Source organism: Pseudomonadota bacterium, assembly GCA_008501635.1.
In the GTDB taxonomy this organism is placed as follows: domain Bacteria; phylum Pseudomonadota; class Gammaproteobacteria; order QQUJ01; family QQUJ01; genus QQUJ01.
This window is the reverse complement of the sequence record QQUJ01000018.1, coordinates 90,001-147,069: the sequence shown is the minus strand read 5'-3', so window position 1 is coordinate 147,069 and position 57,069 is coordinate 90,001. Positions and strand designations below refer to the sequence as shown.

The window sequence follows — 57,069 nt, the reverse complement described above, 5'->3', positions numbered from 1 at the left end:
ACATCTTGTCCTGAATGGCCTGCCCGAGATCGGCGTCGGCGTTCTTGATCTCCTCCATCAGGGCGTTCTCGACCGAGCTGTCCAGGAGGTTGAGAATATCCGCCGCTGCCTTGATCCCGCCAAACGTGGTCGAGGTCTTGACGTTGGTCTTGTTGCTGAAACTCTTCTCCATGATCTGATCGAGTTCGCGCAGGGCCGACGGTTGGATACCGTCGATGGCGGCGATGCGCATCACCACGTCATAACGAAGGCGATCAGGCAGCGCCTTGAGAATATCGGAGGCTTGATCAGCGTCGAGATAGGCCAGCACTATTGCAATGATCTGCGGATGCTCCAGGCGTATCAGTTCGGCGACTGCGCGCGGATCCATCCATTTCAGCGAATCCAGCCCCTTGCTGCCGGAACCCAGCAGAATGCGATCGATCAGACCGCCTGCCTTCTCCTCCCCCAGCGCGCTGACCAGCACATTGCGTACATAATCTTCCGTGCCCACGCCCAGCGCGGTCTGGTTGTCGACCATTTCGACGAACTCGCCGAGGATCTTGCTCACCTCATCCTTGGAAACGTTGGAGAGCTGCGTCATCGCCATGCCCAGCTTCTGGACCTCTTTGGGCCCCATATGCTTGAGCACTTCGGCGGCGTGCGTCTCCCCGACCGCCATCAACAAGATCGCGGCGCGCTCGGTACCCGCGCCAAACCCCTTTTGCTCAGCCATCCGTCGCTACCCAGGCTTTCATCACTTGCGCCACACGTTTCGGGTCCTCTTTGAGGATACTTTGTGCTGCGGCCATCTTATCCCGGTATTCATCGGCGCGGGGAGCACCCAATCGCGGCTGCTGTCCCGCCATTGAGCCGCCCTGACCGGCCATATCGTCGGAAACCGGGACCAGCTCGCCGTTCGACGCGACGGTAACCAGCTGCCGCTGCGGGGCGATCTGCCCCTTCTCGGCCAGGCTGCGCAACATCGGCCGCAGCACGCCGAAGGCCAGGATCAGCACCAGGGCAACACCACCCACCTTCTTGGCGATATCCCATACCCACTGCTGTTCCCAGATCGCCGGCTCGGGCACCTCTTCCACGGCCAGCGGCGGCGCGAACGAGGCATTGATCACGCTGACACTGTCACCGCGGCGTTCGCTGAAGCCAACGGCTTCCTTCACCAATACCGTGAGTCGCTCGATCTCTTCGGGCGTTCGCGCGGTCGTGGTCACCGTGCCATCGTCACCAACAGTCCGCCTGTCGTCTACCAACACCGCCACAGAAATGCGTTTCAAGGCGGCTCCGCCAAGGCGGGTATGGCTGATGGTCTTGTCCAGTTCGTAGTTGCGCACGACACGGCGGCTTGAATTGCTTGGCGTTCCACCACCCACCCCTTCGCCCTGGGCGCCGCTCGCCACTTCGGGGGCCACGGCGGCTCCCGGCGGTTGATTGCTCAGGGCACCGGGGATTCCCCCGGCACCGGCAATCCCCTGGCTCTGCTCATCGAAGGTCTGCTCGCTGCGCACCGCCGGCAGATCGGGGTTGAAGCTCTCCTGCGTGCGCTCGACAACGGTGAAATCCACCTCGGTCGAGACTTCTGCGCGTACGCCATCGCTGCCCAGCAACGGGATTAGTATGCCTTCGATGCGCCGCACATAGCTCTGCTCCAACTGGCGGGTCATCTCGAACTGACCCGCCGACATGGCGAGGTCACTGTTGTCCATGGAGGTGGTCAGAAGCCGCCCCTTCTGGTCGATCACCTTGACGTCGCTGCTGGCCAGCTCGGGTACGGCCGACGAAACCATGTGCACAATCGCCTCAACCTGAGGCTTCTCCAACAGGCGACCAGGTTGCAGATGGATCAGCACCGAGGCGCGGGGCTTGTGGCGATCGCGGATGAACACCGACTGACGCGGAATCGCCAGGTGTACACGTGCGGTACGCACATTGGCGAGAGCGCTGATGGTGCGGCCCAACTCCACTTCCATCGCCCGTTGAAAACGCGCCGTTTCCACGAAACGGCTGGTTCCAAACCCTTGATCTTGCTGTAAAACCTCGTAACCCAATCCGGTGCCGCGGGGTAGGCTCTGGCTCGCCAGCTGCAACCGGGCATCATGGAGCATCCCCGAAGGGACCATGATCCCGCCAGTGCGATCGTCGAGCTTGAACGGAATATTGCCGCGTTGCAGCGCATCCGTAATTTCGGAGGCATCCTTGTCGCTCAGGTTACCGTAGAGCAGCGAATAACCGGGCTCCTGCGACCAGAGCGCCACCGCGATGCCGATCGCGATCGCCGCCGACAAGCCGATCAGCAGCCCGAACTGGCGCAGCATCGGTAACCGGCTCATACCGGTAAAGGAGTGGGAGAGAGCTTCAGTCTTGACCAGGGCCATGGGTTGTTTACCTCGAGATCACGCGGTGACTCAATCAGACCTGCATGCTCATGATCTCCTGATAGGCGGAGACCAGCTTGTTGCGCACCTGCGTCATGGCCTGAAACGAGAGACTCGCCTTCTGCATTTCAACCATCACCGAGGCGAGATCCACGCTCTGATCGCCCAGCTCAAAGGCCTCGGCGAGCTGCCGGGCGTTTTGCTGCGCGGAGTTGACCTGATCGACCGAGGATTTCAGCATCTGGGCAAAATCGCTGGCCCCGTTCTCCGCCGCTGGCTGGAGCTGCACCCCTTTGGCCTGTGCCGAAAGCACGCGCATCTGTGCAAGCAGTTCGTTGACATTGATATCGCTCATGGCCGGTTTTCCGTCGTTTTCAGTTCAAATGGTTGGAAATATGCAGAATTCACGCCAAACCGCGTCAGGGCATGGCAACTCCGGCGTCCCGCATGCGCGCCAGCTTGTAGCGCAAGGTTCGCGCACTGATTCCCAGGTGTTCCGCGGCATCTTTGCGACTGCCTTTGTGGGCCTGGAGCGCGTCAAGGATCAGGCGCTGTTCGCGTGACTTGAGATCGTTGCCGAGAACACCGGCGGTCACCTCCGCGGCGGCTGGGGCCGCAATTACCACGGTTTCGCCCCCTTCAAAATGCAGATCCTCGGCGCCGATGCGTTGGCTTTGACGCAGGATGAGCGCGCGCTGCAGAACGTTTTCCAGCTCCCGCACATTACCCGGCCAGGGATAAGCCAGCAGCTGCTGTTCGGCGCCGCCGTCCAGGGCTGGAACAGGCTCGCCGGCCGGGATGTGGCGCCGGAGCAAGGTGCGCGCCAGCGGCAGGATATCGGCACCGCGCTCGCGCAGCGGCGGTATCGCCAACGGGAAAACGTTGAGCCGGTAGAACAGATCCTCGCGAAAACGCCCCGCCGCCACCTCCTCGCGCAGGCGACGATTGGTGGTCGCCAGCACGCGCACGTCGAGGCTGATCAGGGTGCGGCCGCCGAGGCGCTCCACTTCGCGCTCCTGCAATACGCGCAGCAGCTTGGCCTGGAGCGTCAGGGGCATCTCCGAGATCTCATCGAGGAGCAGCGTGCCGCCGTTGGCCTGTTCAAATTTGCCTGGCGTGCTGCGATAGGCCCCGGTGAAGGCGCCTTTTTCGTAACCGAACAGCACCGCTTCGAGCATGTTTTCAGGGATCGCAGCGCAGTTTATGGCGACGAAGGGACCTTGGCCGCGCGGTGAGCAGTTGTGGATGAAACGCGCGATGACCTCCTTGCCGGTGCCACTTTCGCCGCAGATCAGCACGGTGGCGTCGCTGGCGGCCACCCGCTGCGCCAGATTCACCAGTTCGCGGCTGCGTAGATCTTCGGCCACCAGAAGGTGGCTGGGCGCTGCCGCCCCGGCGGCAAACTGCTGCACCTTCTCCACCAGGGCTTCAGCCTCGAAGGGTTTGACCAGGTAGTCCACTGCGCCGGCCTGCATCGCCTCGACGGCACTCTGAATGGTCCCGTAGGCGGTCATCATCAGCACCGGGAGATCCGGACGGTTGGAGCGAATCTTGGTCAGCAGGGTCTGCCCGTCCATGGGTTTCATCTGCAGATCGCTGACCACCATTCCGATCTCGTGATTGGCCAGTTTTGCCAGCGCCTCACTGCCATTGCCCGCCCGCTCGACGGGATACCCCGCCAGCTCGAGTGTGTCGCACAGCGCTGCGCGCAGGGTCGGTTCATCCTCGACCACCAATACCGTCGCTTGACTCATGAATACCTCCTGAGAGATCCGCCGGCCACGCACTCTCCGGCGCTCGGCAGGGATTGACCACTGGGTAGAAACTGTGGATGGATGTGACGCGGCAGCGTCAGTTGAAAACAGGCGCCGCCAGATGGACTGGCGACCAGGGCGACACGGCCCGAATGTGCCTCGACCACCGTGCGTACGACAGCGAGTCCCAATCCGGTGCCGCCGGGACGTGCCGTAAAAAAGGGTTCGAAGATGCGAGGACGGATCTCCGCCGCCACACCGGGGCCGTCGTCCGCCACGGAAATCTCCAGCACCTGCGCATCGATTCGTGCCGCGATGCGTATCGTGTGCGCGCCCATTTCGAGCGCGTTGCTGACCAGGTTGAGCAGTGCGCCCGCCAGCGCCTCGTGGTTGCCGTCGATCTGTCCTTCCATGCCGGTCAGAGTGAGCACACACTCGCTCGCCAGCAGCTGAGGTTCGATGGTGCGCTGGAGATCCGCGGCCAACTCAGCCAGATCGACCGATTCGAACGCCAGGTGACCGGAGCGGGCAAAAAGCAGCATGTCGTTGATCTGCCGTTCCAACTCACGCAGGCAAAAAAGGGTCTTATCCAGAATCAGCGCACGGCGCTCAGCGGTGATTTCGGATTTGCGCAGGTGCGAACTGTAGAGAACGGCCGACGCGAGGGGCGTGCGAACCTGATGGGCTAATTGGGCTACCATCTCGCCCAGGCTGGCGAGACTGCGCTGGCGTTCGACCAGGGCGCGCAGCTTGTGATTTTCAGTGAGGTCGTGGATGAGCACGATCTGACCGGGTTCGCTTCCGAGCGATCGCAACGCGATGCTCACCACCCTGCCATCGTGCAGCGACATCTCCTGGCCTTGTCCCGACCCGGGAGCAAGTGCACGGGTTCGAACCGTATCCCAGGACAAACCCGTCAGCGGTTCACCCAACAGTTCCGAGGCGGCGGGATTCGCCTCCAGAATGAGGCCGGAATCGTCCAACACCAAAATACCGGCAGGCAGCGCCGCCAACAGCCGTTCCAGGCGATTGGCGAGCAGTTCTTTCTCCCTGAGTTGGCGAAAGCGTTCGCTGCGCGCCATACCCAGCTCGTGATTGAGCCCGGCAAAACGGCCTTCCAGCTGACGATAGGCAACCTCCATTTGCCGCGAGGTTTCAGCAAACAGCCGGAAGGCATCTTCCAGTTCCTGGGTCGTCTTGTCGGGAGTCAGGCTCATCTACGGTTTCGCTGGGTACCAGGTTCATGTTGTTTACAACGTGAACGGACTTAAGCGAAAACCGTGCCAGATAATAATTACTTGTTATTTCAACAGGATACGGTTTTACGACAACGTGTAAACCGTCAATTTATCGACGCTTCATCCTTTTGGATACCGTACTTGCGGAGTTTCTCGACCAGAGTAGTCCTGCGCATTCCCAGGCGTTTGGCGGCGTGCGCCACTACACCGTCGGCTTCCTCCAGCGCCTGGCGGATGAGGTTCACCTCGTACTGGGCCACCTGCTCCTTGAGGTCGATACCCTCGGCGGGCAGACGCTCGGCGTGCGTCATTTGCGCGGAGTAGTCTTCGAGAATGTCGTCGTAGGCCGGCATCTCACCCGAGCCACCACGGAATTTCTCGGGTAGATCGTCTGCGTCCACCACTCCCGAGGGGTAGAGAATGCTCAGGCGTTCGATGAGGTTTGCCAGCTCACGGACATTCCCCGGCCATTGATAATGCGCCAGCATATTGATGGCGTCGCGCGTCATGCGCAGCGTTTCGCCGCGCTCGTGCTCGACGCGCAGCACCAGATCGTTGATCAGCACCGGCAGATCCTCGATTCGATCACGCAACGGTGGCATCTCGATGGGAAAGACATTGAGCCGATAGAAGAGGTCCTCGCGGAACTTGCCTTCGTCCACCGCCTGTTCCAGATCGCGGTGGGTGGCCGCAAGAATGCGCACGTCGACGTGTATCGTCTTGTTGCTGCCGACGCGCTCGAAGCAGCGCTCCTGCAGCACCCGCAGGAGCTTCACCTGCATCGGCAAACTCATATCACCGATCTCGTCGAGAAACAGCGTGCCTCCCTCCGCCATCTCGAACCGCCCCTGGCGGGCGGTGATGGCGCCGGTAAAGGCGCCCTTCTCATGGCCAAAGAGTTCGCTCTCCAGCAGATCGGCGGGGATTGCGCCGCAGTTGATCGGCACGAAGGGACCTTCGCGCCGCTTGGAGTGGTAGTGCACGTTGCGCGCCACCACCTCTTTGCCGGTGCCCGATTCGCCGAGGATCAGCACATTGGCATCGGAGTCGGCCACCTGCTCGATCATGCGACGGATCTTCTGCATCACCGGGCTGGTGCCCAACAGACTGCGGAACAGTTCCGGCGAACGGCCGCGCACGCCTTCGCCGCGCAGCACGCGGGCACGCCGCAACACGGCATTCATCTTGTCCTGGCGCAGTGGCAGATCGAGCTTATCGGTGACCCACTCGGTCAGTTCCGGAGGCACCTGCCCATTGCCGTCGAGTTGGATGACCGCCAGCCGGCCACCGAAGCTATTCAACAGATGGGCCAACGAACCGTTGTCGGACGGTGCGTGTTCTCCGATCAACACCGCGAGGAGATTGCCCGGTTCACCCGATTCGAAACGCGGGTTCAGACTGAGAAAATCCAGAATGTGCGTCAAACGAGCGCGTTCCTGCCCATCGTCGCTAAGGACCAGAATATCGTCGTTACTCATACGCCCCAAGGGGTTAGGGTGGCTGGATAACGGGAAGTAAACCAGCCCGCACCGCACCTGTCAAAATATCGGCGCTTGATACACCGACCGCATGGTCAGATCATCGGGACAAGTCCGGCGGTTCCCTTCCGCCGTCTCGATCAACTTTGACTGGCCGGGAGACTGAAGGGGCGGGTCAGGGTGGCAGGCTTGTGCACCCCGATGCAGCGGAACACCGCTACCGATCGGTGCGGCGGGCCCGAGTCTGGGCGATGGCCCGGCGATGGTGGCGGAAAATCAGTTTCTCCAGGGCATCCCGGACCGGTTCGCTCATGCCCGCAAAGGTCAGCGCGGCCGCTGGTGCCGAAACCCGCCCTGTTGGCTCCTGAATCTGCCCAACCATGCGCAGTGGGCGCGGGTAGCTGGGGTGAAGATAGAGTTCGATCAAAACCCATTGACCCGGCTCCGGTACGGAAGGCGCCGACCACTCCAGGAACTCGGCACCCAGGCATACCGAGGCTTTGGGGGGAATGGCACTTTGCGCCGCCAACAGCTGGCCCACCAGATTCAGTACCAGGTTGACCTTGGCTTCGATGCGCACCATATCCTGTACCGAACCCGAGCCCTCTTCCGCGTGCTCGCTGCCAACCTCTTCGAGCGCCAGCACCGTACGCAAAACCGTATCGTTATGATCGTTCAGCGCAAGCTGCTGGTGCTCGTCTGGCTGTTGTTTGATGGGTTTCCAGGACAGGGGTACGCGGGTTTCATACAGCACCCCTTGTCCAAGCGTTGGGTTGTGTGGCGCGCTCATAATGGGCAGTTAAGCGTACCGGGCAGGCAGAGGCAATCAGTTTCCGCCTTTGGGAACGGTACTTTAAGCGGTGTAGGCTTTGACGGCCTGCGAACCACGCTTCAGCTCTCCCATGGATCGTGCGGCGACGTCGCGGGCATGTTCGGCCAACTGCTGTACCGTTTCGTCCATCGCCAGCACCTGATCGATGGAGGCCTTTACCTGTGCAGCATCGGCAGCCGGAACAGCTTCCTTGAAGAACAGTCGGATCTGCTGCTGTCGAATGGATTCGCGCTGCGCGAGTTGATCCCACTCCTCCGCCCGCGCCAGCTCCACCATCTCACGGCTGAGCGCGACCCAGCTCTCCAGCGATTTGGCATCCTCCGGCGACATTGAGTGCGCTACGCAACGCTCATCCGCCAGGAAGAGCGTTCGCTTTGACCTCTTGCGGGATGGCATCCCAGGCACCCTTGATCTCCTGCATCAAGATGCCCACCTCATCGAGCATTTCCGGCTTGTTTTCGACGTTGGCCTGGAGTAGACGACGACTCATGTAGTCGTACAGATCCTCAAGATTCTGGGCGATGCTACCGCCCTGATCCTTGTTCAAGGCCGCGCGCAGGCCATCGATGATGGCAATGGCCCAACTGATATGCGCGCCCTTCTCCGCGATCGCACCCCGCTGCATGAAACCCTTGGCCGTGGAGATCTTCTCCAGTGCGCCATCCATCAACATCTGCACCAGGCGATGGGGGTCAGCGCTTTCAATGCCCGATTGTGCGCCAATGTTGCGGTACTGTTTCAGGGCGGAATGGCCGGTGGCGTAATTCATAACCTAATCCCCTCGTTAGGACTTGTTAATATTGATCGCCCCAGGCAAATTAGCTAGCTGCTGGGTGAGATAATTACTGGTGGATTTGAGTTGCGATACCAGCGCATCCATAGCCGAAAATTGCGCGAGTAGTCGCGATTCCAGAGAAGCCAATCGGCGACTCAATGCCTCGCGTTGATCAGAAATATCCTCAATCTGATTGTTGAGAGATTTGGATCGACTATCGAGAACGCTCGACGATCCAATGTAGCTGTCGATCAGTGAATTCAGTCGCGTCGCCACACCATTGCTCGAGGAAAACAACATGGTTACATCGCTTAGATCGTCAGTAATTGCACTGTTCAGTTTTGTACTGTCGATCTTAAGTGTGCCATCTTCCTGCGTGGTAATACCCAACTGCACGAGATTACGAACATCACCGGTCAAGCCAGCCACAGAACTGGTAAATTCGCGCCTGATCTGGGTTTGAACAGAACGCAATGTCGCATCCCCAAAAAGTATTCCGGTTGCACCCGTAGTCGCATCGTAGCTACTCAACTGATTGAAGGCGCCAATCATCTTGTTGTAGCTCGTGACAAACGTATTGATTGCCGAGCTCACTCCAACAGTATCGGCAGCTACGCTCAATTCGGTAGTATCTCCTAGCGTCTGATGTGCTTGAACCAACTCAATCGTTACGCCATCGATGGCATCCGAAATAGAGTTGCTGGATCGCGTGACCGTTTGCGAGTCGATTTCGATTATCGCGTCCTGCGCTGCGTCCATTTGCACCAGATTTCCCGTTGCCAGCTGCGAAAGACCGCTGGCATCAGTGTCGTTCAGATCGTTGTCATCCACAGTTATGGTGATTGCATTGCCGGCGCCCACTTTAGTTCCTGAAAGCAACAAGCGACTCTCAGTACCACCTACACCATCGTCGACGTTGACGATGGTGGCGTTGACAAAGGAGTTGCCGCTGGCGCTATTGATGGCGTCGCGAATCTCCGCCAGAGTATCGTTCGAACTGTCGATGGTAATAGCAAACGAGTCCATTCCCGCAGCGATGGTCAGCGTTCCCATACCCACCACAGTATCGGAATCGGCAAAACCTGCTGATCGCACCTTGTTCGTTTGGGCCAACTGAACTACTTCGATATTGTAATTGCCAATCGCAGCGGAACCCGTCGCTGACGTGGTAAAGAAATCTGTATTCTGCGATGTTGCTTTGCGATTGCTGAATGTACTGCTGGTCTTAAGGCTGGCAAGTGAGTTTTGAAAATCCGCCAGCGCGCCCTTAAGCGTACCTACCGCAGACAACGTTGCTTGCGCCTTTGCTTCCTTAGTGTCTAAGCGGTTGGATTGAACCTGTCCCTCGGCCGCCACCAACTGGCTGACCAAACTTCCGATATCGAGACCGGATCCGATGCCTGGTGATGATATTGCAGCCATTTTGCGTTACTTCGTACTCGTTACTCGCCGTGATTGAAGGTGTGGGGCCAATCCCTGGCCCCTTACACTGCGTCCGTTCCCATCAAACTAAATACAACCAAGCAAATACAAGGCCAACTACGCCTGCACCTTGAGCAACAAGCCGTCGGAGGCACTCTGGAGATACTCGGAAAGTGCGAGTATCTCCTCCGGCGGGATTTGGCGAATGATCTTGTCCGTCTCAGAATCGATCACCGTAATGATGGTGCGTCCACTCTGCTGATCGACCGTGAACTGCAGTTCACGCTGGAGGTTCTGGACGTAATCCTGAATTCGACTCACCGCCTCATCAAGTTCCCTGCGTTGGGTCTCACTGCTCTGTTCCTTCTGCTGCAGCGGAGGAAAGGTCTGGCCGTTCTGCGGCAAGGTCTGCCGCTCGACATCCGGTTCAGAGGACCCAGGCAGCTGAGGCCTCTGAGCCTGCGCAGGCCTAGAGACTAGCGTGTTCAGATTCGCTGATATCTCATTAGGCATGTCAATTCCCTCTCGATCGAAACTCTCGGAAAGGGTTCCCAGTCAAATCGAACCGGGAACCCTTCCTAAAGCTTTCCTTACTGGAGCAGCGCCAGAACGTTCTGCGGTAGCACGTTGGCTTGGGCCAGTACCGATACACCCGCCTGCTGCAGGATCTGGGCACGGGTCAGTGCAGCAGTTTCAGCAGCGAAGTCAGCATCTTGGATTCGAGACCTAGCGGCCGCCAGATTCTCGGCGGTCGCGCCCAAATTGGAGATAGTGGCTTCAAACCGATTCTGAACTGCACCCAAATCGGCACGGATTTTGGAGATGGTCTGCAAAGAGGAATCAATGATATTGAGGGCCGCCTGTGCCCCAGTCTGTGAGCTGATATCCACAGTGCTCAGCAGAGTCTGGCTAGAACCCACAGCGGTATTAGCAGCTACATTGAGGATGCTACCGGCACCAGCAGCGACACTCGAAGAGACCGAAAACGAATTATTGGAATTGAAGGTGACGTAACCGCTGACAATGATGCTGTCGCTCGCGGAATCCGTTAAGGTCTCGGAATCGGTAGCCGTACCAGAAGCATTGACAGACTGCACCGCAATGGTGGAGCTACCCGTCGAGTGGCTGAAGTTTTCAATGTTAATGTCTTTGCCATCTGCCTGGGTTAGTGTCAGCGTACCTGTGCTGTAGGTCGCGCTGATACCAGTGGTGCCGGAGTTGTTGTTGATCTCCGTCGCCAGGGCGCTCAGGTCTGTGGTGGTTACTGCTGCGGATATTGTTGCAGTTGAGCTACCACTACCCAACGTCAACGTTACGGTGCCAGCCGCGCTCAGGCCGCTCAGCACAGCACTGTTGGTTGCTTCGGCGGTCACGCCGGTAGACGCTTCCTCCGCATTAACGGCAGCAGCAACTGCGAAGGCGCTGGCACTATCGGCCACCGAAACTGTACCTGACCCCAGATTGCCCGAGATGGTCAGCGTTTGCGCTTCCACCTGGTGGGTAACACCTGCGAGGGTGGTCGCGGCATCCGAAGTTGAAGCGGAACCTTCGTCGGCTGTCGCATTCACAGCGCTCAACGAGTGATTGGCCAGATGGCTGGACGTCGCACCTGCAATCGAGAAAGCAATGGTTTGATTGGCATTAGCGCCCACCTGGAACGACTGCGTGGTAAAGGTGCCGTCAAGCACTTTCAATCCGTTGAACTCGGTAGTACTGGCAATTCGATCCAACTCACTCTTCAGCTGATTGACCTCGCTGTTGAGTGCCGCCCGGTCGGAAGCCGAGTTGGTGGAGTTGGCCGACTGGATGGCCAGTTCGCGCATACGCTGCAGCAGATTGCCGGTTTCAGACAACGCACCCTCGGCCGTTTGCGATAGCGACACGCCGTCATTGGCGTTACGGATAGCCTGGTTCAGACCACGGATCTGCGAGGTAAAGCGCTCGGAGATGGCCAGACCAGCAGCATCATCTTTCGCGCTATTGATGCGCAAACCGGAAGAGAGGCGCTGAAGTGAAACGTTCAGGTCACTCTGGCTGCGGTTAAGGTTACGCTGCGCATTCAGCGAAGCGATGTTTGTATTGACGATCTGAGGCATTGTGAAGTCTCCCCTGATGATGCCGCGGCATTGTGTTTACAGCAGCACCGTTTCTACTTGGCGGATATGCTCCGATCACCGGCGCATTTACCGCCTCCGATTTCAGGTATCGGCGGTAAGAGGGGAAACTTTAGGGTAGACAGAAAGAAGTCAACACGTTGTTTCTTAAGATAAATACTGGCAGGGCTGTGCCGAGGCCCGCCATCCCGCCGGAGCAGGTTTGAAAGAGATCTGACGGCTCCTACAGGAAATTGAACAACGACAGACCGCTGATCCGGCTGAACGACTGTTGCGCCGCCTGCAGTGCTACCAACTGCAGCTCGAAACGGCTGATGGCTTCGGCATAATCCAGGTCCTGAACTTCCGAAAGTGTCGTTTGCAACTGCAGTTGATAGTCTGCGTTAATCTCGGCCTGATTATCCAGAGCGTTGAGTCTGGCGCCCGCTCCGGCGCGCATCTCGAGAATCTTCTCCAGGCCCTGGTCCAGTTCGCTGATGGCGCGGCCGAGATCGGTGTGAAACAGGGCATCGGCAGCGGGAGCACCGCCGCCCGCTTCAAGTTCAGCCGCTATCGCCTGAACGGTATCGAACAGGCTCTGCGCGCTACTGGGTTGGACGGTAAAGCTGTCCCCTGCTGCGGGGGTTCCGGTGAGCGTCACCCCGATGCCGCCGAAATTGATCGCCTGGCCGTCCGCGTAGACCACGTTGGTTGCAATCGCACCCGATACCGAACCGGTCACCGAATAACGCAGATCGCCGGGCGTCGGTTCGGTGATGGTGATGGTGTAATTCTCCGGCACGAAACTTGTCACCACGCTGCCCTGATCGATGACACCCGTGCCTGTGTTGGCACCGTTGGCGCTGGCGACGAAGGTACCGTTACCGTTGGGTATCCGCATGAAGACTTCGAAACCCGAATCGCCGCTCGCGATCCGTCGTCCTGGCCCGACCGCCAGCAGGCGCTGACCCTGATCACCGCTGTAGCTGAATGTCGAACCCGATGCGGAAAAAGGCTGGGTCTGGGTTTTGAAACCCGCAAACAGATACTCGCCCGATTCATCCTGGCTATTGGCCACACGCAACAACCCGTCCAGCAACTCGCGCACCTCCACGGCAATGGCATCCCTGTCTTGGGCCGTATTGGTATCGTTGTTCCCCTGCAACGCCAGTTCGCGCACTCGTTGCAACGCGTTGGTGACCGATCCCAGCGCGGTCTCTTCCAGGCGCAGTTTACTCTCAGCGGCATTGATGTTCGACTGAAACTGTTCGGTCACCGACACCGACTGGCTGAGAGCCAGCACGCGCGATGCCCCCACCGGGTCATCTGCCGGCGTGAGAATACGGCGACCGCTGGAAATCTGCAGCTGCGTCTTGCTGGCGGCTGCCTGCTGATCGAGCATGGCGTTGGTCGCCTGCAGATTGATCTGAGCGGTTGAGATGCGCATGACTTACCTCCGCACGGCGCCGATCAAAGTTTCAAAAAGTGTATTGGCAGTGGCAATCACCTGCGCTGCCGCCTGATAGGCCTGCTGAAACTTCACCAGATTCGCCGCCTCCTCATCGAGGTTGACGCCCGAAATGGCATCGCGCGATACCACCGCCTGATCGAGCAGCGATTTCTGCGCCTGCTGGCTGATATCGGCCTGATGGGTCTGCACGCCGGCGCTGGCGACGAATGAAGCGTAGGCCGACTGAAAGGTGGCGGTGCCGTTCTGCAAAGTGTTCTGCGTCTGCAGACCGGCCAGTAACAACGCATTGCGATTGTCGCCCACGCCGCCGGTATTGGCCTCGATGGTGAATACATCGCCCGCGGCGGGCGTGCCGCTGAGCTGGATCGTCCAACCGTTGTAGGTAATCGAACCACCGCTGGTGTAGGCGACGTTGGTGGGATTTCCGGTGCCGGTACCAACCACATCGAAGGTCGTCGGCGGGTTATCAAAAGTGATCGTTACCGTTTGTTGCAGGTTGGCGTCAGCTGGAGGTGGCGCATTGACGGTACCGGCACTGATCACTCCGTTTCCGGTGTTGGCTAGCGCGGTGGCAGTACGAATCGGTGCAGCGGCCGCAATGGCCTCGGGTGTCGCGATGCTGAGCGCAATGTCAGCGGCCCCGTTGAGCGTCGGGCGGATCAGATAGCTGTCGCCAGACGCCAGCGCACCACTGGCGAGCGAGAACGACAAGCCATCGGCCGCGATGGCGGCGAGCGATGCGCCTGACGAGACCGTGGTGTTGTCGGAAAGCCGAATCAGCGAATAGGTACCGGCTACATAGTTGAGGCGATAGTCACTGCTAGTCAGCGTGTTCACATCGGTTATCGCCGCTGCGATCACACCGGTGCCCGTGTTGGTGGTGCTGGCAAAGGTGGTGGGACTGGTGGCCGCCAGATCGTTGAAGAAAAGGCCGCCTGGATTCCCCAGCAGATCCTGACCCAGTTGATGCTGATCGTTGAAGGTATCGGCCAACCCGATGGCTACCCGCCCCAGCTCATTGAACGCGGGATCGAGCACCTCGCTGCGAAACTGCAGCAGCCCGCCCAGCACACCGCCGGAGATCTGACCGGTGATGGGAATCGTGGTGCCACCCTGGGAGAACGCGATCTCCAGCTGGCTGGCGTCGAAGTTGCCGGGCAGGGTCGCCAGGGTGCTGGCGCGATTTCCCGCCACCAAAGTCTGACCGTTGCCGATAAAGACATTGAGAGCCCCGTCATCCTGTTCCAGCGCAGTGACTCTGACGCGCTCCGCGAGCTGACGCAGCAATTCATCGCGTTGATCCTGGAGATCGTTGGGCAGCTGTCCCTGGCTGGCCCCACCACGGAACGAGACGATCCTCTCGTTCAATGCGGCAATCGAGCTGGCAAGACCGTTGATCTCGGAAACCGTGTTGCGCAACTGCAGATCGGCGGAATTGCGCATCGAACCCAGCTGCTGGCTCAAGGTATCGAAACGCGCCGTCAACGATTCCGCTTCGCTGTAGACCGTCTGTCGCACGGCCGAGGACGTGGGAAAATCCGCGAGCTGTTGCACGGCGTTGAAAAAGCTGTCCAGGCCGGGTTGCAGTCCGGCCTGGGCATCGGCCAGCAACCGGTCGACACCCGAGGCAAACTGGTAAAAGGTCTCCGTCTGTTTGTAGGAGGTGCTGTTGTTACGCACCTCGTTCACCAGAAACTGATTGTAGATGCGCTGGGTGGTCACCACCTCGACGCCGGTACCGATAAACCCGTTGCCGCTGTATTGCGGAACGCGTTGTGTCAGATCGGTGCGCTGGCGGCTGTAACCGTCGGTGTTGACGTTGGCAATGTTGTGACCGGTTGTGGCTAACGAGCGCTGATAGGAGAGCAGCGCGGAAACACCAATGCCCAGCATGTCACCGGAGGCCATTGGGAACCTCCTCAGTGACCATCAACAATTTGGGGTACTCGCTCGCGGGCATTGAATTCGCTCCTACGAAGAGGGTATCGGCGGCAGCTCACCGGACTTGAACCGGTCGAGAATGGCGCTGATCTTGTTCGCATAGGCGGGATCGGTGGCGTAACCGGCATTCTGCAACGCCCGCACGAAACCCTTGGCGTCCCCCGCCTCCGTCAGCGCCGATGCGTAGCGGGCGCTGCCTTGCAGAAAGGCCACATAATCCTGAAAACTCTGTTCGGGGGAATCGTAGCGGCGAAACAGAGCGCGCTCGCGCACGGCAACGCCATCCACATACTCCAGGGTATTCTTGGCCACCACCGGACCATCCCAGCGACTATCCGCCTTGATGTTGAACAGATTGTGGCTGCTCGCACCCCGCGCATCAGCGATCACCGCCTTGCCCCAGCCGGTTTCGAGTGCCGACTGGGCGATAAGCACCTCCGGACCCAGGCCCAGCAGCCGCGCTGCCTTGGCCGCGTAGGGGAACAACGCCTCGATGAAACCTTCGGGAGAGTCGAACCGTGCGGGCAGGGTCGCCTGCGACTGCGGCTCAGGGGCCGCCGTCACTTCCTGATCAGCACCAGGCGTCAACCGGGTGTGCGGCGATACCGGCGCAGGCAACAACGGGCCTCGCACCTCCGAGGTGGGTCGAACTCCGGCCTCGCCCCCGAGCTGACGCACGATCGCATCCGCCAATCCCATCCCGCGTCCCTGCGACAGCGAGATCGAGAGCTGCGAATCGAGCAGGTCCCGGTACTGTTCGCTCTGGTCATTGTCAAAGATGCCTTCACCCAGACTCGCTGCGCGCATGCTCTTCAGCATCATCTGCATGAAGATCGCTTCGAATTGTTTCGCGACCTCCCCGAGAGCCTTTTGCTCATCGCTTTGCGCGCGGCCACGCAGCGCCGCCAGACCGGAAAAATCGGTGTAGACCGCAGCGGAGGGCGCAACACTCATGGCCGGCAATAACCGCTAGATGACGACCAGCTCGGCACGCAGCGCACCGGCCTCGCGCAAAGCTTCGAGAATAGCCACCAGATCACCCGGCGCAGCACCCACCAGATTGACCGCCCGGACGATGTCGTTGAGCTGCACGCCGGGGCTGAAGAGGAACATGCGATTCTTCTCCTGCGCCAGCTCCACACGACTGCGCGGCACCACAGTGGTGGTGCCACCGGCAAGCGGCGCCGGCTGACTGACATCGGCCTCCTCGCTGATGGTGACGATGAGATTGCCGTGCGATACCGCGGCTGGCATAACCCGCACATGGCTGCCTATCACCACCGTGCCGGTACGCGAGTTGATGATCACGCGCGCAGGCGCCTCGCCGGGCTCCAGCTCCACCCCCTCGAGCAGCGCCACAAAGGCGACACGCTGTGCCGGATCCTGCGGTACGTTGACCTCCACAGAGGTGCCATCCACGGGACGTGCCGTGCCTTTGCCCACCACCCGATTGACGGCCGCCGCCAGACGATAAGCGGTGGTGAAATCATGCCGGTGCAGATTGAGCGTGAGCTGGCTGCCGTCGAGGAACGGATTGGCCACGGCACGCTCCACGGTCGCACCATTGGGAATACGCCCCGCACTCGGCACATTGACCGTGATGCTCGAACCATCGGCGCCGGCCGCACCGAATCCACCTACCACCAGGTTGCCCTGCGCGATGGCGTAAAGCTCACCGTCCGCACCGCGTAACGGCGCCATCAGCAGGCTGCCACCCCGCAGACTCTTGGCATTGCCCAGGGAGGAGACCGTCACATCGATGGTCTGACCGGGTTTGGCGAAGGGCGGCAGGTTGGCATGTACCGTTACCGCGGCCACGTTCTTGAGCTGCAAATTGGTCTCCGGAGGGACAACGACACCGAACTGCGCGAGCATGCTCTTGATGCTCTGGACCGTGAACGGCGTCTGGCTGGTCTGGTCGCCGGTGCCGTCGAGCCCCACCACCAGCCCGTACCCGACCAGCTGGTTGTTGCGCACTCCCGCCACTGTTGCGAGATCTTTGACGCGCTCGGCAAACACCGCGCTGGTGGCAAACAGCGTGGCGAAGAGCAGCACCATGATGGTCATCAGCCTCGTGAACTCGGATCCCCTAGTCATTGCCATTACCTCAAACTGCCTCAGAAGGGCCAGAAGGCCAGAAAGAACTTCGACAGCCAGCCATGCTTGCTGGCATCGGCCACCTCGCCGGAGCCGGAGTAGATGATCTGCGCATCGGCCACCTGGGTGGAGAGCACCGTATTGTTGGAGCGGATATCAACCGGGCGCACGATGCCCGATAAACGCACGAACTCGTCCCCTCGGTTCAACGTCAGCACCTTCTCACCACGCACCATGAGATAGCCATTGGGCAGCACTTCGACGACGGTGACTGTGATGTTGCCCGTCAGGCGGTTGCTCTGGCTGCTTTCGCCGCTGCCTTCGAACTCCTGGTTGGAATCCAGGTTGGCGGCGAGGAACTCTTTCCCGTCCTTGGTGACGGGCCCACCCAACAGCGTCGGCCCGGCGATGTCGACCTCGTTGTCCTTTGCGGTTTTGGTACTGTTGCTCTTGGTGGCGTTGGTGGTCTCCTGCAACGTGATGGTAAGGATGTCACCGACGCGTCGCGCGCGCTGATCCTCAAACAGCCGCACGCCGAAACCCGTCTGGTAGATGGCGCCGTTATTGACGCGGCTGGTCTCCGGCAGCGCGGGACGCGGCGGCGCATAAGCAGGATCGCGCACCGGCTGGCTGGCCACGCAGCCGCTCAGCATCCACACGCTGATCACAATGCACAGTTGGCGCGCTGTGTTATTCATGGCTGACTCCCGATCCCTCTACAACGCATCACAGTTGGTTGGTCACGAACTGCATCATCTGATCGGCCGTGGAGATGGCCTTGGAATTCATTTCGTAGGCACGCTGAGTCTCGATCATGTTGACCAGTTCCTCCACCACATTGACGTTGGAGGACTCCAGCGATGCCTGCACCAGGGTGCCCAATCCGGTCAGACCCGGTGTCCCGGTCTGCGGCGTACCGCTGGCGGCGGTCTCTTTGAACAGGTTCTCACCCACCGGCTGCAAACCGGTCGGGTTGATGAAATCGCTCAACTGTATGTTGCCGACATTGGTCGGTGCGGTATTACCGGCCACCATCACCGAAACCGTGCCATCGGTACCGATCGTGATGCTCTGGGTGTTGGCGGGAATGGTGATCGCCGGCTGCAATTGATAGCCGCTGGAGGTGACGATCTGCCCCTGGGCATCCATCTGATACGAACCGTCACGGGTGTAGGCAACGCTACCGTCGGGCATCAGAATCTGAAAAAAGCCGCGTCCCTGAATAGCGACATCGAGATGATTGGCGGTCTGCACCAGACTGCCCTGGGTAAAGGTCTTCTCGGTGGCCACGGTGCGCACGCCGGTCCCCAGCTGCAGGCCCGAGGGAAGCTGGGTGTCCTGGGAGGTCTGGCCACCCGGCTGGCGCACGTTCTGGTAGAGCAGATCGGCAAACACAGCGCGGCTGCGTTTGAAACCGGTCGTGTTCACATTCGCCAGGTTGTTGGAGATGACTGACATGCGCGTCTGCTGCGCTTCCAGTCCCGTCTTGGCGATCCACATCGATTGACTGCTCATAATCCTGTTCCCCTTACCCTGTGATTCAGTGGTTCTAGCCCGTAATCCGCATCAGTGACGCTGAAGCGGCATCGTTGTCCTCAGCCTCTTTCATCAGCTTGACCTGCATTTCAAAACGTCGCGCCAGTTCGATCATGTTGACCAGCGCATCCACGGAGTTGACGTTGCTCGACTCCACGACGCCCGAAGAGAGCCGAACTTCGGCGCTGGGCTCTGCGGTGGCCCCGCCACGCAGTCGCAAAAGCCCATCGCCCAGTTTCTCAAGTTCAGCCGCGGGTGGATCGACCAGCTTGATGCGATCGACTTCGGTGAGTGTCGTGGCAGCCTGTCCCACCGGCCGAATCGAGACGGTACCGTCGGCCCCGATCTCGATTTTTTCGGCCTGCGGCAGAGCGATCGGACCACCACTGCCCAACACCGGGTAACCGGCACCGGTGGTCAACAGACCTTCGGGTGTAACGCGGAGATCGCCCGCCCGGGTATAGGCCTCGCTGCCATCGGGAGCCTGCACGGCCAACCAGCCATGACCCGCGACGGCGACATCCAGCTCACGGCCGGTCTGCTGCATGGAGCCGAAGGAAAGATCCACCCCCGGCCGTTCGCTCATCGACCAGACCCGGCTGGGTTGACCGTCGCCAAACTGCGCCATGGCGCGGAAATGGTTGAGATCGGCGCGGAATCCGGCGGTGTTGACGTTGGCCAGATTGTGGGCGTTGGCCGACTGCGCCACCATCACCTGCTTGGCGCCGTTCATGGCCAGATAGATCATGCGGTCCATTTGTCGTTTGTCTCCGCGTCATTTGTAGGAGCGGATTTATCCGCGATCGGTCGCCGGGTTTTCCAGGGCGTTTTCGCGGCTGAAGCCGTTCCTACAGTCATCTACTAACGAATATTGATGATGGTCTGAGTGACCTGATCCGCGGTGGAGATCACCTGCGCATTGGCCTGGAAGTTGCGCTGTGCAGTGATCAACTTCACCAATTGCTGCGAGAGGTCGACGTTGGACTCCTCCAGCGCTCCGGACTGGATCAATCCCAGTGTTCCGGTTCCCGCCGTACCTGTCAGCGCGGCGCCCGATTCAAAGGATTCCGCCCAACTGGTTTCGCCCAACTGGCGCAGACCCTGCACATTGTTGAAGGTGGATAGCGCCACCTGCCCGACGACCTGTGACTGGCCGTTGGTGAAACGCCCGAAGATCGTGCCGTCCTGCTCGATGTCGATGCTGCTCAGACGTCCGGTCGGATAACCGTCCTGTGTCAGACTGGCTACCGTGAAGGCGCTGCCGTATTGAGAGGTACCTGCATAACGGAGCTCCAGGTTCAGGTTCGCTCCGCCTGTGGCAGCCGCCAGCGATGTCGAGGTATAGGCGGCACTGGTACCGGCGACCGTGCCGACGGGTAGCACCGAGGTCAACACACCTGCGTTGTTGAATCCCATAACGACCGGGTCACCCGCTACGCCGCCAGAGGGTATGATTTCGATTGGCGTCCCCCCTGGGGGTGTCACATAGAGGTAACTGTTCCAGGTATTGGCCGCAGTACGCCGGTAGTAGGTCGTCGCCAGCAAGCCGTTGCCCAACGAGTCGTATATGGTTGCCGAGGTGGAGTGGTTGAACGTCGCAGGGTCGGCCGGTGTGAACAAGGTCGCCGCAGGAATGATGGTGGCATTGGCATCCAGATTGAGCGCCAGATTCGCCGTCGCAGTTGCCGAGGGCGCGATATTGGCGGTGGAGATAACCATGTCACCGAGTGCGCCGGTGATATTGCCAGCCGCATCCGCCAGAAAACCTGTCAGGCGCTGATTCTGGTTGTTGACGATGTAACCCTGATTGTCGGCGTGGAAGGCACCGGATCGCGAATAGAGCGTGTTGCCGTTTTCGTTGAGACGGAAGAATCCCTCGCCGCTCACCGCCAGATCGAGTGGGCTTTCGGTAAAGCTCAGATTGCCCTGGGTGAACTGCTGGGCCACGTTGGAAAGCTGCACACCCTGACCGATGGCGTTACCCGCGGTACCCAGGTTGCTCACGGCGAAGATGTCGGCAAACTCGCCGCGTGACTGCTTGAACCCCGTCGTGCCGCTATTGGCGATGTTGTTGCCAATAATGCTGAGGTCTGCGCTGGCGGCATTCATACCGGTTAGTGCAATTTCGAAAGGCATGGTGCTATCTCCTCATCCCAACAAACGTTGTGTTAAAGAATCTGCCGGACCTGCGCTAAGCTCACCGAGCCGAGCACTCCCAGATCGACCGTTAATCCCCGTCCCCCACTGCCCAGCGTTACGCTGCGCACATCGGCTTCGATCAGCGTGGTGGCGGAGGTGCTCTCGCCGTTGTAGAACGTTTCGGCTCGCACCTGGTAGAGCCCGGGTTGCGCGTAGGTGCCGTTGTCGGCAAGCCCATCCCACTGGAACTGCGCCAACCCGGCGGGCTGACTGCCCATGCTGATCTGGCGTACCAGGGCACCCGCACTGTCGTAGACACCGAGTGTGAGCTGTGAAGTACTGGCGGGAAGCTCGACCGCACCGCTGATGGCACCGCCACTCTCGAGCTGACCGCGACTCATCGGCACCAGCACCTGCCGGTCCACCAGGGCCGCGGCCTGCAGCGCCTGACTCGATTGGACGGAGCTATTCAACGATGCGAAGGACTCCTGCAGATCCTGGATACCCGAAACGGTTCCGAACTGCGCGATGTCGCCAAGGAACTCGCCGCTTTCCATGGGCTTCATGGGATCCTGATTCTTCAACTGCGCCACCATCAGTTTCAGGAAATCCTCCTGTAAGAGCTGATCGTTCGCTTTGGTCGGTTGTGCCTGCGCGGCACCGAGGCCCAAGGCTGAAAAAATGTCGCTTTCTATCGCCGTCGTCATGATTGGCTCCTTACTGACCCAGTGTGAGAGTTCGCAGCAGCAGATCTTTGGAAGTGTTGAAGACCTCGACGCTGTTCTGATACGAGCGCGACGCGGAGATCATGTTGGCCATCTCCTCCACCACATTGACGTTGGGAAGAAAGATGTTGCCGTCGGCATCGGCCTGCGGGTGATTGGGCTCGAAGCGTCGTTGCAAGGGGGCGGCACTCTCGACTATGCCGGCAACGCGCACACCTGCTGACGCGGGATCGCCCAACTTGTCGAGCACGGTTTGAAACACCGGCTCCCGCGCCCGGTAGGTCTCACCCACGCTACTGGAAACACTCTCCGCATTGGCAAGGTTGCTGGCGGTGACGTTGAGGCGCACGGTTTGCGCGCTGAGCGCCGACCCGGCGATGTCAAAGATATTGAATAGCGACATGATTACTCTCCCCGAATCGCAGTCAGCAGACCGCGGATGCGGCTATTGAGGAAGGTCAGGCTGGCTCGGTACTGCAGGGCGTTCTCGGCAAAGGCTGCCTGCTCCTGCGAGGCGTCTACCGTGTTGCCGTCCAGCGAGGCGTGAAGTGGCATCCGATACGCCAACTCCGGCATCGCAGCGTTGGCGCCGGCGCTGGGGATATGGGCCGGATGACTGACCTTCAACATCCCCGCGCCTTGCTGCGCACGATCCAACACGGTGCGAAAATCGAAATCGCGCGCCTTGTAGTTGGGGGTATCGACGTTGGCGAGATTGGAGGCGAGCACCTCCGCACGACGAGCACGCAAGGCGAGCGCATCAGTGTGGATACCCAGGGCGGAATCGATGTTTATCGGCACTGCTCTCTCCGGACTTTAGCCTGTTTGGCCAAAACCAGAGCAACCGCTGTGCCAGTTTTACTTATTCTTTTAGATACAACTGCTTAGAAAACGGCGAGCACCCCAAAGCGGCAAGGATTGCCGGTGGCGGCAAGAAGAATCGCGGCTAAGCGGAAGGACTGATGCGGCAAACCCACCCCCGGGCTAACCCCGCAAGCGGTAGACCACACCCGGATTGCAGCGCACCATTTCAAAGGCATCGGAGTGCGCCGAAATGGACTCGGACGAGCCCAGGAAGAGATAGCCGCCAGGATTGAGGACCTTCGCCATACGTCCGATGATGTCGCGTTTGAGATCATTGGAGAAATAGATCAGCACGTTGCGGCAGAAGATTACGTCGAATCGCCCCAACAGCGAGTAGTTCCCCAAAAGGTTGGCCTCGCGAAACGCGGCCCGGGCCTTGATCTCTGGCCGCACCTCCCATTCGTCGTCCGCCTTACGGAAGTAGCGCTGCTGACGCTCGGTGCTGACGCCCCGCCGGATGGCCGCCTCGTCGTAGCGTCCGTCCTTGGCCTGACGCAGCACGCTCGGCGAGATATCGGTGCCGATAATCTGCACATCGGCGGGTAGCGCACCAGGATTGGTCGTCCGCCACTCCTGGGTGGTGATACTGATCGAGTAGGCTTCCTGGCCGGATGAGCATGCTGCCGACCACACTCGCAACGGCCCCCGCCCGAGCCGGGCGAGTTCCGGATAAATCCTGCTTTTCAGAACATCGAAGGGGTAGCCATCGCGAAACCAGAAGGTCTCGTTGGTGGTCATGGCATCGATCACCAACTCGCGCAATCCGGAATTGGGGCTGCGGCGCAACCGGCTCAATAACTCGTCCAAAGAATCCAGTTTGTTCTCCTGCATCACACGATGCAGACGGCTGCTGACCAGGTAATGGCGATTGTCACCCAATACAATGCCACAGGAATCCTCCAGAAAATGCTGAAACCCTTTATAGGCTTCAGGTGAGACGGTGGCATTCAAAAGTGACTTGCTCCCCTGCCGCTGTTCAGCGCCGGACGGGTTCGTTCTTTCGCCGGACCATTGTTTCTTTACAACTGCTGCGTCGCAGCATAGCGTATACCGCAAGCAACAACTACCCAATCGAGCGGTGTTTATAAGGGCTTGTCGCCGGCGCTCAACCGCCGACCGGCTCACCACCACCCAATTCACGGATGGTACCAAGTACCACGTTGGCGAACTCCTCGGCGTCGAATTTCGCCAGAAACCGATTAGCGCCCACCTTCTCGACCAACGCCTGATTGAAAACGCCACTCAGTGAAGTATGCAAAATGACGAACAATCCGGCCAAACGAGGATCTTTGCGTATCTCGGTCGTGAGTGTATAGCCATCCATTTCGGGCATCTCGACATCCGAGATCACCATGGCGATACGCTCCTGAATCGGTCCTTCATCCGCCCACTTCCTCAGCGTGTCAAGCGCCTCGCGGCCATTTCTGGCGATCGTGCAGTCAACACCTATTTTCTTTAGGGAGTTCATGATCTGCCGGCGAGCAACCATCGAATCATCCACGGCAAGAATGTGTTTGGGCAACGCCGTCTCGACCGGTGCAGAAAACGCGAATTCTTCGGGCAGTTCATCGCCGCGCTTATTGATCTCGGAAAGAACCTTCTCGACGTCAATGATTGCGACCATCTGGCCTTCGACCTCGGTCACCGCTGTCATGTAGCTGCCCTTACCGGTGCCCTTGGGAGGTGGGAGCACCTCTTCCCATCTTTTGTTGGCGATCTTGTCCACCGACCCGACCAGGAAACCCTGCAGCGTGCGGTTGTATTCGGCGATAATGACGAACCCACCCTCGCCGCCAAGGCTGGGGCCACCAATGGAGAGCGACAGGTCGATGACCGGCAATGTTTTGCCGCGCATATTGGCAATACCGCGTACTTTAGGATCAGAACCCGGCAACTTGGTAAGTGCCGGACAGTGGATCACCTCTTGAACCTTAAACACGTTGATTCCATAGATCTGCTTGCCCGCCAGTCGAAACAACAACAATTCCAACCGGTTATGCCCGGCTATCTGCGTACGCTGATCGACTCCTTCGAGGAGTTTGCTCATCGTGTGAACCCCTTACCGATTGATTTGCCCACTGCTCTCATCGAGTAGCAAGTTGGGCACACAACTTGCAGATATCGGTCAGAGAGACGGAATCTTGACAAACCATGAATATCTATCGAAATCATAGGAAGCCAATTGGTCGGTTACAAGAAGCGCTGCGCCCGGCAAGGCGGAGCGCTCTGCGACGACTCAGTGCTTGGACAACGATCGCACTGGTGTGGCTGACACCGCTTTCAGCGGCATCGCTACTGCAGCCACATGACTCGATCCGCTTGGCCGCCAAAACCCATCTGGAGAACAACCCTCCGGTGGGTGAGGGGCGCACTGAATTCACGATCGGCCATCTCGACTCCCGGCTGCGCCTGCAACAGTGCGCCGCAGCGCTGGAAGTGTTTCGCCCCCCCGGCGGCCGCAACTCCGGGCACACCACCTTGGGCGTGCGCTGCAGCGGTCCCAAGCCCTGGAAGCTCTACATCCCGGTCACAATCAAGGTCTATCGACCAGTGGCAGTGGCCCAGGGCGCGCTGCTGCGCGGTGCGTTGCTCAGTGCAGCGGATATCGAACTCGTCGAGAAGGACGTGTCACGTCTCGGCTACGGCTTTATTGCCGACCCTTCGAACGCGGTAGGCAAGGAGTTGCGTCGGTCGGTGACGGCAGGGACGGTATTGACGCCGCACCATCTTGCCGCCCCCCACATCGTCGAAAGAGGTCAAACAGTCATCATCGTCGCCAATTCCGGCGGCATCGAGGTCCGCATGGCCGGCGAAGCACTTGCCGATGGTGCCCACAACGACCGTATTCGCGTGCGCAACAACAAAACCCGGCGCATCGTTGAAGGGACAGTGAGCGCCCCGGGTGTGGTCCAGGTACTGATGTGAAGGTGATTGAAACCGTCAACGACCCGGAACTGCTATACTTTGCGTCAGTCAGGCGCTTGATATCGCAGTGAAATAATTTCTTCGTCCGGCGCTAAAGTTTGCCAGCGACCAGCCGCTAACCACGTTGCGAGGAACCAAGGAGTAAACCAGACAATGCCAATCGAAATCAGCAACGGAACACCCCAGCGGGTCCCCTACGACACGGGTGAAGGATCACAGATCAATGGTACACGCAGTGCACCCAGCGTGGAAAAGCAGGAGACAGGCAAACCAAACACCTTCGACACGGTGAGTCTCACCGACACCGCTGCCAATCTGCAGAAGATCAATCAGACCATCAACGAGCTTCCGGTCGTCGACAACCAGCGCGTTGAAGCCATTCGCCAGGCCATCGCGAATGGCAGCTACGAGATCAATCCCCAGCGCACCGCCGAGAAATTGATCGGATTTGAAGCCGCGCTGAGCGCCGCGCGCAAAGACGCCTGATCGACTCGTGTCTGCCCCCGCCACTGCCGAGCGCCTGCTGCAGATTCTGAACCAGGGCGTTGAGCATGCAAACGCCCTGTTGAGTGCATTGCGTGACGAGCACGATGCCCTTCAGCAACGCTCCGCATCAGCCATCGAAGCGGCATTGGAGCAAAAAATCCAACGGCTGGCTGTGTTCGAGAAACATGAAGTTGAGCGACGGGCACTGCTCAAAGCGCTACAGGTAACCGACAGCCGCCAGGCGGTTGATGGCTTTATCGCCGCGCAGCCCGCTCATGCATCCACCCTCAGGCAGCGCTGGAACCAGCTGCTCAAACTCGCCGATGAATGCCGCAACCAGAATCAACTGAATGGCGCCTTGGTTGACACGCAACGTCGTCATGTCCAGCGCGCATTGGATATCCTCAGCGGTACACCTGAAACGGCAACCTACGGACCAAGCGGCGCCACCGATCGCCGCAGCGGGTCGCATACGCTTGCCAAGGCCTGAGTTACACCAGCGCCACTCAGTTCAAGGCGCTTGATCAGCGGCCCCGGGCATGGTTTGCTGACACCATGTCCTTGCATAACTCCACCATTACCGGGCGTACCCAGATCATGCGGCTGTTTAATCATCTGCAGGATCTGCAGTGTCCCGTCACTGTCGAAATCAAGGATCTGCCCCATCAGCAAAGACCGATTCTCGCCGTCAATCCTGATGCTGACTATCTGGTGCTCGACGTGAGCGTTCCCAAGGGGCGCTCCTTTCCCGGCAGCGGGCAGGCTGTAAAAATCAAAGCGGCGTTCCACGGTGAGGAGGCCGCATGCGCCACCCACATTCTGGAATCGGCAGACATGGCGGGCAAGGCACTGCTGCGAGTTCACCTGCCCGGGGCCGTCGAATACCGGCAACGACGCGTGTACTTTCGCATTTTGCTCGATACCCTGACGCCCATTCCCGTAACACTGGTTGACGAAGAGAATGGCAGCCTGTCCGGCACCCTGGAGGATATTTCGCTGGGCGGGTTGGCGGTACGTCTTGCCTGCGATCCGAATCAGCCGCAGATTCACGCAGAATTGTGTCTGATCCACCTGCCCGGCGGCGAGGTCTTTCACAGCGAAATCGAGCCGACCAACACCCGGGCCATCGGCAGCGACACCCTCCGCATTGGGTCTCGACTCTGCCGTACCAACGATGCGCAGCTGCGCAAACTGGAAAGATTCATGCGTCAGATCGAACGCGAACAACTCAAGAAGCGCACTGATTGAACCGGAACCTATCCGGCCAGCTCCGGATAATCGTGTGACATTCGCACCCAATCCGCAGGATCATCGACGTCCCACAGCACCGCGGGCTCCTGCCATGACCAATCCTGATCGAGCAGTTTCGCTCGAGTCTGCTCCATCACCAGATCGGTACCCCAGGCAATCTCAGTAAACAGCCATGGCGCAGGGTGTCGCAGGCCAATCGCCACATACCCGCCATCTTCAGCAGGTAACAACACCGCGTCATGACCCGCGATCAGCGCATCAAGGCAGGCGGCGAGATGACCGCGCTCCAATGCCGGGCAGTCGGTACCGATCAGCAATGCAGCGTCCGCTGTGGCCAATACAGTGCACAGCGCATCCGCCATACGCACACCCAGATCCCCCTCGATCTGGGCAAACAACGCGATGGGGTGGGCGGACGCAAGCTCTCCGAAGATTGGATGATCGCAGCTTGGTGTACACCACAGCTCAACGGGTGCCAGCCGCGACCGAACCGCCAGTTCGACCGTCCGGCGCAGCAACCGCGCCTGTAGATCGGCGGCACCCTGAGCATCCAGCACGGGAATCAATCGTGTCTTGCTAAACCCTGCCTGCGGCGCACGCGAGAAGATCACCAACCTTGCGTTTGGATAGCGATACGATTCAATCACGATCGTAGCGCCTGGCGAGAACTGCCGGATCGGTGCCAAGAAAATAGGCGAGGCGCAGCCGCCACATCAGCCAAATCGTGCGCATCGCGCCTTTGCGCTCCCAACGGCGACTCGACGTGACCACCACAGACGGCACACAGGCGGGTCGACCCAACCGTTTGAGGGAGCGGCTTATGGCGATGTCTTCCATCAGCGGAAGATCGGGAAACCCGCCCACTTCCTCAAACCAGTCACGGCGTACGAACAGGGCCTGATCACCGGTCGCGATCCCGCTCCAGCAGGAACGCCAGTTCATCAGCCGCTCAACCACCCGCAACATCCGACCGCGACCACTGAGACGCACGTTGAATCGACCCCAGCCGTGCGATTCAAGCGCACGAGTAATCTGCTCGAGCCCATCGCCGGGGGGGATGGTGTCCGCGTGAAGAAACCAGAGGATCGCTCCGTTGGCGCGATCCGCTCCAGCGTTCATCTGGCTACCGCGTCCGGCGGGCGATTGAAGCATGAGATCCGCCAGCCCCTCGCTGCTATCCAGCGTACCGTCCCGGCTACCGCCATCGACAACGATGATTTCGCAGCCCGGTCGCCGCCTCCATGGCTGCAACCGTTGCAGCAATGCTGGAAGTGATACCGCCTCGTTCAGAGCGGGAATAATGATGCTGATCGAGGGCACCATAGCGCAGACGAGCCGAGGCTTGGCGAGCGAATCAGCTCAACGCACCACCGCAACTGCTGCCCTGCCCGGCCGTACAGCCATAGCAATGATCGCCTACTACGATGTCGTTGCCCTCCAGGTCCCGTCCGACGAGCTCCGAGATATGGCTATGGGGTTTGCCACGCCAACCAAACGGCAGCGCCAGCATCTGATTGAAATCGCAATCGTGCAGATAACCGCGCCAATCGACGCTGAGCAGCGAGAGACACATGACTGTCGAGAGATTCTCCGGCCGCGAGGAATCGCGCAGCAGCCGCATATAGCCCTCAAACTGGCCTTTGGAGACCAGCATGCTACCGAAACGCTGAATCGGCATGTTCGTGATCGTCAGGAGTCGATTGAACTTGACGCCGTAGCGTCCCGCCAACTCGCGTTTATAGTCGGCCTCCAGTTCCACCTGCGCCGGGGGAAGCACCGCGCCTTGAGGGTTATAGACCAGATTCAGAATCAGACCGCTCGCAGGATCGCCGTACCCTGATGCGTTCAGGCGCTGCAAACCCCGGATGCTCTTGTCGAAAACCCCTTTGCCGCGCTGTTGATCCACATTCTCTTCCAGGTAACACGGCATCGACGCGGTTACCTCGACACCGTTGGCAACGAGAAATTCGGTCAGATCCTCCTGCCCGGGCTCTTCCAGTATGGTCAGGTTACAGCGATCGATCACCTTGCGTCCCTGCTTGCGGGCCTGCTTGACCAAGTGCCGAAAATGGGGATTGAGCTCGGGGGCGCCCCCCGTAATATCCAGTGTGTTTGCTGTGCTGGCAGCGAGAAACCGCAGCACCTGATCGACCGTCTCGACACTCATCGATTCCGACCGTCGCGGCCCCGCATTCACATGACAATGGACACACTGCTGGTTGCATAAGTAGCCCAGATTGACCTGCAGGGTCTCCAGCCGCTGGCGGCGCAGCGCGGGGAAGTCCGAGGTGACGAGAAACGGTCTTGTCGAATGCATAAAGGCTCCTGTGACTGGTCTTTTCCGAGTGGATACCACAACTGCCGAACCTGTTCCCCCGGACGCGACAGCGAATTGCCGCTCACTTATCGCGAGCTCACCTCGGTGCCGCAATGGTAGCGATCCCCTCCCTGGTCACGCAATGTGCGGCATCATCCTGGTCAAACATCGATAAGGAGACCGGTAAAACCCCTGTATGCTTACACCGGCGATGGTCTGGCGAGCAACAAACACCGGTGTTAGAATAGCGCGCCTCGCGCCAGCCTGATGTACCGGCGCGACACCATTTCGGGGCGGTAGCTCAGCTGGGAGAGCGTCGCGTTCGCAATGCGAAGGTCGGGAGTTCGATCCTCCTCCGCTCCACCATCACAACAAAGGGCCGACTTCTTGTTGGCCCTTTGCTTGTTCACCGCTCCAAACCACCGTCGTAAAAACACCGGCAAACTCACTGAATTCCCGTCGCAACCCGTTGCCGCTCGTTCACGTTACCCCCATCACGTCAGGGTTTGCTAAAATCCCGGGATCGTTCGATCAAACACGTTGCGGAAGAAAGCGCAACGGTCCGTGCCGCCCCGGTAGCTCAGTCGGATAGAGCGACCCCCTCCTAAGGGGTAGGTCGGGGGTTCGACTCCCTCCCGGGGCACCATCTTTTCTATCTCAACCTACCCACCTCGATGCTCTACCGACATTGCCAATGCGGCGGGGAATGGGAACCCTCGCGGCGGGTTGAAACCGCGATGCGAGCCTGGAGGGTGCGGCGCAGGATGATGAGCAACCCGTCAAGGGGTAAAGAACTCTCCTTTCACCTCAGCGACGCTGACCAGCACCCTGCAAACTGCCGCAGGACACAACCCGGATTTTGAATCTTTGCAACGTCACGCCCTGTCAGACGTTTCGCCCGAATGCTGCTCAGCCCTTCCGGCGCACAGACACCTTACTGTCGTTGCCGCTGAACCATCACAACGTTGGGCAACTCGTTGAGCTTGGCCAGGATACGGCTCAGTTGGTCGAGCCCGCCGATCTCCAAGCGTAAGGACATATGCGCCATGTGCTCGCGGCGATCAGTCGTGGTATTGAGCGACAGCACGTTGACCTTCTCGTTGGCCAGCAGATTGGTGATATCGCGCAGCAACCCGGCACGATCATACGCCTGGACCTGAACGTCGACCGGGTAGTGCTCTCCAGCTTCAACACTCCACTGCACTTCAATCAGCCGCGCACGATGATCTTCTGTCATGCGCAGCACATTGGAACAGGTGCGCCGATGAATCGTCACGCCACGGCCGCGGGTTATGTAACCGATTATGGGATCATTGGGTACCGGTTTGCAGCACTTTGCCATTTGGGTAAGCAGATCGCCCACACCTTCGATACAGATATCGCCACTGCTGGTGCGCGTTTTATGACGACGCATCGGTAGCTGTACCGCCGCATCCGCCGGGGGCGACTGCAGGCTTTCCATTACGTGCACCATCTGCGCGGCGCTCACGTCACCTCTGCCTAAGGCCAACCATAGATCCTCAATCCTGGCCATGTGAAACCGCTCCAGTAGCTTGTCGGCGCTGCGCGGCTCGACTCCCAAACGATGCAGCTCACGCTCCAGCACGGCGCGTCCCGCCGCCAGATTCTTTTCGTGATCCTGCTCGGCGAACCAGTGCCGTACTTTGGAGCGGGCACGCGACGTTGCCAGGTAGCCAAGATGCGGACTCAACCAATCGCGGCTCGGCTTGCCCTGCTTGGTCGTCAGTATCTCCACCTTTTCACCGCCGCTTAACTTGTAAGTCAGTGGAACGATGCGACCATCCACCTTGGCGCCGCGGCAACGGTGCCCGATATCCGTATGCACGCGGTAGGCGAAATCCAATGGCGTCGCACCCGCCGGCAAATCGATGATCTTTCCCTGTGGAGTGAAGACGTAAACGCGTTCCTCGGCCGATTCTGTGCGGAAATTATCGAGAAACTCCGCTGAATCGGCCATCTCCTCCTTCCACTCCATCAACTGGCGCATCCAGTTGATCTTGCGCTCGAATCCCGGATCCCGACGCACGCCTTCCTTGTAACGCCAATGCGCGGCCACGCCCAATTCCGCGTGCTGATGCATTTCATGCGTGCGGATCTGCACCTCCAACGTCCGACCCTTAGGACCCACAACCGCGGTGTGCAGTGAGCGATACAGATTCTTCTTGGGATTGGCGATGTAGTCGTCAAATTCACGCGGTATGTGCTGCCACAGGCCGTGCACAATGCCGAGCGCTGCGTAACAGTCGCGCACCTCTTTGACCAGAATCCGGATTGCGCGAACGTCGTAGACCTCTTCGATTTCGACACCTTTGCGCTGCATCTTCTTCCAGATGCTATAGATGTGTTTGGGGCGACTGCTGACATCAGCCTCGATACCGTGCTCGGCCAACGATTCACGCAACCGCGATACCACGTCCACCAGATAGCGCTCGCGATCAACCCGCTTCTCGGCGAGACTCTTCGCCAATTTTTTGTAGATAGCTGGATGGAGATAACGAAAAGCGAGATCCTCCAGCTCCCATTTCAATTGCCAGACACTGAGGCGATTGGCCAAGGGGGCGAAGATATCCAAGGTCTCACGCGCCGCACGCACCTGCTCTGCTTCATCCAGTTCCCGCGCTAATCGCATATTGTGGACACGCAGCGCCAGTTTTATGAGCACCACGCGTGCATCGTTCACCATTGCCAACAGCATCCGGCGCAGACTCTCCGCCTGAGACTGGTCGTCTACGGTGCGATCGGCTCCGCTGGCCTGCTGATGTTCGCGTATTGCATCCATCTGCAAAACGCCCTCCACCAATGCGGATACCGTGGCGCCGAAGCGCTCCTTGACCTGTTCCAGCGACACCCTGCCCTCGGCAGTCACGCCGTGCAGCAATCCCGCCGTCAGACTCTCACGATCGAGATTGAGTTCAGCCAGAATATCCGCGACTGCGAGTGCATGACCGACCCCGATGCACGGATCAATTGCCGTCTCCTCACCGTAAGCCGCGATCAGAATTTCACCCGCCCTTGACAGGTCTTTGATCTCGCCGGGATCCCGACCCGAGGTCGCAAGTTTATCCGCCCAGCGCGCGAATCCCGCCCGGCAACTGCCTTCATAAGCAACGGTGGAGTTGCTGCCGCTAACCATAAGATTGCTCTACCATTGACGCATCCACTGGATATTCAGAGTTTGCGAATTCCGACAAAACGGTTTTGCTCATCGTATTGCAGTGCAAACTCTCCATTGACACCCGTATGTGACAAAAAGGGGCGCAAAATGTTTGCAGGAAAGCGGATACTCCTGCCATCTGCGGCGCGGACCGCAACCTGGCGCACCTCACCTCGATAGTATGCGAGGTAATCCCTGGCGGATATCGCAAGCTGGAACCGGATTTCTTTGATGGGGACCATTTGTTGCCGCCTATTCTAACGCGTTCGCCAAGCCAGGGCAGAGGCTGCTGGCGTTAATAGCCAATATGCGGTATTTGTAGCGTTGCTCAATGAATCGCTCTTGCCCTGACACCTGGATCGGCATCTAATAGAGATGACCAACCAGGAGTACCACGTAGCTCAAGTACCTCGATAGATCTGTTGACGCTTGAAAAGGAGGGGCCACATGCCAGCACCATACGAACCCCGCGTGGGAGATTGGTATAAGAAACTGGGCGGTGATTCCTTTGAAATAGTCGCCGTCGATTTTGACGACCAGACAGTGGAGCTTCAGTACTTCGGTGGCGAAGTCGAAGAGTTGGAGTTCGACAGCTGGTACGAGCTCGAAATCGATGCCATCGACCCGCCGGAGGACTGGTCCGGTCCCTTCGACGATCTGGAAGCGGACGATTTCGGTGACAATGGCGTCGCCATGCGACCCGAGGTCTCCGATTTTCTCGACGAGATCGACCGCGAAGATTGAATCGACAGGTATCCTCACGCACCCATCGTCGAATGCAACAAGCGCTTCAGTTTTTTCCCTCGTCACATACTGTACGCGGATCCGCAGACATCGTGTCATGACGACAGCGGACAACTCCGTGCAGCTGCAGGCGTTGCTGGGCATGATCGAGGCGGACGCCCGCAGCACCGCCGATCTTACCGGGCGCGGCAGTTTTTCTCAGCGGGTCATGGATGCCGTTGGCGCTGTCCCGCGCCACGAATTCATCCCGAACGACCTCTCCATTGCGGCCTACGACAATCGACCTTTACCGATCGGAAAAGGGCAGACCATATCCCAGCCCTATATCGTGGCACTGATGACCGATCTCCTCGATCCGCAACCCGGGGATATCGTTTTGGAGGTCGGTACGGGCTCGGGGTACCAGGCCGCGGTGCTGTCGCTTTTGGTGCAGCAGGTCTTCAGCACCGAGATCATAGACTCACTCGCCCAGGCTGCGGCGCAGCGTCTTTCGCGCCTGGGTTATGACAACACGCAGATCCGGACTTGCGACGGTTATTACGGATGGCCGGAGGAAGCGCCTTTCGATGGCATTCTGATCACGGCCGCAACACCGCAGGTACCGCCTCCGCTGATCGAACAACTGCGGCCGGGCGGGCGGCTCGTCGCCCCGCTGGGTACACCTTATAGCCACCAGACGCTGGTCCTGCTCGAGAAAGACGCGAACTGCACCATCACGGTTCGGAACATACTGCCGGTGGCGTTCGTGCCGTTGACCGGCTCCCTGGGCGAGGCGTAGTTGGCGCTCAGTCGAACTGGTGAGATATCAGGCCATCCGCCAGTTTAGGTTCAAACCAGGTTGACTTGGGTGGCATCACTTGATGGGCATCGGCCACGGAGATCAACTGTTCCATGGTGGTCGGGTGGAGGGCAAAAGCCACTGCCATCTCCCCGCTGTCCACCCGGCGCTCCAGTTCGGACAGACCGCGGATACCACCGACGAACTCGATACGCTCGTCGCGCCGTGGATCGACGATCCCCAGCACCGGGTCGATGAGGTAGGTCTGCAAAAGACTGACGTCCAGCCGCTCGACCGGATCTTCCGGCAGCAGCTCTTCCGGAAAGCGCATCCGGTACCAATGACCGTCCAGGTACAGACCAAATTCACGCGGCCGCGTGGGATGGAAAGCGTAGGGCACAGGCGTCACATCGAAGCGGGTGCTTACCTGGGTCAGGAATTCACGAATCGACAGCCCATATAGATCGCGTACGATGCGATTGTAATCGAGTATGCGCATCTGCTGCGCCGGGAAGATGACGCTCAAAAACCACTCGTAGTCCGCGTTGGGATCGGGCACGGCCATACGTTGGCGCCGCTGGGCTGCGACCCGGGCCGCAGCGGCCGATCGATGATGCCCATCGGCGATATAGAGTGTGGCAACGCTACCGCCCCGTTCGGGCGCAAAAACCTCCGTAATGCTGTGTATCGCCTCCGGATCATCGATGATCCAGAGGGTGTGGCGAACGCCGTCTTCGGCCGTCACATCCAGCACCGCCTCGGTCGTGCTCAGTTCGTTTACCCAGCGCGCCATGACATCCGAACCCTTATGCGCCAGAAGCACCGGCCCGGTCTGGGCATTGAGCGCATCGATCTGGCGCACGCGGTCTTCCTCTTTGTCGGGGCGGGTAAACTCATGGCGTCGAATCCATTGCTCTTCATAGGCATGAACCGAGGCCAATGCCACCAAACCGGTCTGAACATGCTCCCCGGCCTGCAGCCGATAGAGGTAGTAGCAGGGGGTCGGATCGCGTTGCAGGACGTCGTTATCGATCATTGCCCGCAGATTACGCGCTCCCGTTTGATAAACGATATCGGCGTAGGGTTTGGTGTCGGGCGGCAGATCTATCTCGGGTTTGGAGATGCGCAGGAAACTCCAGGGTTTGTCAGCGGCGCGCCGCCGCGCCTCCGCCGCATTCAGGACGTCGTAAGGCGGAGCGAGCACGGCGCTGGATTGACCCGGGGCAGGACGGAGACCTGCAAAGGGGCGAATGAGAGGCATCAATGATCCTGAATGACGACGATGGGTGGTTTCCGGATGACATCACAAGCAGAACCCATTGTAACGTGGCTGCCGGGCATCGTTGACGACGAGAGGAGGTAACCGAACGTCGTTTCGGCTATCCCCCCCGGGGTAGACGGGCGGCCTGGTCCGGCGATACGACTATCGTTCTGCACGCAACGCGGCAATGCGCTCCTCCAGGGGCGGGTGCGTCATCAGCAGGCGGCGCAAGCCCGATCCCAATCCACCGGTAATGCCGAAGGCCGCCATTTGATCGGGTAGTTCGGCCCCTCCCGACTGACGGCGTAGCGCCTCCAGGGCGGCGATCATTTTATTGGGACCGGCGAGCTGCGCCCCGCCGCTATCGGCGCGAAACTCCCGTTGGCGGGAAAACCAACGCACAATGAGGCTGGCCAGGATGCCGAGCACCAGCTGAGCCACAATCAGCGTGACCCAAAACCCCGGACCGTGGCCACGCTCGGTGCGAAACACCACACGGTCCACCAGGTAACCGATCACCCGCGACAAAACGATCACGAAGGTGTTGAGCACGCCCTGGATCAGCGTCAGCGTCACCATATCGCCATTGGCGACATGGCTCACTTCGTGCCCCAGCACGGCCTCCACTTCATCGCGACGCATGCGCTGCAGCAACCCGGTACTCACCGCCACCAGCGCGCTGTTGCGGTTGATGCCGGTGGCAAAGGCGTTCATGTCGGGCGACTCGTAAATCGCCACATCCGGCATGCCTATCCCCGCGCGCTGGGCCTGATTGCGCACGGTCTCCACCAACCACCGTTCGGTCTCCGTCGAAGGATGCTCAATCACCACCGCGCCGGTAAGGCGGGTTGCGGTCCACTTGGAAATGGCCAGGGAGATGAACGAACCGCCCATACCGAGGACGGCGGCGAATATCAGCAGACCCTGGACGTTGATGCCACCGCCGGATTGCTCCAACCACCGCCCGACGCCGAGCAGTTCCATGGAGATGCTCAATACCATCAGAACCGCCAAGTTAGTAACTACAAACAGAAACACGCGCTTCATTGCGCCCTCCGGGGAATGTTGAAGGCTAAAAGATGGTGGCTACCTGCCGATAATGCAAGGATAGGATGTCGAAACTGCCTGAGTGGTTCCACAGGCGCTTAGAGGGCTAGAATAGGCGGTCCATGCCCAGCTCAACTGAAACGAAGTCTCTGCCCGCTGCCAAGGGCAGCGCTCAGCATCGACGCAGCTTCGCGACGGTGGTGGCCAGGGTTGGCCAGAAAGTGCTGAGTGGGATGCCCAGTGCCCTGCCGATCGCCATCAAGCTCGCGTTGGTGATCGGTTTGCTGATTACGCTGGTCATGGGGCTATTGGGAGCCCTGCTGGTCTATAACCAGTCGCGAATCATGGGCGACCAGATCGCAATGTCGGGCCGGTCGATGGCACTGCAACTCGCGGAAGCCGCCAAGGAGCCGACCCTCGCCAGCGACCAACTGGCGCTCAGCGTGCTGGTCAACAATCTGACCGGAGGCGGAACGACCGTTCTGGGCGCAGCGGTACTGGATGAGACCGGCAAACTACTCAGCCAGGCGGGGGCGGTGCCTTTCAGCACCGAGCAGGTCACTGACTCATTGTGGCCGCTGCTCAACGAACAACTGCGTGAGTTCGACTGGGAGTGGCGTGGCACCCGCGAGACACCGGTCGAGGTGGTCACCTACGCCACACCCCTGCGCTACGAAGATGTCACCGCCGGCTACGCGTTGGTGACGCTGAGCCGTTCGTTGATGAATCAGTCGCTCTACGACCTGATGCGCACCATCGGTGTCGCCACCCTGGTGATGATCCTGTTGGGATTCGTACTGTCGTTTCTGCTCGCCCGGCGCCTCTCGCGCCCCATCATGGAACTGGTGGATGCCGGCCGGGCGATGAGCGAAGGTCGCTATCAACACCGCATCAGCGAGCGCCGCAACGATGAGATCGGCAATCTTATCGGCGCTTTCAATTCCATGGCTGACGGCCTGCTACACAAGGCTCAGGTTGAAGACGCCTTTTCTCGCTACGTCTCGCCGACCGTGGCGCGCAACATACTTTCCAACCTCGGCGACGTGGAACTGGGGGGACAGCGCATCGACGGCAGCATCCTGTTTGCCGATATCGCCGGCTTTACCAGCCTCTCCGAACGGATGAAACCCGAGCAGGTGGCGGAGCTGTTAAATGAATACTTCTCCTATATCGCGCGCGCCAGCTCGGTCTACAACGGTGTCGTGGACAAGTACATCGGTGACTGCGCCATGATCGTCTTCGGCGTCCCTGACGAAGACCCCGAGCACAGCTTCAACGCAGTAGCGTGCGCCTCGCTGATCCGCGCGGTGGTCAAACGCCTCAACGAGCGCCGCCGCTCGCGTGGCCAGGAGACCGTAGAGTTTCGCTTTGGCATCAATGCCGGGCAGATGCTGGCCGGCAACATGGGGTCACGCGATCGGATGCAGTACACCGTGGTTGGCGACACGGTCAATCTCGCCTCCCGCCTCTGCACTTATGCCGAATCGGGCTGCATCGTCATCAGCCGCGAACTCTATGCGCGCCCTCCGGTCTTCAAGCGCCTTGCGGCGCACCAGCACCGTGATATCAAGGTGCGTGGCAAGTCCGAGCCGGTGGCGATCTATGAAGTGGATTGTTTCATCGAGCCGTATAACGGTGACATCGAACGCCAAGCCGACAAGATCGTCAGCCGCCACTTGTGGCCTCTCGGTTAGTCATTCGCCATGCTCGACCCGCAGCGTTTTAGCTTGTTGCTGATACTTTTCGCCCTGGCTGGCTGCAGCGCGCCGGGCCTCCACTGGCCGGGCTCCACCAGCGAAATCGACCAGCTTTTGGAGCAGCAGCGCTACGGCACGGCGCTCTCCCGCCTCCAGGAGATGGCGCAGCGCGATCCCGGCAATACCGGGCTGTTAAAACTCCGTCACGAGGCGATCTATCAGGCCTTTCGCTACGAGCAACAAGTCATTGCCGAGGCGCGGACGCGCCAGGATGAGGGCGACTGGAAGGGGGCTCTGGAAGCGATCGATGCGGCACTGGTTCGCTACCCGGAAAGCACCCCGCTACTGCAGGCACGCGCTGAATTGAAGGCCGAGCAGGAACACCGCCTCGCCGAACTCGACACCGATCTCATGCTGGCTCGCGGCAGCTGGCTACTGCAGCAGCGAGGCGTGCTCGAAAAACGCCGCACGCTGGCGGGCGCCAACTGGACAGACGGCTGGAAACTCGCAGATATCGACCAGGAACTGGCGCGCCTGCACCCGGCGCTGATCGCGCAGGGGCAGCGTGCCCTGAAAGAGGGCAAGGTCACGATCGCCGAAAGGAGTTTTACGTTGGCGCAGCAAATCCAGCCCGATCCCGCCGCAAGCAAAGGGCTGAACGCGCTGCGTGTGTCGCGTGAGAAGCAACGATCGGCCAGTCGCGAACGCCGGCACAAAGCTCAGGTGGTTCAAGTGCGTCGTCAGTTTGAGAATTACCTCGCTGCCGCGCGCAAAGCGCTGACGGACGATGACCTGGTCGCCGCGCGCGACGCCCTGGCCGCCGCTCAGGCCATCGACAATCAAGACCCGGCGCTTGCCAAGCTCGACGCCGAGTTCCAGCTCAACAAACAGACGCGAGTCGAGCATCTGCTCAACGAAGGAAATTCGCTCTACCGCCGCGGCCTGTTTCGCCAAGCGCGCGACCTGTGGCAGGAGGTGGTCATTCTCGATCCCTCCAACACCTTGGCCCAGGCTCGCCTTGACCGGGCTGATCGGGTCATCGAGAAACTGGAACGGTTGCGCAGCCAGCAGCTTCCCGCGCAGCCCTGAAGCGTCTTGGGTTACGCCTTGGTTTCTACCTCCGCGCGATCGACATTCTGAAATCCGCGTGGTAGCCGATTGCCGCGTCTGCCGCGTTCGCCCAGCTGTGCCAGCAGGTCGCTGTAACGTAGATTCATATGTCGTTTTCCGCAATAGAGCGTCAATACGCCGCCCTCGGGAATACTGAGGGCGGCAATCATCACCTCCTCGCGATTTTTTACCCGCGCCGATGGAATCCCGATCAGCTTGTTGCCCTTGCCTTTACCGAGTTCCGGTAACTCCGCGGCGTGGAAAACCAGAAGATTGCCACGGCTGCTGATCGCCGCAATCAGGTCGCTCTGCGGATCACTGACCCAGCACGGTGGCAGCACCTGCGCCCCGCGCGGCAGCGCAAGCACCGCCTTACCCGACTTGTTCTTGGCCAGCAACTCCTCCAGTTTGGTGATGAATCCATAACCGGCATCGGAGCAGAGCAGCAGTCGACTCTCCGGTGGGCCCATCAGCACCGCGCGAAACGACGCACCCGAAGGCGGCGACAAACGCCCCGTCAACGGTTCCCCCTGGCCGCGTGCCGACGGGAAGGTGTGAGCCGGCAGCGAATAGCTGCGCCCGGTGGAGTCGATGAAAACCGCGGGCTGGTTACTGCGTCCGCGCGCTGCGCTCAGGAAGCCATCACCAGCCTTGTAAGCCAGCGTTGTGCAATCGATGTCATGACCCTTGGCGGCCCGCACCCAGCCTTTCTCCGAAAGCACCACCGTCAGCGGTTCGGTGGGCACCAACTGGGTTTCGTCCAGTGCCTGTGCGGCCCGGCGTTCGATCAATGGCGAACGTCGCGCATCGCCGTAGGTCTCCGCATCGGCAGCGATTTCGTCGCGGATCAGCGTGCGCAGCCGTTTGGGTGAATTGAGCACTTTCTCCAACTGACTGCGCTCATCGGCGAGTTCCGCCTGCTCACCGCGGATCTTCATCTCCTCAAGTCTGGCTAGGTGACGCAGCCTGAGATTGAGGATCGCTTCGGCTTGAGCCTCGGTGAGCTGGAAGCGTCCCATCAACACCGCCTTGGGGTGGTCTTCGGTACGGATAATGGCGATCACTTCATCGATGTTGAGGTAGGCAATCAGCAGACCGTCGAGGGTATGCAACCGCTCGAGCACCTTATCGAGACGCCACTGCAGCCGCCTGCGTACCGTCGCGGTACGAAAGTTGAGCCACTCACTGAGCACCTCGCGCAGATTATGCACCCGCGGGCGGCCATCGAGGCCGATCATGTTGAGGTTGACGCGATGGGTGCGCTCCAGATCGGTAGTGGCAAACAGGTGCGACATCAGACCCTCGATATCGATCCGGTTGGAGCGCGGCACGATAACCAGGCGCGTGGGATTCTCGTGATCCGACTCGTCGCGCAGATCCTCGACCATGGGCAATTTTTTGGCCTGCATCTGCTGCGCGATCTGCTCAAGAATGCGCGCACCCGACACCTGATGCGGTAACGCGGTGATGATCACATCGCCGTTCTCGATCTCCCAGCGGGCCCGGGTGCGCACCGAGCCGTTGCCGGTCTCGTAGAGTCGCTTTAACTCCTCGCGCGGGGTGATGATCTCCGCCTCGGTGGGATAATCCGGGCCAAGCACGTGCTCGCAGAGATCGGCTACGGTGGTTTTGGGATGCTCCAGCAAGCGGATGGCCGCGCTCGCCACTTCGCGAACGTTGTGCGGCGGGATATCGGTGGCCATACCCACAGCGATACCCATGGCGCCGTTGAGCAATACCGTGGGCAATCGCGCGGGTAGCACCTTGGGCTCTTCCAGGGTGCCGTCGAAGTTGGGACCCCAATCCACGGTGCCCTGTCCCAACTCGCTGAGCAGGACCTCTGCGAACCTGGTGAGCCTGGCTTCCGTATAACGCATGGCGGCAAAGGATTTCGGATCGTCCGGCGAGCCCCAGTTGCCCTGCCCATCGATCAGTGGGTAGCGATAGGAGAAGGGTTGCGCCATCAATACCATCGCCTCGTAACAGGCGCTGTCCCCGTGAGGATGGAACTTACCCAGCACGTCGCCCACGGTGCGCGCTGATTTCTTGAACTTTGCCGCCGCATTGAGCCCCAGTTCCGACATGGCGTAGACGATGCGTCGTTGAACCGGTTTCATTCCGTCGCCGACATTTGGCAGCGCACGATCAAGGATGACGTACATCGAGTAGTTCAAGTACGCCTGTTCGGTAAAGGTCTTGAGCGGGAGTTTCTCCACGCCTTCGAAGTTGAGCTCGCCGGATTCGATCATGGTTTTGTCTTTATCAGCTTTGTCTCAATTGATTGTGCGGCTGCGCCGCAATGAATTTAATCGGGGAGTCCGCCCCCGAAATCGGACTACTTTTCTTTGCTTGTCCAAAGAAAAGTAGCCAAAAGAAATGACACCCCACAGCGCAGCCCGCCTTTGGCGGGTTCCCTGCGCGCCTCCGCGACCAGCGGCGCTCGCGAACTCGCGATCCCTGCGGGATCACTCAGACATGCGCTCGCTCTATTCCGCTGTTCGCTCCGGTGCTCGGCTGCGCTGAAGGGGAGAAAGGACGTTTACCCTCCCGTCGGCAGCGCCGAGTAGCGCAGGGCTGTGAGGTCAAGGCCCGCAGGGGCGAGCCAGGGAAGGCGAAGCTTTCATCGCCAGCGCAAGGATGCGCTGTCGATGAAACCCCTCACAGACCGAGCAACGCAGGGAACCGATCAAAGATCGGCGCGGCCGTTGGGAACGCTTCTTTGGTAATTTTCTTGTCGTCACAAGAAAGTTACCCGGCCGCGGGGACGGAATCCCCGCACCAAATAACCGCGGCGCAGCCGCACAAAGCCCAACACCTGTCAAACCATCAAACCTCCGCCCTATCCCCTTTCTTCTCCAACCACGCCTTGCGGTCCGCCGCACGCTTCTTGGCCAGCAGCATATCCATCATCTTGTTGGTGTTGTCACCGGGTTCAAGCGTGAGCTGGATCAATCGCCGTGTATCGCGTGCGATAGTGGTCTCCCGCAGCTGCAACGGATTCATCTCCCCCAGCCCTTTGAAGCGCTGTACGTTGACCTTGCCGCGTATCCCCTCGGCGGCGATACGATCCAGCACACCCTGTTTTTCCGGATCGTCCAAAGCGTAGAAGACCTCTTTACCAACATCGATGCGATAGAGCGGCGGCATTGCGACATAGACATTTCCGGCAAATACCAGCGGCCGGAAGTGACGCACGAACAGCGCGCACAACAGCGTCGCGATGTGGGCACCATCGGAATCGGCGTCGGCCAGAATGCAGATCTTACCGTAACGCAACCCCGAGAGGTCTTCAGATCCGGGTTCGACACCGATCGCCACCGAGATATCGTGAATCTCCTGCGAGGCGAGCACCTGTGATGAGTCCACCTCCCAGCTGTTGAGAATTTTCCCGCGCAGCGGCATGACCGCCTGATACTCACGATCGCGCGCCTGCTTCGCCGACCCTCCGGCCGAATCACCCTCGACCAGGAAGAGCTCGGTGCGCAGCGGATCCTGCAGGGTGCAATCAGCCAACTTACCGGGCAACGCCGGGCCGCTGGTCACCTTCTTACGGGTAACCGTGCGCCCCGCTCGCAAACGTCGTTGAGCGTTAGCCAAGGCGAGCTCCGCGATCCGTTCGGCCATATCAGTATGCTGATTGAGCCACAGGCTGAAAGCATCCTTGACCACGCCGGAGACGAAGGGCGCGCACTCCCGCGAGGAGAGTCGCTCCTTGGTTTGGCCGGAGAATTGTGGATCGGCCAACTTGACGGAGAGGATGTAGGCGAGCCGATCCCAGACATCATCGGGACTGATCTTTACGCCGCGCGGCAACAGATTGCGAAATTCGCAGAACTCGCGGATCGCTTCGGTCAACCCGGTGCGCAGTCCGTTGACATGCGTACCTCCCTGGGACGTCGGAATCAGGTTGACATAGCTTTCGGCGATCAGCTCGCCGGCCTCGGGCACCCAAACCACCGCCCAATCCGCAACCTCGCGGTGACCCTCCATGTGGCCGACAAACGCCTCATTGGGCAAACATTCGAGACCGTTGAGTTCACCGAGCAGATAGTCGCGTAAGCCCTCCTCGTAGCGCCATTCGATACGCTCACCGCTCGCTTCATCGAGAAACGAGACATGGAGTCCTGGACACAGCACCGCTTTGGCGCGCAGCACATGTTTCAAACGCGGCAGGGAGAACTTGGGATTGTCGAAATAGCGCGGATCCGGCCAAAACCGCAGGGTGGTGCCGGTATTCTGCTTACCGACCTTGCCCACCTCCTCCAGCGGAGACACGACCGCCCCATCGGCAAACGCCATGTTGTACTCATGGCCGCCGCGACGCACCCACACCTCCAGGTGTCTGGAGAGGGCGTTCACCACCGAGACTCCGACACCATGCAGGCCGCCGGAGAACTCGTAATTTTTGTCCGAGAATTTACCGCCTGCATGGAGCCGTGTCAGGATCACTTCGATGCCTGGAATCTTGAGATCGGGGTGCAAGTCGACGGGCATACCACGCCCATCGTCGATCACTTCCAGCGAACCGTCTTTGTAGAGCGTGACCTCGATGCGTTTGGCGTAACCGGCGATCGCCTCATCGACCGAGTTATCGATCACCTCTTGCGCGAGATGGTTCGGGCGACTGGTGTCGGTGTACATACCGGGGCGTTTGCGCACCGGGTCCAATCCTGTGAGCACCTCGATGGCAGAGGCGTCGTAGCTCATGCGGCTCCTCGACGGACAGGGGGTATCAAACTCAAGGGCGTCCCCCCTCGATTCGGTAAGGGTTGATGAGGCGTGCCAATACCTGATCACGCGTCACGGGACGGTGGTATTCGTTACAGAAATAGTAGAGAAACAGCTCCCGACGATGGCTCGAACTGCCAATCTGCCCGATCGATTGCCACCGCGGATATACCGCTGCGCTCCATTTGCCCTGACTACCGTAGGCATAGCTCTTGTACTCAGCCGTCTGACAACGAATACCTTCGTAGAAAACATTCCGTGCACCCGTTGAGGAGGTGATGACGATGGCGTAGCGAACGACCTCGTCAGCATCGACGCGGATCGAATCGACATCCAACTGGTAGGTGAGCTGCGCGCCGGTGATCACCAACTCCCCGCCCCGCAGGCGTGCCGGGTCCGGGTAGGGGGGAAGTTCGAGTGTCAGCTCCCTCCACTGTCTATCCCCCGGGGCCGCATACTGATGCATACGCTCCTTGGGACTTGGCCCATAGAGTATGTCCTCCGCGTACGCAACCGGTGACACCCCGGTTCCCAACCAGAGTGAAAACACTAGTGCAGCAAAGAGGTGGAAGCGACCCGTTTTCACGACGGGCGCTAGTCTAACCCGCGATCGTAGGCGATGCGAGAACCTTGGTTCAGTTTGGCAGGCTGCCTTAGTGGGAAGCGACTTCCAGGTCGCCAACCAGGCTGGCGTGGGTCTCGGTTGGCACTTGAGCCAAAGTGAACGAACAGGCGGGATGATCGATGCCCATGGCGATACCTGCACCGGAGCGGGCTGAAACCGCCATCTCCGGTGTCAGTTCAAACCGCATGAAGTGAACCGCCGAGGTTTTACTCGCATTGCTGCGCTCCAGGTCTTCATCGGCAATTCCCCACACGCGGTCATAGCCGTCAATCTGGACCCAGACACGATGTTCGATACCCGCCATGCGCGCCAGAGCTCCACGACGCTCGTCCACATCGGGATATTCGATCATCATGGTGGCCTTCCAATTGCACCCGTCGGGAATCAGGGGATTGTAGACGTCCAACTCCTCCTGGATGCCTGCCGCTTCAAAAATACGCTCAACGCGCAACATCTCCTGAATCTGGTACTGCATGGTGAGCCGGTCTTCAAAATAGAGGGTGATGTGTTCACCAAGCGGCACGCTGCGCGATCGTTTATGCGCCATCACTTTGTCGCGGAACGAAGGGCGCAGCTCGGCGTACTTCTCCAGCGAGTAGAGATCGGATCGATTCAGTTTCTCCATCAACAAACTCCGCCCATCACTCCTATTCGTGCGCGATCGGCTTTTCGGTAAACAGGTAGTCACGCAACTCTTTGTCGAAACTGGGGTCGCGACGGCGTATCCACTCCAACACCATCGACGCATGCTCTTTTTCCTCGTCACGATTGTGCGCCAGGATTGCCTTCAGTTCGTGATCGGTGCAGGCGTCGACGCGCTGGTTGTACCAGTCAACCGCTTCCAGCTCTTCCATCAGCGAGACTATCGCGCGATGCATGTCCCGGGTCTCGGCACTCAACTCCGCAATCGGTTCGTGGTATCCCTCATTAGCCATACCTCTGCTCCCCCAAAGTAAAAACTTTTCAGATACCGTAAGCCTTGCGCAACAGGCTCATCGGATGCGTGGGCTCGCTGCCGTTGCGCAGTCCGTTTTCGATCTGATGGCCCGCCATCGGGCAGTCGCTGGCGTAATAATCCGCGCCACTATCGCGCACCTTGTTGGCCACCGGTCGGCCAATCTTCATGGAAAATTCGTGAAACTCTTTCTTCACCGCGTAAGTCCCGTCGTGGCCGGAACAGCGCTCGATCACTTCAATTTCAGTGTCAGGGACAAGCTTCAGTACGTCGCGAGTCTTGAGTCCGATGTTCTGTACACGCAGATGGCAGGCCACATGGTAAGCAACTTTCCCCAGCTTCACTTTGAAATCGTTGCTCAGTGCTCCGCCCTTGTGGCGCAAATAGAGATACTCGAAGGGATCGTAGATGGCTGCCCTGACCTTCGCCACTTCGGGATCGTCGGGGAAAAGCAGCGGCAATTCCTGCTTGAACATCAACACGCAGGAGGGAACCGGGGCGACAATATCCCAACCCTCATCGATCCAGCGCACGAGTTCGGGAATATTGACCTCCTTGGCTTTCTGCACCGACTCGAAATCGCCTAACTCCAGTTTGGGCATGCCGCAACATCGCTCGGAGTCCGGCAGCCGCACCGAGATCCCGTTGTGGCGGAAAACAGCCACCAGATCTTCACCAATCTGCGGCTCGTTATAGTTGCCGTAACAGGTGCTGAAGAGCATCACCCGCCCCGTGGTATCCCCAACCGCGGTGGCAGTCCGCTCTTCACTGGCCACCCGCCGGCGCAGGGTACGACTGTGATAAGGCGGGAGTATCGCTTCATGATGCACGCCGAGGGCCGCTTCCAGGGCCTTGCGCATGATGCCATTGCGATTGACGGCATTGACGGTCTGGGCCACGACGGGGATCGAGGCGATGCGTCCAACCACATCGGTGGAGGTAAGAATTTTATCGCGGATCTTGTCGCGTCCCTGACGGTGCTTGACCGCCTTGGCACGCAGCATCAGATGTGGGAAATCGATATTGAAGGTGTGTGGCGGCACATAGGGGCACTTGGTCATGAAGCAGAGATCACACAGGTAGCAGTGATCGACCACCTCCCAGTAGACCGGGTGTCCGATACCGTCGATCTCGCCACTGTCGGAATCGTCAATGGCATCGAACAGCGTCGGAAACGCATTGCACAGACTGAAACAGCGGCGGCACCCATGGCAGATGTCAAAGACGCGCTCCAGCTCTTTGAGCAGGAGCGGCTGATCGTAAAACTGCGGATCCTGCCAATCGAGCGGATGGCGTTCGGGCGCTTGGGTACTGCCTTCGCGCACCGGATCGGAACTGACATCTGTCATCAATGCTCCCTCACAACGATCAAATCCAGTTGAGAAAGAGCGGGCACGAAGCCCGCCCCTGGTGCCTCAATCAGTCTTCCATCTCGTCCAGCGCTTTCTGGAAGCGGCGGGCGTGGGACCGCTCCGCCTTGGCGAGCGTTTCAAACCAATCGGCGATCTCGTCGAAACCCTCGTCCCGCGCTGACTTGGCCATGCCGGGGTACATATCGGTGTACTCGTGGGTTTCACCGGCAACCGCCGCTTTCAGATTGTCGCGTGTCGGTCCGATCGGCTCTCCGGTCGCCGGATCGCCAACGACTTCCATGTACTCCAGATGGCCGTGAGCATGTCCCGTTTCACCCTCTGCCGTCGAGCGGAACAGGGCGGCAACGTCGTTATAGCCTTCCACATCTGCCTTGGCGGCGAAATAGAGGTAGCGGCGATTGGCTTGCGATTCTCCGGCAAAAGCAGCCTTCAGATTTTCGTGTGTCTTGCTGTTTTTCAGTTCCATGGTGATGCCTCCTGCGGGTAAGACGATGCCAGCGCAGTACGCGCACAGCATCGATTTAGATTGAGTCTAAAAAGCTACGAGTGAATTATAGCAGCTCCCACCGGGTGTCAAGGACCCGGGCGAATTTCGGTGCCGCAAACCGCACCGGCCGGTTGTAGATCGCCGATCTCGCCTCTCGTTTGACCGTGTCGCAGCCTCTAATGTAACGTTTAGGCCCCTTTGCGCAGAGGTTCAAGTCGTGGCCAAGAAAACGCCGCCCAGCTTTGAGAAGGCGCTTGAGGAACTCGAGCATATTATCGAGCAAATGGAGCAAGGCGAAATCAGCCTCGAGGAGTCACTCAAGTCCTTCGAACGGGGTATCTATCTTACCCGCACCTGCCAGCAGGCCCTGCGGAACGCCGAACAGAAAGTACAACAGCTGGTCGAGAAGAACGGCACTGCCCGACTGGAACCCTTTGACCGTGAAGAAGACTGACAGCGACGATTTCCGCAAACTTCTCCATCTCTTCCAGGCCCGCGTGGAGCGCGTCCTGGGGGAGTGGTTGCCACCAGCAGACACGCACCCGACGCGCCTCCACGAGGCGATGCGCTATGCCGCGCTGGGCGGGGGGAAACGGGTGCGCCCCTTTCTGGTCTACGCAGCCGGTACCGCACTCGGGGCCGAACTCGTTGATCTCGATGCCCCGGCCTGCGCGGTCGAGCTGATCCATGCCTACTCCCTGGTTCACGACGATCTGCCCTGCATGGACAACGATGAGTTGCGTCGCGGCCGCCCCACCTGCCACATCGCCTACGATGAAGCGACCGCAATGCTGGTCGGTGACGCCCTGCAAACCCTGGCGTTCTATACCCTTGCCCACCGGACGGGTGGTGCGATCGATCCCCTCCGCCAGGTGGAGATGATTGAGACGCTGGCCCTCGCCTCGGGCTCGCGAGGCATGGCGGGCGGTCAGGCGATAGATCTTTATTCGATCGGGCAACAGCTGGATATCGCTGAACTGGAGGACATGCACATCCACAAGACCGGGGCCCTGATTCGCGCCTCGGTCCGGCTCGGCGCGTTGAGTGCGCCGGAGCCTACCAAAGATGCATTGCAGGGCCTGGAACATTTCGCGAAATGCATCGGACTGGCGTTCCAGATTCGCGACGATATCCTCGATGAGGAGGGTGAAACGGCGGTAATGGGTAAGATCCAGGGTGCGGATAGAGCGCTCAACAAACCCACCTACCCCGCCCTGCTGGGCCTTTCCGAATCGAAACGCAGACTCGGCGAGCTCCACGAACGGGCCCTGGAGAGCATTGCCGGTCTGGACGAGAGGGCCGACCCCCTGCGCTGGATCTCGCAGTATATCGGCGCCCGCAGCCGCTAGGAATTGGCCGCTTATCACCATTCGGGAATGGCGACCCGGGTCGGCAACGGGCTATAATCGCTTTTCTCACCGATTTCCGAGTTATTCGCTAAACTATTTCCTGCTTGCCCGATCCAAACCACCGTTTACCGGTGATCTCAATGCATCAAGGAACTGTGACGGTATGACCCCAGCGACAGAGAAACTATCCAAGCAACCGATTGCTGACGTACAAGGCAGCCGCGATACCCGACGCATCCCGATCAACAAGGTCGGTATCAAGGATATACGTCACCCCGTGCGAGTGAAGGATCGCAGCGATGGCGAGCAGCACACCATCGCCAACTTCAATATGTACGTCAATCTACCGCACAACTTCAAGGGTACGCATATGTCGCGGTTCGTCGAGATTCTCAATCGCCGCGAAAAGGAGATCTCTGTCGAGTCTTTCAAGGAGATGCTCTCTGAGATGGTCGATGTGCTGGCCGCCGAAGCGGGTCACATAGAGATGCAGTTTCCCTATTTCATCAACAAGAAGGCGCCCGTATCCAAAGTGCAAAGCCTGATGGACTACGACGTCACGCTGATCGGGGAGATCTGTCACGGCGAGATCGTCACCACCATCAAGGTCATAGTCCCAGCCACCAGCCTTTGTCCCTGTTCCAAAAAGATCTCCGATCGCGGCGCCCACAATCAACGCTCGCACGTCACAGTTCAGGTCAAAACCCGCGGTTTCATATGGATCGAGGAATTGATCGAAATGGTCGAGAAAGAGGCCTCGTGCGAACTCTATGGCCTTCTGAAACGGCCTGATGAGAAATTCGTGACCGAAAAAGCCTACGATAATCCGAAATTTGTCGAAGACATCGTGCGCGATGTAGCGGCTCAGTTGAATCAGGATGACCGGGTTTCGGCCTACATCGTGGAGTCGGAGAACTTCGAATCAATCCACAATCACTCAGCCTATGCCATGATCGACTTCGACAAAGAGCGCCAACCCCATCTGATGGCCACCGCTCCCTGAGTTGATACCTCAGAATTTCTTTTTCAACACCAACGTCTCGCTGGAATTGATCATCTCCAGGCGGCCGAGGAAGGACATTCCCAACAGTACATCCATAGGATGATCGATATCGAGCACCATGGCATCGACGTTGAGCAGTTCAATAGATCCGACCTTGACGCTGTTCAATTTCACGCGATATCCACGGGCGTATCCCGAGGCAGTGCTGACCGCCGCCGGGTCGCCATCAACCCGAAAATCCACCCCGAGTCGGCGTGCCATAGTGGCATTCATCGCAACCTGGGTCGCCCCCGTGTCGACGAGAAAGTTAACAGGTGTCCCGTTGATTGTTCCCACGGTCGTAAACATGCCGCGAGGATTACGATAGATACGCACTTGCGGGCCATCGTCGGGACGCTGGTAGCTGCCGCCAATCCCCCGATCCAAAGTGAATTCAACCGCCTTGCCGTCAATCTCGAGAACGGCGGTCCGGCTGTCGGAACTAATCAGCTTGACACCTTCAGGGCTTGCCTGACCCACCCTCAAGAGCCGCTGCTGTCCATCGATGCGCACCACAACCTTGTCCTTGAACAGACCTACGACATGAATCCGCTCAACAGCCCATCCATGCGCGCTGGCGCCAAGCAGCATAGCTAAAAGCGGAGCTTTCCAATAGCTTAGGTTCATGATATCCACTATGCCCCACCTGCAGCGGAGTCGTTATGAAACCCGTTCGAATCTTTCGTCATATCGAATGTGAGGGCCCGGGATTTCTCGCCGATGTCCTTGATGAACTCGCTGTTCCCTACGAAATCATCGCGATCGACAAGAATCACCCCATCCCCCCGTCCATTGCCGATGTATCAGGCCTGGTGTTCATGGGCGGCCCCATGAGTGTGAACGATCCATTGCCGTGGATCGATCAGGAGTGCCGCCTGATTCGCCTTGCTGTTGCCGAGGATATCCCAGTACTCGGGCATTGTCTCGGTGGTCAATTGATCAGTAAAGCGCTGGGTGGGCGGGTTAGCGCCAATCCGGTGACAGAGATTGGCTGGTTGCCGGTGCGTGGCAATGCCGAAGAGGTCGCTGGCGATTGGTTGCGGGATCTGCCTCAGGAGTTTGTCGCATTTCATTGGCACGGCGAAACCTTCTCTATTCCAGCCGGATCAACGCCAATTCTGGAGAGTGATTTCTGTCCCCACCAAGGCTTCGTTACAGGCAACACCCTGGCATTGCAATGCCACATCGAAATGACGGCAGCCATGGTAGTCGAATGGGCCGACCTCTATCGTGATGAACTCAAACAACCTTCCGCCAGCATCCAGAGCGCTCAGGAACTCGTGCGGGATGTCGAACAGCGCACCCAATCTCTGCAACAAATCGCGCGCGTACTCTATCAGCGCTGGCTGCAAGGGGTTAATTGCTGCGCCTGATACGAAACTCAGCACCCTCCTCCTGCGCGAGATCGACCCGCACTCCCGATCCCCAGCCATGTACTTTGTCATGCGCCTGAATCTCAATCATCGTGACAGCGGGTGGTATCACCACACCGGATAAGCTGCGCGTGAAAGGTTGTTCCGTTTCGTGAGGGTGATAAAGGGTGCGGGTACCGATCACCTTGTTATCGGGGCCCACTATTCGCCACGCATCCGCGTAGTGATCCCACCCGGTATCTGCATGACGCACTGTTACACTGACGGTCCAGCCGCCAGCCCCTTTCTCCATCTCCACATACTCGACCACGGGTTTTCCCGCGTGGGCACCAACCCCTGCGGTGCTGAGAAGCAGCACCACCATGGCACGCGCAACATTGCGCGACAGCGCCCAACAAGCCAAACTGCACGAATTACGGATCTCAAATCGAGTTTTCTTCACCATGCCTCACCCATCCTTGTCGATTGAAATACCCACACCCCAACACCAAGCCCTGGTACCCGTCACGCGCCAGATCCAACGGGCGGTCGAGCAATTGGGTCTGGTTGATGGAGTCGTTCATCTTATAGTTCAGCATACAACCTGCGGTCTGATGATAAACGAAAACGCCGACCCTGATGTCTGTCTCGATATCCTGCGTCGGCTCGAAACACTCATACCTTGGCACGACAGTGAGGACCGCCATGCTGAAGGAAACACCGCGGCGCATTTGCGAAGCATCCTGACCGGTTGCACGCTTACCATCCCTGTAGAACATACGAGACTGCAACTTGGCACCTGGCAGGGGATATTCCTTGCTGAGTTCGATGGTCCGAGAACGCGCCGGATCCTCGCCACTTCAATCAGCAGGGCCGAGGAGAAATGAAAGAGCAGAGTTTCCTTGCCCTGAGCCCGCATGGATTCCACCGCGTGGCTTACACATCATGGGGAACTAGAGAGGCATCGCGAACAGTGATCTGCCTTCATGGATTAACCCGAAATGGACGCGACTTCGATACTCTGGCCAGCGTACTGGCAAACGAATGTTGGGTCATTTGCCCGGACATGCCAGGCCGGGGCATGAGCGAACCCTTGTCAGATCCAGCAGACTATCAATACCCGGTCTATCTGCAGACTTGTGCCGCGCTTTTAGCACACCTGGACTGCGAGTCGGTGGATTGGATCGGTACATCGATGGGAGGTCTGATCGGCATGATGCTGGCTGCACAACCAAATTCACCGATCGAACATCTCGTTCTGAATGATGTGGGCGCACTGATTCCCGGCAAAGCACTGGAGCGTATCGCAAGCTACGTTGGTGACACCGGACCATTCGCGACATTGGATGCCCTGGAGGATCGCCTGAGGACCATACACGCAACATTTGGTGACCTGACAGATAGGCAGTGGCGGCATCTTGCAATCCATGGTCATTGGCGGGATGCAAAGGGTCTATTCAGATTGGCATACGATCCGGCGATTGCGAAATCGATCATCGCAAGCACCCACTCGGATATCGATCTGTGGCCTGTGTGGGCCGCCGTACGCTGTCCTACGCTCATATTACGCGGGGAAAACTCGGACGTTCTCCCAGCGCCGGTAGCCGAGACCATGGTGGCAACCCACCCGCTTTGTCGCTCCATTTCGTTTGCCGGCGTGGGACATGCGCCGGCATTGATGGCAAGCGATCAGGTGCAGGCGATACAAACCTGGTTGCGTAAAAATTGATTGGCTTGCGCCTCATTTACCAAGGCTCGACCACCCTAGAAACCTGAACGGTATCACCAGCATGGATTTTCCGTAGTATTTTCGCCTCTCCTTCGATGTGTCCCAACACGCTTACCGGCTCCACCAGGCGACATTCATCAGAGCGTGAGGCCGGCGTTGGTCCGAAGGGAATGGCCAGGGAGCCGCCACTCGTCCAGTAGCAGACGGTGCCGGGTTCGACGACGTCGGTTGTTTCGGTGTCATCCTCCATTGACAAGGGCAGTTTGAAATACACCTCATCCCCCCAAAGCCGGGCCTGCGAACGATAGGGCAAAGTGTGAAGCAGACGCCTGGTCACGACCGATTCCTTCAAGCGTGCGACCACCTGCCCACTTGCCCACGATATCCTGATGCGCATAACGCCGCCCCTTTGCCGACTGCTCGGATCAACAGTGCTTTTCTAAGACGTCTGGATTCCGCACTCACGCTGCAGTGTTCAATGAATGCTCTATAGGCCACATCTCCATCAGAACCTATCTCAAATTCCCCCGTGAGCTGTGCCTGGCGCTCGTGGCTCGAGCGCCAGGCGCGGCGAGCGTGGTTGGGTCATTCCAATGAGCGAGCCGCAACACCGCCAGCGCACCTCTGGGGCTCAACACAGCACGCGCAGGAATTCGAGATAGGTTCTATAATCACTAGTGTAGCCGCTGACAACATTCGCCGCGAAGGTAACAATGGAAACAGGGAACATGCCCAAGACACTCATCAGAAAGCGAATACTCGATGCCCTGCAGTACCCGACATCCATTATCCGCAAGGAAATCGATGTTTCGACCTGTAAACATGGGGGGAATTTCCATCGCGAAGATGCCGAGTGCATAACCTGCTACCAAACCCCCGAATGTGAATGGCTTGTACGTCACGATAACGATACCAACACGACTGTGCTCGACGATAGCCAACTGCTAGCCACCCTGCAGTTTGCCGGTGATTATATCCATGCGCGTTTGTCATTACAGAGACACACGCCGACCGATTGCCCCTGTGAGGGCTGCCGTTGGTGGCGTAGTGCTTCGGATTTGCTGAGACAAGCTCAGGCCGTGCCTGCCTAATGGCTTAAATCATCGGTAGGCTTTCTTTGCCGACTTCCTTACCCCTCTTATGAGAAATGGATAAGGAAGGAGATCCAAAAAGCGAACCTGCTCTGCCAAGAATAGCTCTATCGCGAACTCCGGGTACGCGTGGACGATAACCCGGCCCCTACTGGCGAACAGGATGGTCAGCCGCGCCTCTTCAAGCTGAACGAATCAATCCGGTACTTGAACTTCCGTCCAGCACCTGCTCCGAGATTTCAGCGACGCTCTACCAACGCGCGGCGCTATACACGGGTCATACACCCTGTAGTGGGAATCGTATCAAGGTGTGCGAAGTCGCGACACGGCTTTGTCTGGCGGTTATCAGGCTTTAAGCAGTGCCAAAAATTAAAAAACCCCAGCGGTTCAGGGAACCACTGGGGTTGGTGTAAGAGCCTGGCAGTGACCTACTCTCGCATGGGGAGGCCCCACACTACCATCGGCGCTGAGCAGTTTCACTTCCGAGTTCGGGATGGGATCGGGTGGTTCCCACTCGCTATGGCCGCCAGGCAAGCTTGTTGCAGCATCTCTACTGCGAAATCGGAAAAGTTGTATTGGGCACAGGATATGTCGCGATCGACCAACCCAACGCTACAAACTGCTTGGGTGTTATATGGTCAAGCCTCACGGGCAATTAGTACTGGTTAGCTTCATGCATTACTGCACTTCCACACCCAGCCTATCAACGTGGTGGTCTTCCACGGCCCTTTAGGGATCTCAAGGATCCAGAGAGACCTCATCTTGGGGTGGGCTTCCCGCTTAGATGCTTTCAGCGGTTATCCCTTCCGTACGTAGCTACCCGGCAATGCCACTGGCGTGACAACCGGAACACCAGAGGTACGTCCACTCCGGTCCTCTCGTACTAGGAGCAGCTCCCCTCAAGTCTCTAACGCCCACGGCAGATAGGGACCGAACTGTCTCACGACGTTCTAAACCCAGCTCGCGTACCACTTTAAATGGCGAACAGCCATACCCTTGGGACCGACTACAGCCCCAGGATGTGATGAGCCGACATCGAGGTGCCAAACACTGCCGTCGATATGGACTCTTGGGCAGTATCAGCCTGTTATCCCCGGAGTACCTTTTATCCGTTGAGCGATGGCCCTTCCATACAGAACCACCGGATCACTAGAACCTACTTTCGTACCTGCTCGACATGTCTGTCTCGCAGTCAAGCACCCTTATGCTCTTGCACTCAATGCGCGATTTCCGACCGCGCTGAGGGTACCTTCGTGCTCCTCCGTTACTCTTTGGGAGGAGACCGCCCCAGTCAAACTACCCACCATACACTGTCCCCGACCCGGATAACGGGCCTAGGTTAGAACCTCAAGCATGCCAGGGTGGTATTTCAAGGTTGGCTCCACCGGAACTAGCGTCCCGGTTTCAAAGCCTCCCACCTATCCTACACAAGCAGGCTCAAAGTCCAGTGCAAAGCTGTAGTAAAGGTTCACGGGGTCTTTCCGTCTAGCCGCGGGTACACTGCATCTTAACAGCGATTTCAATTTCACTGAGTCTCGGGTGGAGACAGTGTGGCCATCGTTACGCCATTCGTGCAGGTCGGAACTTACCCGACAAGGAATTTCGCTACCTTAGGACCGTTATAGTTACGGCCGCCGTTTACCGGGGCTTCGATCAAGAGCTTCGCCGAAGCTAACCCCATCAATTAACCTTCCGGCACCGGGCAGGCGTCACACCCTATACTTCCTCTTACGAGTTTGCAGAGTGCTGTGTTTTTAATAAACAGTCGCAGCCACCTGGTCACTGCGGCCCCCACCAGCTCAGAGAGCAAGTCTCATCACCAGCAGAGGCGTACCTTCTCCCGAAGTTACGGTACCATTTTGCCTAGTTCCTTCACCCGAGTTCTCTCAAGCGCCTTGGGATTCTCACCCTGCCCACCTGTGTCGGTTTGGGGTACGGTCTTGCGTTACCTGAAGCTTAGAGGATTTTCCTGGAAGCAGGGCATCGATCACTTCAGACCACATGGGTCCTCGTCATCACGTCTCAGGATTGCGCTCCCGGATTTGCCTAAGAGCACTCCCTACACGTTTAAACCGGGACATCCAACACCCGGCTGATCTAGCCTTCTCCGTCCCCCCATCGCAGTAACGCGAGGTACAGGAATATTAACCTGTTTCCCATCGACTACGCTTTTCAGCCTCGCCTTAGGGGCCGACTCACCCTGCGCCGATTAACGTTGCGCAGGAAACCTTGGGCTTTCGGCGTGCGGGCTTTTCACCCGCATTATCGTTACTCATGTCAGCATTCGCACTTCCGATACCTCCAGCATGCCTTACAGCACACCTTCGCAGGCCTACGGAACGCTCCCCTACCATGCGTACAAGTACGCATCCGCAGCTTCGGTACACAACTTAGCCCCGTTAAATCTTCCGCGCGGGCCGACTCGACCAGTGAGCTATTACGCTTTCTTTAAAGAATGGCTGCTTCTAAGCCAACCTCCTGGCTGTCTGGGCCTTCCCACATCGTTTCCCACTTAGTTGTGATTTTGGGACCTTAGCTGGCGGTCTGGGTTGTTTCCCTTTCCACGACGGACGTTAGCACCCGCCGTGTGTCTCCCGTGATTGCACTTCCTGGTATTCGGAGTTTGCATCGGTTTGGTAAGCCGGGATGGCCCCCTAGCCGAAACAGTGCTCTACCCCCAGGAGTGAGACACGAGGCGCTACCTAAATAGCTTTCGGGGAGAACCAGCTATCTCCGGGCTTGATTAGCCTTTCACTCCGAGCCACAGCTCATCCGAATCTTTTTCAACAGATCCCGGTTCGGGCCTCCAG

The 57,069-nt window shown here is 59.0% G+C and carries 56 protein-coding genes, 2 tRNA genes, 2 rRNA genes and 1 pseudogene (2 of these 61 cut by a window edge); 17 read left to right on the top strand and 44 right to left on the bottom strand.

Annotated features, from left to right (window positions below; all coding sequences use genetic code 11):
• The 25 genes from DWQ09_10685 to DWQ09_10565 form a co-directional block, all read right to left on the bottom strand.
• Positions 1-715, bottom strand: partial view of a flagellar motor switch protein FliG gene (locus DWQ09_10685; protein ID KAA3627641.1) — the 5' portion only. It extends 296 nt beyond the left edge of the window; 715 of the gene's 1,011 nt are visible here — the first part of the coding sequence; it begins with the start codon at positions 713-715; its stop codon lies off the left edge, out of view.
• Complete coding sequence (locus tag DWQ09_10680) at positions 708-2,372, bottom strand: flagellar basal body M-ring protein FliF (protein ID KAA3627640.1); 1,665 nt, start codon at positions 2,370-2,372, stop codon at positions 708-710. The genes DWQ09_10685 and DWQ09_10680 overlap by 8 nt, the downstream gene beginning before the upstream one ends.
• Before the next feature lie 34 nt (positions 2,373-2,406).
• Positions 2,407-2,727, bottom strand: coding sequence for a flagellar hook-basal body complex protein FliE (locus DWQ09_10675; GenBank protein KAA3627639.1), 321 nt, complete (start codon positions 2,725-2,727; stop codon positions 2,407-2,409).
• Positions 2,728-2,791: 64 nt separating this feature from the next.
• Positions 2,792-4,126, bottom strand: coding sequence for a sigma-54-dependent Fis family transcriptional regulator (locus DWQ09_10670; protein KAA3627638.1), 1,335 nt, complete (start codon positions 4,124-4,126; stop codon positions 2,792-2,794).
• Positions 4,123-5,343, bottom strand: a complete 1,221-nt coding sequence (locus tag DWQ09_10665; GenBank protein ID KAA3627637.1) for a PAS domain-containing protein — start codon at positions 5,341-5,343, stop codon at positions 4,123-4,125. Before DWQ09_10665 ends, DWQ09_10670 begins: the two co-directional genes overlap by 4 nt.
• Before the next feature lie 125 nt (positions 5,344-5,468).
• Positions 5,469-6,842, bottom strand: a complete 1,374-nt coding sequence (locus DWQ09_10660) for a sigma-54-dependent Fis family transcriptional regulator (GenBank protein KAA3627636.1) — start codon at positions 6,840-6,842, stop codon at positions 5,469-5,471.
• 217 nt (positions 6,843-7,059) lie between these two features.
• Positions 7,060-7,632: a hypothetical protein gene (locus tag DWQ09_10655; GenBank protein KAA3627635.1), complete on the bottom strand. Its 573-nt coding sequence runs from the start codon at positions 7,630-7,632 to the stop codon at positions 7,060-7,062.
• A 63-nt stretch (positions 7,633-7,695) separates the two neighbouring features.
• Complete coding sequence (locus DWQ09_10650) at positions 7,696-8,070, bottom strand: flagellar protein FliT (protein KAA3627634.1); 375 nt, start codon at positions 8,068-8,070, stop codon at positions 7,696-7,698.
• Positions 8,024-8,443, bottom strand: coding sequence for a flagella export chaperone FliS (locus DWQ09_10645; GenBank protein ID KAA3627633.1), 420 nt, complete (start codon positions 8,441-8,443; stop codon positions 8,024-8,026). Before DWQ09_10645 ends, DWQ09_10650 begins: the two co-directional genes overlap by 47 nt.
• 15 nt (positions 8,444-8,458) lie before the next feature.
• Positions 8,459-9,871: a flagellar hook-associated 2-like protein gene (locus DWQ09_10640; GenBank protein KAA3627632.1), complete on the bottom strand. Its 1,413-nt coding sequence runs from the start codon at positions 9,869-9,871 to the stop codon at positions 8,459-8,461.
• A 117-nt stretch (positions 9,872-9,988) separates the two neighbouring features.
• The gene (locus DWQ09_10635) at positions 9,989-10,384 is read right to left on the bottom strand and encodes a hypothetical protein (GenBank protein KAA3627631.1); all 396 of its coding nucleotides are present in this window, start codon (positions 10,382-10,384) and stop codon (positions 9,989-9,991) included.
• 77 nt (positions 10,385-10,461) lie between these two features.
• Entirely contained in the window at positions 10,462-11,967 is a 1,506-nt protein-coding gene (locus DWQ09_10630) for a flagellin (GenBank protein ID KAA3627630.1), read from the bottom strand.
• 241 nt (positions 11,968-12,208) lie between these two features.
• A complete protein-coding gene (gene flgL, locus DWQ09_10625; protein KAA3627629.1) occupies positions 12,209-13,411 on the bottom strand; it encodes a flagellar hook-associated protein 3 in 1,203 nt (400 codons plus the stop codon).
• Positions 13,412-13,414: 3 nt separating this feature from the next.
• Complete coding sequence (locus DWQ09_10620; GenBank protein KAA3627628.1) at positions 13,415-15,343, bottom strand: flagellar hook-associated protein FlgK; 1,929 nt, start codon at positions 15,341-15,343, stop codon at positions 13,415-13,417.
• 63 nt (positions 15,344-15,406) lie between these two features.
• Complete coding sequence (locus tag DWQ09_10615; protein KAA3627627.1) at positions 15,407-16,330, bottom strand: flagellar assembly peptidoglycan hydrolase FlgJ; 924 nt, start codon at positions 16,328-16,330, stop codon at positions 15,407-15,409.
• Positions 16,331-16,345: 15 nt separating this feature from the next.
• On the bottom strand, positions 16,346-17,443 hold the full coding sequence (locus DWQ09_10610) for a flagellar basal body P-ring protein FlgI (GenBank protein KAA3627626.1): 1,098 nt from the start codon (positions 17,441-17,443) through the stop codon (positions 16,346-16,348).
• Positions 17,444-17,493: 50 nt separating this feature from the next.
• Positions 17,494-18,171, bottom strand: coding sequence for a flagellar basal body L-ring protein FlgH (locus DWQ09_10605; protein ID KAA3627625.1), 678 nt, complete (start codon positions 18,169-18,171; stop codon positions 17,494-17,496).
• A gap of 28 nt (positions 18,172-18,199) precedes the next feature.
• Positions 18,200-18,988 (bottom strand): flagellar basal-body rod protein FlgG, encoded by a 789-nt coding sequence (gene flgG, locus DWQ09_10600; protein KAA3627624.1) that lies wholly within the window; start codon positions 18,986-18,988, stop codon positions 18,200-18,202.
• A 34-nt stretch (positions 18,989-19,022) separates the two neighbouring features.
• Positions 19,023-19,766, bottom strand: coding sequence for a flagellar basal-body rod protein FlgF (gene flgF, locus DWQ09_10595; protein KAA3627623.1), 744 nt, complete (start codon positions 19,764-19,766; stop codon positions 19,023-19,025).
• A 104-nt stretch (positions 19,767-19,870) separates the two neighbouring features.
• A complete protein-coding gene (locus DWQ09_10590) occupies positions 19,871-21,145 on the bottom strand; it encodes a flagellar hook protein FlgE (GenBank protein KAA3627622.1) in 1,275 nt (424 codons plus the stop codon).
• 32 nt (positions 21,146-21,177) lie between these two features.
• Entirely contained in the window at positions 21,178-21,855 is a 678-nt protein-coding gene (locus DWQ09_10585) for a flagellar hook assembly protein FlgD (GenBank protein ID KAA3627621.1), read from the bottom strand.
• A gap of 10 nt (positions 21,856-21,865) precedes the next feature.
• Positions 21,866-22,276: a flagellar basal body rod protein FlgC gene (gene flgC / locus DWQ09_10580; GenBank protein ID KAA3627620.1), complete on the bottom strand. Its 411-nt coding sequence runs from the start codon at positions 22,274-22,276 to the stop codon at positions 21,866-21,868.
• Between the two features lie 2 nt (positions 22,277-22,278).
• Positions 22,279-22,674, bottom strand: coding sequence for a flagellar basal body rod protein FlgB (flgB, locus tag DWQ09_10575; GenBank protein KAA3627619.1), 396 nt, complete (start codon positions 22,672-22,674; stop codon positions 22,279-22,281).
• Between the two features lie 183 nt (positions 22,675-22,857).
• Complete coding sequence (locus DWQ09_10570; GenBank protein KAA3627618.1) at positions 22,858-23,688, bottom strand: protein-glutamate O-methyltransferase CheR; 831 nt, start codon at positions 23,686-23,688, stop codon at positions 22,858-22,860.
• 154 nt (positions 23,689-23,842) lie between these two features.
• Entirely contained in the window at positions 23,843-24,784 is a 942-nt protein-coding gene (locus DWQ09_10565; protein KAA3627617.1) for a chemotaxis protein CheV, read from the bottom strand.
• Positions 24,785-24,888: 104 nt separating this feature from the next.
• On the opposite strand from DWQ09_10565, the gene flgA reads away from it, so the two are divergent.
• The 4 genes from flgA (at position 24,889) to DWQ09_10545 (ending at position 27,396) form a co-directional block, all read left to right on the top strand.
• Positions 24,889-25,662, top strand: coding sequence for a flagella basal body P-ring formation protein FlgA (gene flgA, locus DWQ09_10560; protein KAA3627616.1), 774 nt, complete (start codon positions 24,889-24,891; stop codon positions 25,660-25,662).
• 153 nt (positions 25,663-25,815) lie between these two features.
• Positions 25,816-26,148, top strand: coding sequence for a flagellar biosynthesis anti-sigma factor FlgM (gene flgM / locus DWQ09_10555; protein KAA3627615.1), 333 nt, complete (start codon positions 25,816-25,818; stop codon positions 26,146-26,148).
• A 7-nt stretch (positions 26,149-26,155) separates the two neighbouring features.
• Entirely contained in the window at positions 26,156-26,638 is a 483-nt protein-coding gene (locus DWQ09_10550; GenBank protein ID KAA3627614.1) for a flagellar protein FlgN, read from the top strand.
• A 65-nt stretch (positions 26,639-26,703) separates the two neighbouring features.
• A complete protein-coding gene (locus DWQ09_10545; GenBank protein KAA3627613.1) occupies positions 26,704-27,396 on the top strand; it encodes a hypothetical protein in 693 nt (230 codons plus the stop codon).
• Between the two features lie 8 nt (positions 27,397-27,404).
• Here the strand turns inward: DWQ09_10545 and DWQ09_10540 are convergent, their stop codons facing one another.
• The 3 genes from DWQ09_10540 to DWQ09_10530 are packed head-to-tail and all read right to left on the bottom strand — an operon-like array spanning position 27,405 to position 29,716.
• Complete coding sequence (locus DWQ09_10540; protein ID KAA3627996.1) at positions 27,405-28,091, bottom strand: glycosyltransferase; 687 nt, start codon at positions 28,089-28,091, stop codon at positions 27,405-27,407.
• On the bottom strand, positions 28,039-28,722 hold the full coding sequence (locus tag DWQ09_10535) for a glycosyltransferase (protein ID KAA3627612.1): 684 nt from the start codon (positions 28,720-28,722) through the stop codon (positions 28,039-28,041). Before DWQ09_10535 ends, DWQ09_10540 begins: the two co-directional genes overlap by 53 nt.
• A gap of 31 nt (positions 28,723-28,753) precedes the next feature.
• Positions 28,754-29,716: a radical SAM/Cys-rich domain protein gene (locus DWQ09_10530; protein ID KAA3627611.1), complete on the bottom strand. Its 963-nt coding sequence runs from the start codon at positions 29,714-29,716 to the stop codon at positions 28,754-28,756.
• 290 nt (positions 29,717-30,006) lie between these two features.
• On the opposite strand from DWQ09_10530, the gene DWQ09_10525 reads away from it, so the two are divergent.
• Both DWQ09_10525 and DWQ09_10520 read left to right on the top strand, forming a co-directional pair.
• Positions 30,007-30,082, top strand: a tRNA-Ala gene (locus DWQ09_10525).
• Between the two features lie 203 nt (positions 30,083-30,285).
• Positions 30,286-30,362, top strand: a tRNA-Arg gene (locus DWQ09_10520).
• A gap of 288 nt (positions 30,363-30,650) precedes the next feature.
• On the opposite strand, the gene DWQ09_10515 is transcribed toward DWQ09_10520, so the two are convergent.
• Positions 30,651-32,870: a GTP diphosphokinase gene (locus DWQ09_10515; GenBank protein KAA3627610.1), complete on the bottom strand. Its 2,220-nt coding sequence runs from the start codon at positions 32,868-32,870 to the stop codon at positions 30,651-30,653.
• A gap of 35 nt (positions 32,871-32,905) precedes the next feature.
• Complete coding sequence (locus tag DWQ09_10510; protein ID KAA3627609.1) at positions 32,906-33,133, bottom strand: DUF2835 family protein; 228 nt, start codon at positions 33,131-33,133, stop codon at positions 32,906-32,908.
• 205 nt (positions 33,134-33,338) lie between these two features.
• Here DWQ09_10510 and DWQ09_10505 point away from each other — a divergent pair, with 205 nt between their 5' ends.
• Both DWQ09_10505 and DWQ09_10500 read left to right on the top strand, forming a co-directional pair.
• The gene (locus DWQ09_10505) at positions 33,339-33,635 is read left to right on the top strand and encodes a hypothetical protein (protein ID KAA3627608.1); all 297 of its coding nucleotides are present in this window, start codon (positions 33,339-33,341) and stop codon (positions 33,633-33,635) included.
• A 97-nt stretch (positions 33,636-33,732) separates the two neighbouring features.
• Positions 33,733-34,413, top strand: coding sequence for a protein-L-isoaspartate(D-aspartate) O-methyltransferase (locus DWQ09_10500; protein ID KAA3627607.1), 681 nt, complete (start codon positions 33,733-33,735; stop codon positions 34,411-34,413).
• A gap of 7 nt (positions 34,414-34,420) precedes the next feature.
• Here the strand turns inward: DWQ09_10500 and DWQ09_10495 are convergent, their stop codons facing one another.
• Complete coding sequence (locus tag DWQ09_10495; protein KAA3627606.1) at positions 34,421-35,674, bottom strand: DUF1015 domain-containing protein; 1,254 nt, start codon at positions 35,672-35,674, stop codon at positions 34,421-34,423.
• Positions 35,675-35,836: 162 nt separating this feature from the next.
• Positions 35,837-36,721 (bottom strand): protease HtpX, encoded by an 885-nt coding sequence (locus tag DWQ09_10490; GenBank protein KAA3627605.1) that lies wholly within the window; start codon positions 36,719-36,721, stop codon positions 35,837-35,839.
• A gap of 122 nt (positions 36,722-36,843) precedes the next feature.
• Here DWQ09_10490 and DWQ09_10485 point away from each other — a divergent pair, with 122 nt between their 5' ends.
• Positions 36,844-38,415, top strand: a complete 1,572-nt coding sequence (locus tag DWQ09_10485) for a HAMP domain-containing protein (protein ID KAA3627604.1) — start codon at positions 36,844-36,846, stop codon at positions 38,413-38,415.
• 9 nt (positions 38,416-38,424) lie between these two features.
• Positions 38,425-39,507 carry a hypothetical protein gene (locus DWQ09_10480; protein ID KAA3627603.1) on the top strand — a complete coding sequence of 361 codons (1,083 nt, stop codon included), beginning with the start codon at positions 38,425-38,427 and terminating at the stop codon, positions 39,505-39,507.
• Positions 39,508-39,518: 11 nt separating this feature from the next.
• Here DWQ09_10480 and parC read toward each other — a convergent pair whose 3' ends face one another.
• The 7 genes from parC to DWQ09_10445 form a co-directional block, all read right to left on the bottom strand.
• Positions 39,519-41,777, bottom strand: a complete 2,259-nt coding sequence (gene parC / locus DWQ09_10475) for a DNA topoisomerase IV subunit A (GenBank protein ID KAA3627602.1) — start codon at positions 41,775-41,777, stop codon at positions 39,519-39,521.
• A 577-nt stretch (positions 41,778-42,354) separates the two neighbouring features.
• On the bottom strand, positions 42,355-44,235 hold the full coding sequence (gene parE / locus DWQ09_10470) for a DNA topoisomerase IV subunit B (GenBank protein KAA3627601.1): 1,881 nt from the start codon (positions 44,233-44,235) through the stop codon (positions 42,355-42,357).
• A 31-nt stretch (positions 44,236-44,266) separates the two neighbouring features.
• Positions 44,267-44,722 carry a hypothetical protein gene (locus DWQ09_10465; protein KAA3627600.1) on the bottom strand — a complete coding sequence of 152 codons (456 nt, stop codon included), beginning with the start codon at positions 44,720-44,722 and terminating at the stop codon, positions 44,267-44,269.
• A gap of 187 nt (positions 44,723-44,909) precedes the next feature.
• Positions 44,910-45,506 (bottom strand): DUF3501 family protein, encoded by a 597-nt coding sequence (locus DWQ09_10460; GenBank protein KAA3627599.1) that lies wholly within the window; start codon positions 45,504-45,506, stop codon positions 44,910-44,912.
• A gap of 22 nt (positions 45,507-45,528) precedes the next feature.
• A complete protein-coding gene (locus DWQ09_10455; protein KAA3627598.1) occupies positions 45,529-45,816 on the bottom strand; it encodes a ferritin in 288 nt (95 codons plus the stop codon).
• A gap of 28 nt (positions 45,817-45,844) precedes the next feature.
• Positions 45,845-47,185 carry a Fe-S oxidoreductase gene (locus DWQ09_10450; GenBank protein KAA3627597.1) on the bottom strand — a complete coding sequence of 447 codons (1,341 nt, stop codon included), beginning with the start codon at positions 47,183-47,185 and terminating at the stop codon, positions 45,845-45,847.
• A 70-nt stretch (positions 47,186-47,255) separates the two neighbouring features.
• Positions 47,256-47,675, bottom strand: coding sequence for a rubrerythrin (locus DWQ09_10445; GenBank protein KAA3627596.1), 420 nt, complete (start codon positions 47,673-47,675; stop codon positions 47,256-47,258).
• Between the two features lie 238 nt (positions 47,676-47,913).
• On the opposite strand from DWQ09_10445, the gene DWQ09_10440 reads away from it, so the two are divergent.
• The 3 genes from DWQ09_10440 to DWQ09_10430 all read left to right on the top strand — a co-directional run bounded on the left by DWQ09_10440 (position 47,914) and on the right by DWQ09_10430 (position 50,048).
• Positions 47,914-48,150 (top strand): exodeoxyribonuclease VII small subunit, encoded by a 237-nt coding sequence (locus DWQ09_10440; GenBank protein KAA3627595.1) that lies wholly within the window; start codon positions 47,914-47,916, stop codon positions 48,148-48,150.
• A complete protein-coding gene (locus tag DWQ09_10435; GenBank protein ID KAA3627594.1) occupies positions 48,137-49,045 on the top strand; it encodes a (2E,6E)-farnesyl diphosphate synthase in 909 nt (302 codons plus the stop codon). The genes DWQ09_10440 and DWQ09_10435 overlap by 14 nt, the downstream gene beginning before the upstream one ends.
• A 163-nt stretch (positions 49,046-49,208) precedes the next feature.
• The gene (locus DWQ09_10430) at positions 49,209-50,048 is read left to right on the top strand and encodes a GTP cyclohydrolase I FolE2 (GenBank protein ID KAA3627593.1); all 840 of its coding nucleotides are present in this window, start codon (positions 49,209-49,211) and stop codon (positions 50,046-50,048) included.
• Between the two features lie 9 nt (positions 50,049-50,057).
• Here DWQ09_10430 and DWQ09_10425 read toward each other — a convergent pair whose 3' ends face one another.
• Positions 50,058-50,714, bottom strand: coding sequence for a TIGR02281 family clan AA aspartic protease (locus DWQ09_10425; GenBank protein ID KAA3627592.1), 657 nt, complete (start codon positions 50,712-50,714; stop codon positions 50,058-50,060).
• Positions 50,715-50,749: 35 nt separating this feature from the next.
• On the opposite strand from DWQ09_10425, the gene DWQ09_10420 reads away from it, so the two are divergent.
• Entirely contained in the window at positions 50,750-51,460 is a 711-nt protein-coding gene (locus DWQ09_10420) for a type 1 glutamine amidotransferase (protein ID KAA3627591.1), read from the top strand.
• Positions 51,461-51,509: 49 nt separating this feature from the next.
• On the opposite strand, the pseudogene DWQ09_10415 reads toward DWQ09_10420, so the two are convergent.
• Positions 51,510-51,824, bottom strand: a pseudogene (locus tag DWQ09_10415) (hypothetical protein).
• Between the two features lie 79 nt (positions 51,825-51,903).
• On the opposite strand from DWQ09_10415, the gene DWQ09_10410 reads away from it, so the two are divergent.
• Positions 51,904-52,326, top strand: coding sequence for a YjbQ family protein (locus tag DWQ09_10410; protein ID KAA3627590.1), 423 nt, complete (start codon positions 51,904-51,906; stop codon positions 52,324-52,326).
• Positions 52,323-53,168, top strand: coding sequence for an alpha/beta hydrolase (locus DWQ09_10405; GenBank protein KAA3627589.1), 846 nt, complete (start codon positions 52,323-52,325; stop codon positions 53,166-53,168). The genes DWQ09_10410 and DWQ09_10405 overlap by 4 nt, the downstream gene beginning before the upstream one ends.
• 16 nt (positions 53,169-53,184) lie before the next feature.
• Here DWQ09_10405 and DWQ09_10400 read toward each other — a convergent pair whose 3' ends face one another.
• On the bottom strand, positions 53,185-53,565 hold the full coding sequence (locus DWQ09_10400; GenBank protein KAA3627588.1) for a hypothetical protein: 381 nt from the start codon (positions 53,563-53,565) through the stop codon (positions 53,185-53,187).
• 331 nt (positions 53,566-53,896) lie between these two features.
• Here DWQ09_10400 and DWQ09_10395 point away from each other — a divergent pair, with 331 nt between their 5' ends.
• Positions 53,897-54,259: a hypothetical protein gene (locus DWQ09_10395; GenBank protein KAA3627587.1), complete on the top strand. Its 363-nt coding sequence runs from the start codon at positions 53,897-53,899 to the stop codon at positions 54,257-54,259.
• A gap of 415 nt (positions 54,260-54,674) precedes the next feature.
• On the opposite strand, the gene rrf is transcribed toward DWQ09_10395, so the two are convergent.
• Positions 54,675-54,790 (bottom strand): 5S ribosomal RNA (gene rrf / locus DWQ09_10390).
• A gap of 86 nt (positions 54,791-54,876) precedes the next feature.
• Positions 54,877-57,069 (bottom strand): 23S ribosomal RNA (locus DWQ09_10385) (it continues 714 nt past the right edge of the window).

Excerpts from the sequence above, each read along its gene's own strand:
- DWQ09_10565 (KAA3627617.1), bottom strand. The coding sequence starts at position 24,784 with ATGAGCAAACTCCTCGAAGGAGTCGATCAGCGTACGCAGATAGCCGGG.
- flgL (KAA3627629.1), bottom strand. The coding sequence starts at position 13,411 with ATGCGCATCTCAACCGCTCAGATCAATCTGCAGGCGACCAACGCCATG.
- flgF (KAA3627623.1), bottom strand. The coding sequence starts at position 19,766 with ATGGACCGCATGATCTATCTGGCCATGAACGGCGCCAAGCAGGTGATG.
- DWQ09_10450 (KAA3627597.1), bottom strand. The coding sequence starts at position 47,185 with ATGACAGATGTCAGTTCCGATCCGGTGCGCGAAGGCAGTACCCAAGCG.
- DWQ09_10425 (KAA3627592.1), bottom strand. The coding sequence starts at position 50,714 with ATGAACCTAAGCTATTGGAAAGCTCCGCTTTTAGCTATGCTGCTTGGC.
- DWQ09_10510 (KAA3627609.1), bottom strand. The coding sequence starts at position 33,133 with ATGGTCCCCATCAAAGAAATCCGGTTCCAGCTTGCGATATCCGCCAGG.
- DWQ09_10610 (KAA3627626.1), bottom strand. The coding sequence starts at position 17,443 with ATGACCATCATGGTGCTGCTCTTCGCCACGCTGTTTGCCACCAGCGCG.
- DWQ09_10645 (KAA3627633.1), bottom strand. The coding sequence starts at position 8,443 with ATGAATTACGCCACCGGCCATTCCGCCCTGAAACAGTACCGCAACATT.
- DWQ09_10460 (KAA3627599.1), bottom strand. The coding sequence starts at position 45,506 with ATGGAGAAACTGAATCGATCCGATCTCTACTCGCTGGAGAAGTACGCC.
- DWQ09_10615 (KAA3627627.1), bottom strand. The coding sequence starts at position 16,330 with ATGAGTGTTGCGCCCTCCGCTGCGGTCTACACCGATTTTTCCGGTCTG.
- DWQ09_10445 (KAA3627596.1), bottom strand. The coding sequence starts at position 47,675 with ATGGAACTGAAAAACAGCAAGACACACGAAAATCTGAAGGCTGCTTTT.
- DWQ09_10530 (KAA3627611.1), bottom strand. The coding sequence starts at position 29,716 with ATGCATTCGACAAGACCGTTTCTCGTCACCTCGGACTTCCCCGCGCTG.
- DWQ09_10620 (KAA3627628.1), bottom strand. The coding sequence starts at position 15,343 with ATGGCCTCCGGTGACATGCTGGGCATTGGTGTTTCCGCGCTGCTCTCC.
- DWQ09_10605 (KAA3627625.1), bottom strand. The coding sequence starts at position 18,171 with ATGAATAACACAGCGCGCCAACTGTGCATTGTGATCAGCGTGTGGATG.
- DWQ09_10420 (KAA3627591.1), top strand. The coding sequence starts at position 50,750 with ATGAAACCCGTTCGAATCTTTCGTCATATCGAATGTGAGGGCCCGGGA.
- flgC (KAA3627620.1), bottom strand. The coding sequence starts at position 22,276 with ATGTCGCTATTCAATATCTTTGACATCGCCGGGTCGGCGCTCAGCGCG.
- DWQ09_10505 (KAA3627608.1), top strand. The coding sequence starts at position 33,339 with ATGCCAGCACCATACGAACCCCGCGTGGGAGATTGGTATAAGAAACTG.
- DWQ09_10500 (KAA3627607.1), top strand. The coding sequence starts at position 33,733 with ATGACGACAGCGGACAACTCCGTGCAGCTGCAGGCGTTGCTGGGCATG.
- DWQ09_10650 (KAA3627634.1), bottom strand. The coding sequence starts at position 8,070 with ATGCCATCCCGCAAGAGGTCAAAGCGAACGCTCTTCCTGGCGGATGAG.
- DWQ09_10635 (KAA3627631.1), bottom strand. The coding sequence starts at position 10,384 with ATGCCTAATGAGATATCAGCGAATCTGAACACGCTAGTCTCTAGGCCT.
- DWQ09_10680 (KAA3627640.1), bottom strand. The coding sequence starts at position 2,372 with ATGGCCCTGGTCAAGACTGAAGCTCTCTCCCACTCCTTTACCGGTATG.
- DWQ09_10585 (KAA3627621.1), bottom strand. The coding sequence starts at position 21,855 with ATGACGACGGCGATAGAAAGCGACATTTTTTCAGCCTTGGGCCTCGGT.
- DWQ09_10675 (KAA3627639.1), bottom strand. The coding sequence starts at position 2,727 with ATGAGCGATATCAATGTCAACGAACTGCTTGCACAGATGCGCGTGCTT.
- DWQ09_10640 (KAA3627632.1), bottom strand. The coding sequence starts at position 9,871 with ATGGCTGCAATATCATCACCAGGCATCGGATCCGGTCTCGATATCGGA.
- DWQ09_10515 (KAA3627610.1), bottom strand. The coding sequence starts at position 32,870 with ATGGTTAGCGGCAGCAACTCCACCGTTGCTTATGAAGGCAGTTGCCGG.
- DWQ09_10455 (KAA3627598.1), bottom strand. The coding sequence starts at position 45,816 with ATGGCTAATGAGGGATACCACGAACCGATTGCGGAGTTGAGTGCCGAG.
- flgA (KAA3627616.1), top strand. The coding sequence starts at position 24,889 with ATGAATATCTATCGAAATCATAGGAAGCCAATTGGTCGGTTACAAGAA.
- DWQ09_10485 (KAA3627604.1), top strand. The coding sequence starts at position 36,844 with ATGCCCAGCTCAACTGAAACGAAGTCTCTGCCCGCTGCCAAGGGCAGC.
- DWQ09_10660 (KAA3627636.1), bottom strand. The coding sequence starts at position 6,842 with ATGAGTAACGACGATATTCTGGTCCTTAGCGACGATGGGCAGGAACGC.
- DWQ09_10665 (KAA3627637.1), bottom strand. The coding sequence starts at position 5,343 with ATGAGCCTGACTCCCGACAAGACGACCCAGGAACTGGAAGATGCCTTC.
- DWQ09_10670 (KAA3627638.1), bottom strand. The coding sequence starts at position 4,126 with ATGAGTCAAGCGACGGTATTGGTGGTCGAGGATGAACCGACCCTGCGC.
- DWQ09_10535 (KAA3627612.1), bottom strand. The coding sequence starts at position 28,722 with ATGGTGCCCTCGATCAGCATCATTATTCCCGCTCTGAACGAGGCGGTA.
- DWQ09_10465 (KAA3627600.1), bottom strand. The coding sequence starts at position 44,722 with ATGCATCAGTATGCGGCCCCGGGGGATAGACAGTGGAGGGAGCTGACA.
- DWQ09_10495 (KAA3627606.1), bottom strand. The coding sequence starts at position 35,674 with ATGCCTCTCATTCGCCCCTTTGCAGGTCTCCGTCCTGCCCCGGGTCAA.
- DWQ09_10410 (KAA3627590.1), top strand. The coding sequence starts at position 51,904 with ATGCCTCACCCATCCTTGTCGATTGAAATACCCACACCCCAACACCAA.
- DWQ09_10480 (KAA3627603.1), top strand. The coding sequence starts at position 38,425 with ATGCTCGACCCGCAGCGTTTTAGCTTGTTGCTGATACTTTTCGCCCTG.
- flgG (KAA3627624.1), bottom strand. The coding sequence starts at position 18,988 with ATGAGCAGTCAATCGATGTGGATCGCCAAGACGGGACTGGAAGCGCAG.
- flgM (KAA3627615.1), top strand. The coding sequence starts at position 25,816 with ATGCCAATCGAAATCAGCAACGGAACACCCCAGCGGGTCCCCTACGAC.
- parC (KAA3627602.1), bottom strand. The coding sequence starts at position 41,777 with ATGATCGAATCCGGCGAGCTCAACTTCGAAGGCGTGGAGAAACTCCCG.
- DWQ09_10630 (KAA3627630.1), bottom strand. The coding sequence starts at position 11,967 with ATGCCTCAGATCGTCAATACAAACATCGCTTCGCTGAATGCGCAGCGT.
- DWQ09_10395 (KAA3627587.1), top strand. The coding sequence starts at position 53,897 with ATGCCCAAGACACTCATCAGAAAGCGAATACTCGATGCCCTGCAGTAC.
- DWQ09_10545 (KAA3627613.1), top strand. The coding sequence starts at position 26,704 with ATGTCCTTGCATAACTCCACCATTACCGGGCGTACCCAGATCATGCGG.
- DWQ09_10400 (KAA3627588.1), bottom strand. The coding sequence starts at position 53,565 with ATGCGCATCAGGATATCGTGGGCAAGTGGGCAGGTGGTCGCACGCTTG.
- parE (KAA3627601.1), bottom strand. The coding sequence starts at position 44,235 with ATGAGCTACGACGCCTCTGCCATCGAGGTGCTCACAGGATTGGACCCG.
- DWQ09_10405 (KAA3627589.1), top strand. The coding sequence starts at position 52,323 with ATGAAAGAGCAGAGTTTCCTTGCCCTGAGCCCGCATGGATTCCACCGC.
- DWQ09_10430 (KAA3627593.1), top strand. The coding sequence starts at position 49,209 with ATGACCCCAGCGACAGAGAAACTATCCAAGCAACCGATTGCTGACGTA.
- DWQ09_10490 (KAA3627605.1), bottom strand. The coding sequence starts at position 36,721 with ATGAAGCGCGTGTTTCTGTTTGTAGTTACTAACTTGGCGGTTCTGATG.
- DWQ09_10590 (KAA3627622.1), bottom strand. The coding sequence starts at position 21,145 with ATGCCTTTCGAAATTGCACTAACCGGTATGAATGCCGCCAGCGCAGAC.
- DWQ09_10655 (KAA3627635.1), bottom strand. The coding sequence starts at position 7,632 with ATGAGCGCGCCACACAACCCAACGCTTGGACAAGGGGTGCTGTATGAA.